A 57,671-nucleotide genomic window follows, 5' to 3' on the forward strand; every position below is an offset into this window, starting at 1 on the left:
CAACCGGCGCGATGGCCGCCAGACGCTCGGCCAACACCTGCGTGGTTTCGGGAACAAAATCACCGAAGTTGGAGAAATGAGCGATCTTCGACAACTGAGCCGCTACCGCATCCGCGATCTCGGTGCGCCCGTGCCCGACATTGGTGAACCACAGGCCCGCCGTCGCATCCAGATACCGAGTGCCCTCGCGGTCCCAGATGTACGCGCCCTCACCGCGTGAGACGACAAACGCGCCGTTCTTCTCCACAGCGCCCATGTCCGCGAACCCGTGCCACAATGCCGAAGCCATCGTCTTTCTCTCCCAACTGGATACGTTCGAAATAGATCGGTCAGTTCACGCGGAGTGCGGGCGGAAGAACCCGCTCGACCCACTGGGTTGCCTGCTCGAATGCGTAGGCGAGTTGGAGTACGTCCAAGTCGGCTCCGTGCCGACCGATGATCTGGATACCCATGGGAAGCGAACGATCGTCGAAGCCGACCGGCATCCCCGCAACCGGAACCCCGGCCATCGTCCAGGGAACAACCGTCTCCATCCACCGGTGATACGTGTCCATCGACCGGCCGTCGACGGTCTCGGGCCAGTGAGTGTTCTTGTCGAAAGGAAACACCTGGGCACTGGGCGCAAGAATGTAGTCGTAGGTTTCGAACATCTTGGTAATGGCCGACAGCCAGCCGTTGCGGGCCTCCGCGGCCTTGGTCACGTCGAGAGCCGACAGAGTGACCGCGTGCTCGAGTTCCCACAACAGTTCGGGCTTCATCAACTCGCGCAAGCTCGGATCGTTGTACTGATCGATCAAGCCGAGCTGTGCCCACCAACGCCACCGCAAGAACAGTTGCCAGATGTCCTCGGGTTTGAAGTCGGGAAGCGCCGCCTCGACGCGGCACCCCAACTGTTCGAAGACCTCGAACGAGGATTCGCACAACTCGAGAACTCCAGGTTCGGTTGCCAGGTAACCGTTCCAGTCACCGACCCATGCGATCCGAGAGCCCTTCAGATCACGTGCGAGGCTTTCGGTGAATACCGCGGGATCCTCACGAATCCCCAACGGTGCATAAGCATCCGGCCCCGCCATCGTGGAAAGCAGGTGAGCCACGTCGGTGACGGTTCGGCCCATCGGGCCCACAACGGCGCCCTGAGCGATGAATCCCGTCTCCGGTATCCGACCCCAGGATGGTCGAAACCCAACAACGTTGTTGAATGCCGACGGGTTTCGGAGCGAACCCATGTAATCGCTTCCATCAGCCACCGGCAACATGCGGAGCGCCAACGACGCTGCGGCGCCACCGCTGCTACCGCCGGCAGTGCGCGAATTGTCGTACGGCGACACCGTCGTACCCCACACCGGGTTGTACGTCTGGGATCCGAGCCCGAACTCCGGTGTGTTCGTCTTGCCGATCACGATGGCACCGGCAGACCTGATCCGCTTGACGAACAGTTCGTCATCTTCGGCGATTCGGTCCGCGAACATCGGCGACCCGGACGTGAACGGCAGACCCTTGGCTGCCGAAAGATCCTTCACCGCATGCGGAAACCCGTGCATCCAACCGAGATACTCCCCACTCGCCAACTGCGAATCACGCTCGCGCGCCTCCGCCGTCAACGCTTCCCGATCCCGCAATGCGACGATCGCGTTCACCGCCGGGTTATGTAATTCGATCTGATCGAGGAAGCTGTCCATCACCTCGACACACGACACTTCACGCCTGCGTATCAGACCACTGAGCGTGACCGCATCGGCCATGACGAGTTCGCGATTCTCGGGCGCACCGGAAACGCTCTCGTCGACAGGGTCAGCAGCATGAACCATCGTGAATCCTTTCAAGCAGTGAAGTGGGGTACGCCGCGGCGGACTCGCCGACACCGGCAACTGATTCGAGGACGAATTGCCGGTGGCGGCGCGACTGTCGAGGTTTCCAGCGAGGTTCTTGCCTACTACTGACCGAGATCGACGATGGCAGCGACTGGGCCGCCGCCCTCGGGACCCTGGTGCGCTGCCGATACCGAGACGAACACTGCCGGATCGCCGGTGACAGCTGCCGTGACTCCGCCGACACACGACTTGATCTGGCGGTGCCAGTGCACGTCGGAGTCGTCGAGCATCGCATTACGACGGCCACGGACCGTTCCGTCCTGACTGGCCTCGCACTTCAAGAACACGTTGACGAGTTGACCGTCCAGGTCGCTCGAGTGCGGCCGCTCCGGAAGTTCGAGTCCGGCGTCACGGATCGCCGCCCAGATGCCGTCCTGGTCGAGCGGATCCTTCATCACGCTGTGGCCGATCCGGTAGCGTCCGCCGACGCCGCGTGCGTTACCGACGACGACGATCTGCGCGCGGTCCAACTCGACGCCGGACGAGCAGGATGCGACAGAGGAGAAGAGTTCGCGGCTGTGCATGACATCCTCGTCGGTCGGCATGTCGATTTCGCCGAGCGCAACCGCGATCCCCAGAGCCGTTCCGCCGTTGGACAGGTCCATCGACTCATGAGTCTGTTCGGTCCACACAGTCTTGCCGCGGCTCTTGGCGTCACGGATGGTGTGAATTGTCAGCAACGGAGTCTTGGTCTGTACGTAGTGCACGTCGGCGGGATCGGTGATGCCGGCATTGGCCATCGCGTCTTTCACTGCCGCAGCAACTTTGGTGATCATGGCCGTACGGCCGATGTCCTCGGGCAGCAGTTGCTCACTCATGGCGACACCCACGGTCAGTCGCGGCTCGTCGGTCTTGGTGACCTTGTCTGCCGGCACGGTCGCGAAGATCGTCGCGTGCGGGCTGATCACGCCGTCCGTGCCGCCGGACCAGACGATCGGCACCTCCGCCACTTCTTCGGGGCTGCGATTACCCTTGGCGGAGAGAACCTCTCGGAACGCTCGGTCCGCGATGATGCGCGTGTAGTCGTTGACGCCGCCGTTACCCTCGGTTTTGCCGATGACTGCAATGACGCGGTCGGCCTCGAGGACACCGTCGTCGATCAGCTTGGCGAGCTCACTGGCGTCGGAGACGCTGTGTAGCGGAACCTTACGGACCTCGATTGCTTCGGGCATTGGCATCTCCTTGTATAGGGAATCGTGGAGGCAAAATTGAGCCTTGACAGCTCCGGGCGCTCAGTCCAGCCGAGCGGTTCGGAACTGCCGTGTCGACCACGCTATGACGACTCGAACCCATCGGCATCGTCAATACTTGCCCAAACGAAAACCGCGATTGGTTATTTCGACTCCGATTCACCGGTTGTGCGCCGCCCCATCGGTTCTCACTTACGATTCGACCATGGACACCACTGTTGTCGACCATCCGCTGGCGGCATCGCTGCTCACGACCATGCGCGACGCTCGCAGCGACAACGCAACGTTCCGGTCCGCCTTGCGCAGACTGACCCATATGTTGGTCTACGAGGCCATGCGCGGCGCAGAACTGGAACAGTTCGACATCGAGACGCCAGTTGCTCCGACGCTGGGGGTGCGGCTGGCGAATCCACCGCTCCTGGTCCCGGTCTTGCGAGCGGGCCTCGGCATGGTCGAACAGGCGAGTGCCCTTATTCCGCAGGCAGGCGTCGGTTTCGTGGGAATGGCACGAGACGAGAAGACACACCAGCCGGTTCCGTATCTGGAGTCCCTGCCAGCTGATCTGTCGAGCACCCCCGTCTACGTCCTCGATCCGATGTTGGCGACCGGTGGATCCATCGTCCGCACAATCGATCTGCTCATTGCACGCGGAGCCACCGATGTGACTGCAATATGTGTCGTCGTGGCTCCGGAAGGGATCGAAGCACTGAAGAACTCCGGACATCCGGTCCGGCTCCTCACAGCGAGCATCGACGACGGCCTGAACGAAAATGCTTTCCTGATACCTGGACTCGGAGACGCGGGCGATCGCCAATTCGGGCCGCGGTAGTTGGCAGACATACGGAGAACCGCTCATTCCGAGAGGCTATTTTCGTCAACTGTTGACAATGTTCGTCGCGTGATCGAGCGTAGTCTCGCGACATGGATAGATCTGCCAAATATTCGAGCGAAGAGGTTCAACATTTGCCAGAGGGTGGCGACTACAGACTCACAGTTCGGGATGTCCTCGAGCTGCCCAGTCTGCGTGGAGCCGAAGTCCTTGCCGGGCACGGGGGCTTACGCCACCTCGTTCAATCGGTGAACGTGATGGAAGTACCGGACATCCTCGCTTGGGTGAAGCCGAACGAGTTGTTGGTGACAACCGGGTTCCCGCTGCGCTACGGGCGAACCGGCGAGCTTCTCGACGACACAGATCTCAGTGACCTCGTCGACGGTCTTGCACGTCGAGGAGTCGCGGCACTTGCCGTGAAAACGGGCCGTTATCTCGACGAGTTGCCCGAGGCGATGCTGCACATGGCAGAGCAGCGAGGGCTTCCGCTGTTGGTTCTTCCCGTCACCGCGGGATTCGACGAGGTGATCTCGGAGGTCTTCACCAAGTTGGTGGCGAAGCAGTCCGCGGCACTCGACATTGCCGATCGACTTCACCGCTCGTTGACGTCGATCGTCTTGGAAGGTGGCGATCTACCTCAGATTGCCGCAGAATTCGCCGCGCTCTTCGACGTCAGCGTTCTGATCTGCTCGCCGGACGGAAGGGTATTGACCGAGGCCGGGGATTCAGCCGCGCTGAACGCGCTTCCGTTGTTCGAAAGCACCGGTCGGTTCCTGACCGAGCGGGTCGCCGTCGGTTTACAGAACGCGCCCAAGGGATTTCCCGGCCAGTTGGCGCTCACCCGAGTGGTGGCCGGCGGCACCGACCACGGCCGGATGGTGGCGTACGCCGGCACCCACGAACTCGGCGCAGTTGTCGTTCAAGCGCTGGAGCGAGCGGCCACCGTTGCCGCGCTGGCCGTCACCAAACAGCTGGCAGTTGCGGCAGTGGAATCCAAGTTCCGCGGCGACTTCCTCCGTGACGCACTGATAGGCGAAGCCGGCTCGCCTGCGGAAGTGAGCGCGCACTTCACCCAGTTGGGGTGGGATGTCACTCGTCCACTTGCCGTTGTGGTTGCAGAACTCGACGTCGATCACCCGGAATCCCAGCACGCGAATTCCACTCGCACGGACCAAGATCGACTCAGCGACGGCTGGCAACAAGTGGTCCGAACACACGAGCGGACGGCGCCGTCCGTCGGGTTTCGACACGAGGTGGTCACGCTTTTCCCGACCAGCACCGACCGTGCGGTTCGGGACATCGAAGGGTTGGTGCGCAAGGTTGCCGGCGATCGCACCAGCGGCCGCCGATCCTTCAGCACGGGAGTGAGCCGGGTGATCTACTCCCTGGCCGATCTACCCGCGGCCTACGACCAAGCCTGTACAGCCGTGGTCGTCGGCCGACGTATCAACGGGCCGGGGCAGATCGCACACTTCGACGAACTCGGTGTACACCGACTCCTCTCGCTCCAGACGGACAAGAGCGAACTGCGTTCGTTCACCGATGACGTTCTGAAGTCCTTGTCGGCGGACAACGCCGAAGCCGCTGACCTGCGTCTGACACTCCAGACCCTGCTCGACTGCAATTGCAATGTCGCCGAGGCCTCCCGGGCGCTGCACATGCACTACAACACTTTGCGTTACAGAATCGGAAAGCTGGAGAGCGTCGTCGGATCGTTCACCGACGACCCCGTCCTTCGATTGAACGTCTCACTCGCCCTGCAGGTCATGAAGATGCACGAAATGTCATGACTTCGCACGATATGAGCTGACAGAACGTCCCGATAACGGTTCGATACAACCGCAATCGCGCCGCCCGGTGAGCGTTCGTCACTTCTTACCCACCACTGACACCCGTCGTCGGCAAGGTTACCCATGTGCCGTTCATCGGTGCCCGCTTACGGTTCGAAAGACGGGCCGCACATACCTCCTTCAGTGGCCCTGGCCGGTTTCTCGGTCCAGCGGACCGGAGTCGACCGAACTACGGAGGCCTCAACCACCAACTGGCTCAGCCAATTACACCAGAACACGGCGGTGCGACATGAACTCGACTTCGAAGCCTCACAACACAAGTGCTCGTAGTGGTCCGTTACACGACGTGATAGTCGTCGACCTCACGCGCGCACTCGCGGGTCCTCACGCGGCAATGATGCTCGGCGATCTGGGTGCCGACGTGATCAAGGTCGAATCACCTCACGGCGGCGACGACACCCGTGGGTGGGGGCCGCCTTTTGTGGAGCCCACGTTGGAACCACCGAACACACAACGGGAATCGACGTATTTTCTGTCCACGAACCGGAACAAGAAGTCGATCACGCTCGATCTGAAATCCGACAGTGGGCGCGCGACCCTCGAAGATCTCGTCTGCCGCGCCGATGTTCTCATGGAGAACTTCCGCACCGGAGTTCTCGATCGACTCGGATTCTCGACCGAGCGGCTGGCCGAACTCAATCCTCGACTGATCGTTCTGTCCATCAGCGGTTTCGGCCACGACGGCCCGGAAGGCGGTCGCGCCGGCTACGACCAGATCGCCCAGGGGGAAGCCGGACTCATGTCGCTGACCGGCTCGAGTCCGGACGACGTTCAACGAGTCGGAGTTCCGATCGCCGATCTTCTCGCCGGAATGTACGGGGCGTTCGGTGTCGTCGCGGCTTTGAAGGAACGCGAACAGACGGGGAAAGGCCGCGTTGTCCGAACGTCGCTCTTGGCCAGCGTGGTCGGTGTTCACGCGTTTCAAGGAACGAAGTGGACCGTCGCCGGTGAGGTAGGCACAGCGCAGGGCAACCACCATCCCTCCATCGCACCGTACGGGCTCTTTCGTACCGGCGATGGCGCAGTGCAGATCTCGGTCGGCAGCGAAAGCCTGTGGAGAAGATTCTGCGAAGGATTCGACCTCGACCCTGACGCCCCGGGTATGGCAACAAACGCCGAACGCGTCGAAAATCATTTCCAGGTCGTCGAATTGATCGAACGTACCTTCAAGCCGTACTCGCGTGACGAGCTTCTGACCGAACTCGACCGCATCGGAGTACCGGCAGGACGGGTTCGGACGATCTCCGAAGTGTACGAATGGGAGCAGACCCGATCACAGGGATTGCTCGTCGACGTCGACCACAGCACGCTCGGAAACATCACACTGCCCGGTCCACCGCTACGATTTTTCGATCCGGACGGAACCGAAGTGACGGAGACCCGCCACACTGCACCTCCGGTTCTCGGTGAAGACACTGACGAAATCATGTCATGGCTACAAGGATTCACCCGATGAACCGCCTGACGGCTCGCGACTTGCTCGACCTGGTGATCGATGCCGGCACCTGGGAGTCGTGGGATACCCCTCCGATTCCCGTCGCGACCGACTCCGATTACGCCGAAGCACTTCTGCGGGCCCAGGAGAAGACCGGACTCGACGAGTCCGTCCTGACCGGAAGCGCCTCCGTCCGAGGCCGCCGTGTGGCAATCATCGTCTGCGAGTTCGGTTTTCTCGGTGGTTCGATCGGCGTGGCGGCGGGAGAACGCCTCGTCGTCGCCATCCGTCGAGCCACCCAAGAGCAGCTGCCCCTTCTTGCGCTTCCCACGTCCGGGGGAACGCGCATGCAGGAGGGGACGACGGCGTTTTTGCAGATGGTCAAGATCACCGCGGCGCTCATCAAGCACAAAGAAGCGCACCTGCCCTACATCGTCTATCTCCGAAACCCCACCACCGGAGGCGTATTCGCGTCCTGGGGATCACTCGGTCACGTGACGATCGCGGAACCGGGGGCCCTCGTCGGATTCCTCGGCCCTCGAGTGTTCGAGGCCTTGTACAACTCACCTTTCCCCGCCGGTGTCCAGACAGCGGAGAACCTTCACGAGCACGGACTCATCGATGCAGTGAGGCCGCCAGACCAGCTCGCCGAAATCGTCGAACGCGCATTGCGCATCATCACCGGGGCGCATCGTGGGTACTTATTGCCCAGTGACCCGTGCTCGTACGATTGCCCACCCGATACGTCGGCGTGGGAATCCGTCGTCGCATCCCGGCGCGAAGACCGACCGGGGATACGGGAAGTGTTGCTCAATTCCGCCTCGGACATGCTCCCGCTCAACGGAACCGGCCAAGGCGAGAACGATCCCGGCATCATGCTCGCGCTCGTTCGCTTCGGCGACATGCCCTGCGTCCTTCTCGGACAGGACCGGCGCGGACAGACTGCTCACTCCCCACTCGGCCCCGGCGCTCTGCGGGAGGCTCGGCGAGGTATGCGGCTGGCCGCAGAACTCGACCTGCCGCTGGTGACGATCATCGACACAGCGGGCGCGGCACTGTCGAAGGAGGCCGAAGAAGGCGGACTGGCGGGCGAGATCGCTCGGTGCATAGCCGACATGATTTCACTCGAGGTCCCCACCATTTCCCTCCTGCTCGGGCAGGGCACGGGCGGCGGCGCCCTGGCACTGATTCCGGCCGATCGAGTGCTGGCGGCCCGCCACGGTTGGCTCTCGCCCTTACCTCCCGAAGGTGCGAGCGCGATCATGTTCCACGACGTCACGCACGCGCCGGACATGGCAGCCAGTCAAGGGATCAGGTCCTTCGATCTGCTCGCGGGCGGCATCGTCGATCGGGTCATCCCCGAATTTCCCGATGCCGCGGACGAATCCGCCGCCTTCTGCACTCGCGTCGGAGCGGTACTGCACTACGAGCTGAGCGTGCTCAGTGCTACCGATGCGACTGAACGGCTCAACACCCGCACCGAACGCATCGACCGTATCGGCCTGGTCGAAGCCAGTACCTCCGTCTGATCGATCAGTACCCAGAACACCGGAAAGGCCGGACATCCTCCGCGGAGGATGTCCGGCCTTCGTCGATCGAGCACACTCAGCCAAGCGTCACGTGAGTTGCTTGGCGGGTTCCTCCCGATCGCCGCCGGGAGTCTTCGAATCCGGCTTGTTCGGTTCCGGATTCTTCGCATTCAGTTCCGGGTTCTTCGAACCGATGAACTGGCACAGGTGGTACATCCCGATCACGACGATGGTGCCGAGCGCGATGCCGCTGAGCGAGAACGTGTCACTGAACTTCAGGGCCGTGTCGCCGATACCGATGATCAGACCGGCCGCGATCGGCATCAGGTTGAGCGGATTGCCGAAGTCGACGCCGTTCTCCTTCCAGATCTTGGCGCCGAGAAGGCCGATCATGCCGTAGAGCACCACGGTGATTCCGCCGAGAACACCGCCGGGCGTCGCCGAGATGACGGCACCGAACTTGGGGGAGAAGCCGAGCATCATGGCGACGATGCCGGCAACCGCGTAGGCGGCGGTGGAGTACACACGGGTCGCTGCCATGACACCGATGTTCTCGGCGTACGTCGTGGTGGGCGAACCGCCGACGCTGCTGGCGATAGCGGTGGCGAAACCGTCACCGGCGAGCGCACGTCCCATGTACGGGTCGAGGTCGTCCCCCGTCATCTCGGCCACGGCCTTGACGTGGCCCGCGTTCTCCGCGATCAACGCGATGACACCCGGAAGGACCAGGATGATGAACGTGAGGCTGAACGACGGAGCGTGGATGCCGACGATTCCGTTGGCCTCGTCCGAGAACGGGGGAAGGCCGAACCACGACGCCGACTGCACCGAATCCCAGTTGACGCGGAAGTGCTCGGTGATCTGACCGGTGCCTGCGTCGTAGGAGGTGATCGTCCCCGAGACCCGGTCGAGGATCCAGGAGAGGACGTAGCCGAAGATCAGCGCCAGGAAGATGGCGATGCGCGCCATGAAGCCTCGTAGCGCGATACTCATGACGATCAGGGCCACCATGACGATCAGAGCCACCCACTGGTCCTGCGGCCAGTACAGCCCCGCGACGACGGGTGCCAGGTTGAATCCGATCAGCATCACCACTGCCCCGGTCACCACCGGGGGAAGAACCTTGAATACGACCCGGCCACCGAGGAAGTGGATCGCGATACCGATGGCTGCCAGGACCAGTCCGGACACCAGGATCGCGCCGGTCACCTCGGCGGATGTTCCGCCTTGGGCACGAATGGCGGCGATACCACCGACAAAGGCCGCCGACGTACCGAGGTAGCTGGGAATGCGTCCCTTGACCACCAGCAGGAAGAAGAGCGTACAAAAGCCCGACATCATCACGGCAAGTTGAGGATTGAGCCCCATGATGATCGGGAAGACGAACGTCGCGCCGAACATCGACACCACGTGCTGGCTGCCCAGCCCGATGGTTCTTCCCCAGCTGAGCCGCTCGCCGGGAGCGACCACTTCACCCGGTCTGATGTTCTTTCCATCTCCGTGCAACGTCCAAATCGGCATGATGGGACCTTTCGTGCAGAGGAAGGTGTCCGAACGCTGAGTGTGCTCCAGCTCACAAAACACCGTGACTGGAGTGAAACGCTATTACAGCGCGGGGGTATCGACGTGATGACAATCTGCCAGAACCCACCGACCCGGATTGGCAATATTAGTGATTGATGCCGCGCATCGCGGTTATCTTCAGTGCTAGAGACAGATCCAGCCGGAGTTCGGGTTGCGCCGTGAAGGGTCCCAGCATTTTCTCCAGCTTAACGACCCTGTAACGCAGTGTGTTGTAATGGAAGTGGAGCTTGCGCGCTGTCTCGGCGATGTTGATGTTGGTCGCGAGCAAGACTTCCAATGTCTTGCGCATGTCCTGCGCTTCGGCAGTTTCCTCCGTCAGTTCCCGCAGTGTCTCCCGCGCGAACGTCTCCAGCTCGTTTTCGTCCTCGACCAGACTGAGCAGTCTGTACACGCCCAGATCGTCGAACTGAGTCACCGTCCACGGACCGGAGATCCGTCGCCCGACGGTCAGTGCGGTGCGCGCCTGACTGTAGAGCGCCGGAACGGCGTCGATCGCCGCTGTCGGCCGGGACACCCCGACACTGAACGGCCTTCTCCCGCCGCCACCTTCACCGCGAACGACCGTGACGAGGTCCCGCACCAATGCCATCGTGTCGGTGCCGACGCCCATCACGATCACCGTCTCGCCCGTCAGCGCGGTCACCGCCGCACCGGGATCGCGGTGGGCGATCGCGCCGGAGAACGCCATCGCCTGGCGATCGACGACGGGCAGCCGAGCGGGCGCCGCCGAGGCCGGTTCGTCGATCGGGTCCGGCTCGATCGAGACGATCACCAGCGGGCGGTCGAAGTCCCAACCGAATGTCTTGGCATGGGAGACAACGTGATCGTGGTCCCCGGCCCGGCCGAGGAGCAGGTCGTGAACGAAGTTGGCGCGATGGCGTTCCTCCACCGACGCCACGGCTTGTTCGCGGGTGATGACCAACGCACACACCGACGCGGCCCGCTCGACCAGGTACTGGTCGTAACTCGTCATCACGCGCTCACCGGTGAACAACGCGAGACGCCCGTGGTCGATGTGATTGGCGGAAATCGCGGACACCGCGATGAATTGACCGTCGAACTCGTGCAGACCCAATCCGCCCTCGACGGTGTCGGTCCGCAGACGACCGGTGGAATCGACGGCGGGACAGGCAGACAGATGCTTGCGCTCCGCGGCGTCCCCGGCGCGGCAGATCTCGCGTCCGTCCGAGGTGGTGATCAGGGCGGCGCCCTTCATCTCCCGTGCGATGACTTCGGTCAATTGCGGGAGGCCGCCGCCGCCCATCACGACGTCGACCAGCAGCCGTCGCAAGCGCTCGGCCCCGAACATGGCGTCGATCTGGGCCGACTCCGTCTGCTCACGGTCTCTCGCCGCAGGGTGATCACACGCACCGTGAAAAACCAGGAGCGGGAAGCCGGCGCTTTCGGCCGCGTCGACCAGCTCCGGCGCGAGAGTGTCCCCGTCTGCGCCGAATTGGACGGCAAGTGCCGCAACACCTCGCGTCGACAACCGTCCGACAAATGCTTTGAAGGTTTCGGTGACCCTGGCGAGGGTTTCCGGCGTGGTGATCAGCAACTGTCCGTGCCGCAGCCACGGTCCGATGTCCGGAACCGCCATGAATCCCACCCGGGCTACCGTCGGGTCTTCGCAGCCGCCGGCGACCTTTCGAACACCAGGAAGGAGCTGGGTTCGAAGAAGTTCGGAGAGAACAGCATTCACCTCGGATGCCGGTACGGCCGGGTTTGCCACTTGGCAGGCACCTCGATTTCATTCGGATCACGGAAGATGGTTCACGAAAGAAACGATCCTATCCCCACCGAACACAAGATGTCCGAATTCAGCGCAGTCGACTCAGGCCGTTCGATGCAGGGCGGTCGGATTCTCCTGAGGTGGCGGGTGGATCGGCCCCTGCAGATCCCGCAGTTCCAAACCGGAGGCATTGCGCAGGGTCTTGGTCATCTCGGCGAGGATCGACACTGCAGTCTCCTCCGGTGTCCTCGCGCCGAGATCCAACCCGATCGGTGAGTGCAGACGCCCCAACTCGGCGTCGGTGACGCCTCGCTCCTTCAACAGCGCCACCCGACGCTCATGCGTCGCACGACTTCCCATCGCGCCGACGTACGCAGCCGGCGAACGCAGCGCGATCTCGAGCAGGGGGATGTCGAACTTCTCGTCGTGCGTGAGCACGGCCAGGACGGTTTTGTTGTCGATCGGTGCGGTTTCGAGGAACTTGTGTGGCCACATGACGACCAGATCGTGGGCGTCGGGGAAGCGCGCCCGTGTCGCGAAGACCGGCCGTGCGTCCACGACGGTCACGCGATAACCCGCAAAGGCGCCCAACGTACACATCGAGGCCGCGAAGTCGATGGCCCCGAACACGTACATCCGCGGTAGTGGCGCGAAGATCTCGACCAGCAGGTCGTGCTGCGAATCGATGAGAGTTCCCGCCGGCGCGACAAAAGCGACGGACTCACCGGTGTCCATCGTGCGCAGCAGGATGGACACCTCGTCCTCCGTGGCATCCAGATCCCCGCTGCGTCGGCCGTGCTCGACGACGAGGTGCCGTGCCGGTGCTCCCGGACGCACTTCGGTGACCACGACGACGGGCGTATCGGCCTCGATCCGTTCACAAACCTGACCGAACTCGACGAAATCGGCTCCGACGGCCTGGACGAACACTTCGATGGTTCCGCCGCAGGTCAGCCCTACCCCGATGGCGTCGTCGTCGGAGACGCTGAAGACCTCGACGCGACTGGTGCCGTCGGCGAGAACCTCCTGGGCGATCTCGTACAGTGCACTCTCGATACACCCGCCCGAGACGCTGCCGACCACCTCGCCGGAGCGTGAGACGGCCATCGAAGCACCGGGCATGCGCGGTGAGGATCGCCAGGTACGGACAACCGTCGCCAGTGCAAAATCCTCGCCGCGGGCGTGCCACTGCGCCAGCTGAGTGGAAATGTCGCGCATCGCCTCGCCTCCCGCTTGCATCGCCGTCCGTAGAGAGTTCACGGTATCGGCCCACCGCAATCCTGCCTGTCACACAATGCGCCTAAATCCGGGCCCTGCAGTTGTGCAATGTCGCCGTCGCATCACCTTGCGCTCTCGACCAGTGTTGTCACCGAGCCCAGCCGAAAGCAGGCCTGACCTTCATTCTTCCCCTCTCCGACGATCACTGCAGCGGCAATTCACGCAGATGGTGCGACGGATCGAGTGGGCGACGTTGCACACCACAGAACCGAGGTTTCTCCCATGGACCAATTGCTCAGCGGTATCAAAGTTCTCGACCTCACCCGTGCTCTCGCGGGGCCTCTGTGCACGTCGCTGCTCTCGGACTTCGGCGCCGACGTGGTCAAGGTCGAAACCCGTGGCTCCGGCGACAGTTCGCGTCAGTGGCCGCCGTTCGACGGCGATCGAAGCCTCTACTTCGCTTCCGTGAACCGCGGCAAACGGTCGATCGCCATCGACATGCGCAGTGACCGCGGGCGGAAACTGCTTCGCAGCCTGGCCCTCGACGCAGATGTGCTGGTCGAGAACTTCCGTCCGGGAGTACTGGCCGACATGGGGCTCGATCCCGACTCGCTCGAGCAGGAGAATCCAGGGCTCGTCGTGATGAGCATCAGTGGTTTCGGCCCGGTGGGCCCTGACCAGTTCGCGCCCGGACTCGATCAGGTGGCCCAGGGCATGTCCGGGCTGATGTCGGTCACCGGTGCCGGGGAACAGACCCCGATGCGGGTCGGTATCCCCATCATCGACACGGTCTCGGGCATCTACGCAGCGCTGGGCATCACGGCGGCGCTTGCCTCTCGCGGTCGCGATGGTCGTGGGCACCGCGTGCAGACCTCGTTGCTGGAATCCGCGATCTCGATCATGACCTTCCAGGCGCAGGACTACCTGAGCACCGGGCGGGTTTCGACGCCGAACGGCAATACGCACCCGACGATCACGCCGTACGGCGCTTTCGACACTGCCGACTTCCCGATCAACATTGCCACCGGCTCGGACAAGCACTGGATCGCACTGTGCTCGGTACTCGGCGACCCCGAGCTCGCCTTCCGTACCGAATATGCCACGGGTAAAGAACGTTTGGCGCACCGAGACCAACTGACCAAAGAACTCGAGGACCTACTGACCACGAAGGGCGCGGCGCAATGGATCTCCGAGATCCGCGGTGCCGGAATCCCCTGCGGCCCCATCCATTCGATCGATCAGGTGTTCTCCGACCCGCAGGTCGAGGCATTGCAGATGGTCGAGCAGACCCAGAGCGCCGACGGAACGTCGATTCCCGTTGTCCGCGGACCGTTCTGGGTGGACGGCAAGACCCTTCCCGTCAGGAATGCGCCACCCATGACTCTCGGCGGTGACGCCGACGACGTACTCACCGACTTCGGCCTGCGCCCGGAGGAGATCGAGGATCTTCGCGCAAATTCGGTGATCTGACCGCACACTAGTAACAGAGCAGACGCTCTGTTACTGTGCGTTCATGCCTCGGCCACGCGTCCACGACCTCGACACCCTGCTCGACGCTGCCGAAAAACTTGCCGCCACTGCCGGACCGAGCGCTGTCACGGTCCGGGCAGTCTCCGACGCCACCGGTGTATCCAACGGGGCGATCTATCACGCATTCGGCTCTCGCAGTGGACTGGTCGGTAGCGCGTGGCTGCGTGCTGCGCGACGATTTCTCGCGCTTCAACAATCGAGAGTGGACGACGCTCTCGCGGACCCGTCGCCGACTTCGGCGGTTTCCGCCGTCGTCGCAGCCGCCGAAGTTCCGGCCGTCTTCGCGCTCGACTACCCACAATCCGCGTTGCTGCTGTTGACGATCCAGCGCGACGAACTGCTCGGCACCGACGTCCCTGCCGACATCGCCGAGCAACTCACACAACTCGACCGGTCTCTGGTCGAGTTGTTCATCCGGTTGTCGACCGCGCTCTGGGGCCGCAAGGACGGCCGAGCCGTCGAGGCAATCGAGGCCTGTGTTGTCGGCCTGCCTACCGGACTGCTCATCCATCCCGCCAAACGCGCCGACGGTTGGCGAGTCCCCGACGCCGCAGCACGCGCGCGGTTGGATGCCGCCGTTCGAGCGGTTCTGCATCTCGACCCACCACTGCCCAAGCCACGCAACAGGAAAGGCCAATCATGACCGCAACTCTGCGCTTCGAAGACAAGATCGCCGTTCTCGATCTCGGCGAGGACGAGAATCGATTCTCGCCGGAGTGGCTCGATTCCGTCGACAAGCTACTCGACCAGACTCTGAGTGAAGGCGCACACGCCCTGGTCACCACGGCGACGGGCAAGTTCTACTCCAACGGACTCGACCTCGACTGGCTGGGCGCGAACGGCGACAAGGCGAAGTGGTATGTGCAGCAGGTGCAGTCGCTGTTCGCTCGGATGCTGACGTTCCCGATGCCCACCGTCGCGGCGATCAACGGCCACGCCTTCGGAGCCGGCGCCATGCTCGGCATCGCGCACGATTACCGCGTCATGCGCGATGATCGCGGCTACTACTGCTTCCCGGAGGTGGACATCAACATCCCCTTCACCGAAGGAATGGCAGCTCTCATCCAGGCCAAACTCAGCCCGGCGTCGGCAATCGTCGCCATGACCACGGGGCGGCGATACGGCGGAAGTGACGCATTCGCAGCCGGTTTGGTGGACTTCACCGCATCCGTCGACGCTTTGACCGCCAAGGCCATCGAAATGGTTGCACCGATCGGCCCGAAGAATGCGGGCACACTGGGGGCAATCAAGTCGACGATGTTCGCTTCAGTGGTCACCGCTCTGAACACCGACGGCTAGAAGCGACGGACTGTGTTCTCGCAGAGCCGCTTCCAGATCGTCGGCAACACTTTCGGGATCGCGGCCTTCGGTGCTCAGAACCACGTCGACTCCACTGAGCGTCGGCATCGAACCGGCCAGCAGTTGTGACGCCTCCACCAACTCGTCCAACCCGGCCCAGCCGGCCGGTTCACGTTCGATGATTCTGGTACGCAATGTATCCGGATCGGCCTCGAGGCGCGCCAGCAGGTGCCCCTCGGCGCCGGTCGCGGCCAGCAGGGCGCGCCCGTAGTCGTCGTCTTCGACGGTAGCCGTGAGGAACAGGAGTTCGTACCCCGCTTCCCGGTACGACGCACACAGCATCCCGACGTGTGCGATTGCCCGTTCGGTCCCCAGCGGCGGATAGCACCGCTCGAGTTCGTCCACCTCGATCATCGCGTTGCTCACCCCGGCCTCGCCGAGTCGATCGTGAAGCGCGGTCAGCACGGAACTCTTCCCCGCGCCCGGCGGGCCTGTCAGCAGCAGTACGAACACGTCCTCCACTATTGCAGAGCCGTAAGCACGTCCAGAACCTTGTGCAGGCGCGGGGCGGCGAGAAGGCTGGAGAAGACAGCTCGACATGTACAACAGCCCTGATCGGAGCACAGCGATGACCACCACGATCACCGAAATCGCGCCGGACATCTACCGACTGTCGACCTTCGTGGACGAAGCGAACCTCACGATGAACCAGTTTCTCGTCGACGGCGAGGAACCCTTGCTCTTCCACACCGGGCAGCGAGCGTTGTTCACCTCGGCTTCCGACGCACTCTCCACGCTGATCGACATCGACCGTCTGAAATGGATCACGTTCGGTCACGTCGAGGCCGACGAATGCGGGTCCATGAACTCCTGGCTTGCGGCGGCCCCCGAAGCGCAAGTTGCACACGGTGCGATGGGGTGCTTCGTCCAGGTCAACGATCTGGCCGATCGGGCGCCACTTCCCTTGCAGGACGGCGACGTACTCGAAACCGGCAGCCGCCGAGTCCGGCACATCGACACCCCACACGTCCCACACGGTTGGGACGCGGGTCTGATGTTCGAGGAGACGACGTCGACGCTGTTCTGCGGAGATCTCTTCACTGCGTTCGGGCACCACCCCGCGACCACCGAGCACGAAATCGTCGGTCCCGCTTTGGAAGCCGAGGACTTGGGCCACGCCACCTGCCTCACCCCGGATCTCGAACCCACGATCCGCGCCCTGGCCGACCTCGAGCCGCGGATTCTGGCTACCATGCATGCACCGACGTACTACGGCGACTGCGTCACCACGCTTCACGACCTGGCCGACTCGTACGCAACACGTTTCGCAGCCGAAACCGAAAGATGGAAGTCAGACTAGAGCTTGCGCATTCGACGTGATTCGCGCCGCCACGGACAGCGCAACATGCTCGTGGAACGGCCGGGCCACCACTTGCACTCCGACCGGTAAACCGTTGCGGGAGAGTCCTACCGGAACCACGACCGACGGAAGGCCGAGCACACTGATCGCCCGGCAACTCGCGAGCGCGTCCATCCACGTGAGTTTGCGACCGCCCACCTCGAAGCTCTCCACACCGAGCGGCGGAGCGAGCACCGACGCAACCGGCAGAATCAGGACGTCGCCCATCTCGTCGAGGAATTCGGCGATCAACATCGCACGATCCGCCCACAGCGCTTCCACCTCGGCGGAACTGCGATCACGGCCTGCCGCAAGCATGGCGGTGATGTCCGCGTCGAAAGAGTGCGCTGAACCTGCGGCGAGAGAGTGGATGTCCGCGTGGGTCTCGACCGATCGCAACGCGCCGAAAAGCGCGTTGGCCCGCGGCAGAGCCAGACCGTCGTACTCGCTCGCGTCCAGGCTGATCGCCACCGTCCGAACCGCTGACCGGATTTCTTCGTCGACGGGAATCGTTCCCTCGCCGGTGGCCCAGCGGATGTCGAGGTCGTCGACGTCGACCGAATCAGGCTCGCTCCACGAGAAATGCGGCATCGACAGGACGCGCAACGCAAGCGCCGCATCACCGAGGTTGCGGGCCAGTGGGCCGATGGTCTGGATCGTGCCGTGCATCGTCGCAGGGTTGGCGAGTACCCGTCCATCCGAAAGCACGCCTGGATACTGACCTTCCGGATCGACACGTCCGAGCGTCGGGCGAACCGAAGTGAGGCCGGTGCAGTGGGCGGGCCAACGCACCGAGCCACCAAAATCCGTACCGAGTCCGAGCACGCTCATTCCGGCAGCAACCGACGCGGACTCGCCGCCACTCGACCCGCCGGGGGACCGGACGACGCCGTCCGGTCGCACCGGACTGGCCGTGGTTCCGAACAGTTCGTTTCGAGTCAGGCCGCACGCGCCGAATTCCGGGGTGTTGGTCTTGCCGATCAGAATCGCACCGGCAGCCTTGAATGCCGCGACGGCCGGGGCGTCGACGGCCGGGACGTTGTCCGCCAGAGTGCGAGAACCGGCAGTGGTGCGCACGCCGGCAGTGGCGATCAGGTCCTTGACCGTGAACGGAACCCCGGCAAGGGGGCCGAGTGTCTCACCGAGAAGGCGTCGTTCGTCCAGGGCATCCGCGGCCGTGCGAGCCTCCTCGGCGCACACGGTGACCAGTGCGTTGAGTTCGACATTGCATTCGTCGACCCGTGCGAGATGTTCTTCGACGACGGTCCGCGCCGACACCTGACCCGACCGCACGGCCTCGGCGATGGATCGGGCATCACGGCCCACCCAGCTCTCACGACTCATCGCACGCCTCTCCTTGCCAGTACCCTCTGCCGAGCGTAAGGACAACGAGCAACCCGAGAAACGACCACAATGCACATACCGACGGCGCCGACGATGTGAGGTTTTGCCACAACGTTGGCGGCCCCGGAGGGATCGGTCAGGTGCTGGTACCTACAAACCCTGCCTGATGAATGCAGCAAGCTTCTCGATCTGTTGCTCGTTTCGTTTGTAATGCCGCCACTGACCGATTCGTGTGGTGGTCACCAGATCCGCGGCCTGGAGTGCGGCCATGTACTGAGACGCCGTCGATTGCGACACCTTCGCCCTCGCTTGAATGTGCTTGAGGCACACTCCGACCTCCTCAGCAGGCTCGAGCTGAGGGGGAAAGCTCCCGGGGTCTTTCAACCACTGCAGGATTTGCACACGCATCGGGTTGGCCAGCGCCTTGAACGCCGTTTCCCACTCGGTTGTTGCGTCTTCCATGTTCGTGAGCATACCGCTAGATCGCGAAATGCCGATATGTGTGGTTCACTCCCTATATCGCAACATCGCGATATACCAATGGGAGGCTGAAATGGTGCAGCACGACAAAGTGGCACTCGTGGTCGGAGCCCGAGGCGTGATCGGTGGGAACTTGATCGATCACCTCGAGTCGACCGGAGAATGGAAGATCATCGGACTCTCGCGGCGAGGCGGTACGGACACCGACCGGGTCGAACACATCGCAGTCGACCTGCTCGATCCCTACCGGACTGCAGCGGCACTGAGCGGACTGGGCGACGTCACTCACGTCTTCTACGCCGCCTATCAAGACCGCCCGACATGGGCCGAGCTGGTTCCGCCCAACTTGGCGATGCTGGTCAACACTCTCGACGCCATCGAGCCCGTTGCGGGCGGACTCGAGCACGTCAGCCTGATGCAGGGCTACAAGGTTTACGGGGCACACCTCGGACCGTTCAAAACTCCGGCCCGCGAGAGCGATCCACCGCACATGCCACCCGAGTTCAACGTCGACCAACAGCAGTTCCTCGAACGTCGGCAGCTCGGCAAGTCGTGGACATGGTCGGCGATCAGACCCTCGGTCGTCTCCGGATTCGCACTGGGTAACCCGATGAACCTCGCGATGGTCATCGCCGTCTACGCGACCATCTCGAAGAAACTGGGTGTCCCACTCCGATTCCCCGGCAAACCCGGCGCGTACACCAGCTTGATCGAGATGACCGACGCCGGACTCCTGGCCGAAGCGACGGTCTGGGCCGCGACCAACCCCGAGTGCGCAAATCAGGCGTTCAACATCAACAACGGCGACCTGTTCCGCTGGCAGGAGATGTGGCCGAAGATCGCAGCCTTCTTCGACATGGACGTCGCACCTCCGCTCCCGATGTCCCTCGATGTCGCAATGGCGGACAAGGAGTCGGTGTGGGATGAACTCGTCGAGGAACACCACCTTGCTCGGACCCCGTATTCCGATGTCTCGTCCTGGGGGTTCGGTGACTTCGTATTCGGATGGGACTACGACTTTTTCGCTGACGGATCGAAAGCTCGGCGGTTCGGATTTCACCGCCACGTCGACACCGAAGCGATGTTCCTCGACATCTTCGCCAATCTGCAGGCTCGGAAGATAATCCCCTGACTGAAACACGGTCACTCGGATCCTACGAACACTGTCACTGTCGGACCCCACGACTAACGTCGTAGGCGGGGTTTGAAAAGCAGGGGTTTCGGCGAGTCGTCGGTAGGGCCCCATGCGCCCCCGGACCAGAGGAGCGACGATGTCGGACAATACTTTCGATCTGGAAATCCTGAGTGCCTGGACTACTTTCGAGACTCATCTCGCTCGCTACATCTCCGTGATGGAGGACGACGACACCCTCGTGGTGGAGTCGCATTACGACAGCATGGACGAACTGGCCGACGCACCCGCGTGCATCCAGTTCTTCGCATGGAACCAGACCTCCGTGCGCTGTGAAGTTCCTTCCAACAGGTTTCTGCATCCACTGCGGATGCTCGAACCGGAAGACCATTCAGCGCTGCTCGACATGGGGTTCAACGCTCCCGATCTGTGCGAGCACGTACCCGAGGGCAATGGGTCCATGTCCTTCTACATCGACGTCGACCGCGCTCGTCCCGAGGAACTGGTGACAAAGGTGTTGCGCGTATTCCGCGAAATGTGGAGCATTGCGCACCCGTCGTTCCTGCGTGCCAGCACCAGTGGGCGCGAGTCGACGCCGGCGTTCGCCACGACGCCGTCTCACGCTCCCTCGGGTTCGGGCGACATGCTGCGGATCCTGGTCGACGGGGCCGTCGAGCGCCTTCTCGGTCATCCGCCCAAGCGTGACGACGACGGCGATATCCCGCTGGTCCGCGGTGAGCAGGTCACCTATGTTCGTGTTCTCGAGGACGACGAGTACGTAGAGGTGTTCTCGCGGGTCGTGCATTCGGTGGAGAACCTCGAGAACGCTGCTGTAATTCTTGCTCAGCTCAATCGGCAATGGCCGACCATCAAGCTCATTCTCGTCGAGCAGAGTGTGCTGGGCGTGGTCCGCGTGGACGGCGCACCCTTCGTCGCCGAGCACCTGCTGCGGGCTCTGCGCTCGTTCGCCGAACTGGCCGAAGCATCCGACGAACTCGCCGAAGAACTGGGCGGGCAACCCATCCGCGCAACCGGAGACACCGCCTTCAACGACGGCATGGCCTCCGAGCACGAAGATCCCGGTGCCGAATACGAGTCACACGAGTGCCACGAATTTCCGCCGGCTCTCATGGCGCTCCTCGAACTCGACGCAGACGGAACGGGCGAGCTCAGCGCCGAAGAGGTTGCCGTGATCTGTGAGCACGACCGCGACACCATTCTCGACTACCTGCGGATCAGCCAGGAGCAGGAGACTGCCTGGCACGAGGCGTTGACCGAGTCCATCCGCCGCAAGGACGACGACACCGACCTGTGTGCGGGCGAGAAGCGCGCGTGGACGCACGCGATCCGCAACCTCAGGCGCGGACTGCGCGTCGTCGTACTGCCCGCCAAGGATGCAGCGCCCACCCAACTCGGTCTCTTCGACGATCAGGCCTGAGAACCGGAAATCGAGCGCTGCTTGTCAGCCCGGTAGTGGGATGACGATGCCCGGCAGGATCTCGATCTGACGCGGCAACTGGGGGAGCGGCGGCACTTCGATCGGCGGTAGGCCGGGCACCTCGATGGGCGCCGGGGGAGCGACCGCGCCCGTCGTGGGCGTGCCCGTCCCGTCCCCCGAGGTCACGCCGGAGTTCGCGGGAACGCCGGCCTGCCCGCCGATGGGGTCCGGCCACGGGAAGCTCTCCCAGTCGGATCCCTTCAGCGCGCCGTCCATCGTGCTCTTCCAGATGTCCGCAGGCACTCCGGAGCCGTAGATCAAACCACCGTAGGAGTTGGTGATGGCCTGAGCGTCGGAAGTTCCGATCCACACCGCGGTGGACAGCGACGGCGTGTAACCGACCATCCACGCATCCTTGTTCTGGCCCGTGTCACCCAACTGCGCGGTACCGGTTTTGGCTGCAGACGGGCGTCCACCGGCAAGCGCGTGACCGTTCGAGTACGACGCGATCGGCAGCATTGCCTGCGTGACGTTGTCGGCAACGGCAGCATCGAGACGACGCTCACCGGGAGAGACCGGGCGATCGAGCAGGACTTCACCTTCGGCCGTCACGACCTTCTGGATGAAGTGCGGCTGCTGGTACACACCGGAATTGGCGAGCGTCGCGTAAGCGGACGCCATGTCGATAACGCGAGACTGATACTGGCCGAGCACGATTCCGTTCTCCGGCGGACCACCCTCCTGTGTGAGCGTCGGGTAGTCGAGTCCGGGAATGTGCTCGGGGATGCCGGCCAGGTGGGCGGCGTCGGCGATCTTCTGGGGACCGTTCTCCATCGAGAGCATCAACCGGTAGAAGCTGGTGTTCAGCGAACGCTTGAGTGCCTCGGCGATGGTGCATCGACCACAGGATTCGCCGCCGACGTTTCCGATGGTCACGCCGTTGATCGTGAGCGGTGAACTGTCGAACCGTGCGGAGAGCGGAATGTCTTCCATCAATGCTGCGACCAGACCGAAGACCTTGAACGCGGAACCGGTCTGCAGCGGCGCCTGGGCGTAGTCGAAGCCGGCTCCGTCGTCACCGCCGTAATAGGCGTCGACGCCACCGGTCTTGGGGTCGATGGACACTACTGCGGTCCGCAGGTCTCCCGGCTCGCCCTCGAGATTCCGCCTGACGGCGTTCAGCGCAGCTTCCTGCGCAACCGGGTCGATGGTCGTCGTGATCTGCAGGCCAGCGGTGTTCAGCGTCTGATCGCTGATACCGGCCTCGGCCAGTTCCTTGAGTACCTGGGTCTTGATGTGGCCTTCGGGTCCTGGCGCCTGGTTCAGATCGGTCGGCCGATTGGCGGGGGCGACGGCCGGGAACTGCATCGCGTCGCGATCCGTCTTGGTCAGGCTGCCCAGTTCCACCATGCCGTTGAGAACGTAGTCCCAGCGCGCTTGCAGCGCGGACAGATTGGTCTCGGGGTCCAGGAACGACGGGCTCTGGATGACGGACGCGAGAACTGCGCCTTCCTCGACGCTCAGCTCACTGACCGGCTTGTCGAAGTACGCGTTCGACGCGGCGGCGATGCCGTACGCACCGCGACCGAAGTAGATGGTGTTGAGATACGCGGCAAGAATGTCGTCCTTGGACCATTCGCGCGCCATCTTGGCGGAGATGACGAGCTCACGCAGCTTCCTGTCGATACTGCGCTTGTCACCGACCAAGACGTTCTTCACGTATTGCTGAGTGATCGTCGAGCCACCGCCGGCGCTTTCCTTGCCCATCACGTTGTCGCGGGCAGCGCGAGCAAATCCGGAGATCGAGAATCCGGGGTTGGTGTAGAAGTTACGATCCTCCGCCGAGAGCACCGAATCGCGGACGTGAATCGGGATGGCCGACAACGCGACCTCGGTGCGGTTTCCCTCCGCCGGCACTACCTTGCCGAGCACGGTCGTGCCGTCGGCCATGTAGATGGTGGACACCTGATTGGTCTGCATGTCAGAGGGGCGCGGGACATCGGTCCGGCTGTACGCGACAGCAAAAACCGACGCGGGCACGATGACCATCAGGAGCACGAGAACGTAGATGGTCCGCCGGACGTACCGCCACTTCGAGCGCTGCTTTTTCGCGGGCTTGGCCGACTTGTTCGACCGGGGCGAATTAGCCGACTTGCCCGATCGAGCCGACGACTGATCGCCACCCGTCGCACTCGATCTGTTCGATGGACTCACTCAACACTCCCGGTCGTGGATCCGGACTTACCGGCACCATTCCACCAGGGTGATATCTCGATCAGATAACTCCCGGCAACTGCGATACCGAAATGTCACCCTACCGGGCTGGCTACTCGCGACGTTCTGCTCGGACCGCGTTCCGATATCCGCGGAACGCGAGCCCGAGAGCGACGACGCAACCGAGCAGCACCAAAGACGGCATCACGCCGGGGTCTCCCTTGACGATCGCGACCACAGCGCCGATCAACGCCATGAGGGCGAAGACCGAGATGAAGCCGGCAATCAGCTCCATACGCTGGGCGCGCGAAGCCCGCCTCATCGAAACCGTGCGCAAGCGCGCATCACGACTTGACGCCGCCTGCGGTCAGACCGGCGATGATGCGTCGCTGGAAGATGAGAACCATGATGACCAGCGGGACCATCACGAGGGTTCCGCCGGCCATGATCGAGGTGTACGGCGTGACGAATGGGTCCGTTCCGGAGAACTTGGCCATCGCCACGGTGACGGGTGCGGTCTTGTCGCTCGAGAGTTGGAGCGAGAGCAGGTACTCGTTGACCGTTGCGATGAAGGCGAGGATCGCGGTGGTGAACAGTGCCGGCGCGGCGAGCGGAAGCATGATCAGGCGGAAAGCCTGGCCACGGGTGGCGCCGTCGATACGCGCCGCCTCCTCGAGTTCCCACGGAAGCTCGGAGAAGAACGACGTCAGCGTGTAGACCGTCAGCGGCAGCACGAACGAGATGTTCGGGATGATCAGCGCTTTGTAGCTGCCGATCCAGCCGATGTCGGTGAACAACTGGAACAACGGAGTCACGAGGGCGACAACCGGAAACATGGACGCGCCGAGGATGATTCCGGTGACGAAGTATTTGCCACGGAAATCGAAACGCGAGAGCGCGTACGCCGTGAACACGCCGATGACCAAGGCGATCAGCGTGGTCGCGCCCGCGATGATGAGGCTGTTCATCAGTGCACGGGTGAAGTTCACCTTCGCGTCGGGATCGAGCGCCGCCGTGAAGTTGGACAGCGTGAGATTGGTGGGCCACAGCGACGTCGAGAACGTGTCCGCCGGGTCGCGCAGCGCCGTCACGATCATCCAGTAGCAGGGAGCGAGTCCCCACACGATGATCAGTACGACGCCGATGTAGGTGCCGACCTTGCCGCGTAGTGCCTTGTTCATACCGGCTCCCCCTTCCGCTGCTTTTCCTGCGTGCTGACCGCATTGGCTCCGAGGAATCGGACCAGGATGAAGGCCACAGCGAAGATGATGAGGAACGTGATGGTGGACAGTGCCGACGCCGAATTGGCGCCGACGCGCATCTGATCGACCACCAGAACCGAGATGGTGGAGGTGGCGGGATTGGATCCCATCATGATCGCGGGCAGGTCGTACATGCGCAGCGCGTCCATCGTGCGGAAGAGCACCGCCACCATGAGTGCGGGCTTGACCAGCGGAAGCGTGATCATGCGGAACCGCTGCCACGCCGTCGCACCGTCGACCTTGGCGGCCTCGTAGACGTCGGCGGGAATCATCTGAAGACCCGCGAGGATCAGCAACGCCATGAACGGCGCGGTCTTCCAGACGTCGGCGACGACGATCGCGAATCGCGCCGGCCAGGGGTCCGCCGTCCACAGGATGTTGGTGCCGAGGATCTTGTTGGCAATGCCGTCGTTGGCGAAGATGAAGAACCAGAGCTTCGCGGTGACGGCGGTGGGGATGGCCCAGGGAATCAGCACGGAAGCGCGGAGCAAACCGCGTCCGCGGAACGTCTTGGCCATGATCAACGCCATCGACAGACCGATCACCGTCTCGAGCAGGACGGTGACGACGGTGAAGCCGAACGTATTTCCGATCGACTGCCAGAACTGCGATCCGAGTGTGCCGGGCGGGCAGGGAATCGAGCCGTTGGCGGTGTTGCAGGACTGGGTGATCCAGTTCTTGTAGTTGTCGAACCACGTGAACTGACCGGTGACGAACATGCCGGTCTCGGGATCGAGCTTCTTGCCGTCGCTGTGCATCGACATCCAGATCGCTCGTCCGAGCGGATACAGAATGATGACGGCGAGAACGATCAGCGACGGTGCGACGAACGCCCACACCGGAACTCGTCGACGCTTCTTCGGCTTGTCGGCCGACGCAGGCGGGGGCGAGGTCGGCGGGGGTGGAGCAGCTGCAAGGTCAGGCAGAACCTTGGTCAGGGATGTCCCTGCTGCCTCGGATGCCGACGGCTCTTCTAGCGGTTCCGGTGCACGGTGTCTCCCACCAACGCCCGAACGGTCGGGACCGGTTGAACCGGCCCCGACCGTGGGGTTGGTAGGCACAGCCGCGGAAGGATCCTGCGGTTCTGCCATTGCTTATTGCTCCTGGTAGATCAGTTACCGGCGGTTTCGATGCCGGCCTTGGTGTCCGCCAAGGCTTGCTCGACGGTCTTCTCGCCGCGAATAGCAGCGTAGGTGTTGTCGGAGATCGACTTCGACACCTGCGTGTAGTACGGCGTGACGGGGCGCGGCTGAGCGGTGGCGAGTGCTTCCTTCAGGGTCGCGAAGTACGGGAACTGGGCGAGCACTGCCGGGTCGTCGTAGACAGCCGAGAGGACGGGTGCGCCGCCGACCTCGGTGAAGTACGTCTGCGACTTCTTGGTCTGCATGAACTCGAGGAAGTCACGAGCCGTTGCCGGCGCGTCGGAGTACGCGCTGATGCCGACGTTGTAGCCGCCGACGGTCGAAGCGCCCGGTCCGTCGACACCCGGAAGAACGGTGTAGCCGTACTTGCCGGCAACCGAGGTCTTCTCACCGTCGACCGAGAAGCCGGACCACGTGCGCATGAAGAGTGCCTTGCCGTCACCGAACGCGGTCTGCGACTCGCCCTCGGAGTAGGTCAGTGCTTCCTGCGGGATGGTGTTGTCGGCGAAGTTGTCGACGATCGACTGAACGCCTGCCTTCGTCTTGTCGTCGATGGCCGGGGTGAGTCCGTCCGGGCCGACCCACGGGCCGTCGAAGGCGTTGGTGATCTCGGTGGTGTTGACCGTCAGGCCCTCGTAGTTCTTGAACTGACCGATGTAGCAGGAGATGCCGGCTTCGACAGCCTTCGGGCAGTTTTCCTTGAGCTCGGCCCACGTGGTGGGGGCCTTCTCGACGAGGTCCTTGCGGTAGTACAGGAACGCGGCGTTGGTATTCTTCGGCGCTGCGTAGAGCTTGCCGTTGTAGGTGCCCGACGCGACGGTCGACGGCAGGAGGCCGGACTCGTCGATCGCGAGGTCACCCTCGAGCGGCAGCAGCCAGCCGTTTGCGGCGAACTGGGCGGTGTTGACGACGTCGACGCCGATGAGGTCGTACTCGTCGCTCTTGGCCTGCATGCGCTGGGTGATGTCGTCGACCTGCGCGTTGGCTTCCTTGGCCAGCGGCTTGAGCGTGACCTTCTCGTCCGGATGCTCCGCATTCCAGTCGGTGATGATGTTTTCGAGCGCCTCGTTCAGGGCATCCTGCCCCTCGACGATCGTGATGGGTCCGCGGCCTTCGCTCGAGGACGATCCCCCGGATGCGGCCGTGGTGCTGGTTCCGCTGTCCTTGTCCGAATCGGACGAGCAGCCTGCCAGTACCAGCATGGACGCTGCCGTGGCTGCAATTGCAGCGCGGCGCATCGCCTTCGAGTTCAGAACCATGGATTCGCTCCCCGTATGTGTATGACAAATAGACGGTCACCGAGAGCCGGCTCACGGCATGCGCCATGGGTGCCGGCTCCCGGCATCGGCCCCTACTGTGGCACGAGACACCCCTACTTGTGGGTATTACGCCGAACCTGAATCGGTCATGTGTCGTTTGACAGGTCCACCTAACCCAGGCGACGCCCGTCGGTGGTGGCAAAAATGTGCACCTTCTCAGGGTCGACGCGCAGGTTGACTCGCTCGCCCTTCTGCGGCGGGTTGCGCCAGTCACCACGCGAAACGATCTGCTGCAACCGTCCGCCGATCGTGGTCCGGCCGTAGACGTAGGCGTCGGAACCGAGTTCCTCGACGACGTCGACCTCCATCGGCAGGCCTTCGGCGGCGATCTCGAGGTGCTCGGGGCGAATACCCAGAACAACCTCGGTTTCGACGACACCGTTCATCGTCTCGCGCGGAACGGGAACGATCCCGTCACCGAATGCGACGCCGCCGTCGACGACGGGGAGGGTGAAGAGGTTCATCGCGGGCGAACCCATGAAGCCGGCGACGAAGACGTTCTTCGGCTTGTTGTAGAGCTCGCGCGGCGAGGCGCACTGCTGCAGGATTCCCTTTTCGAGGACGGCGACGCGGTCACCCATCGTCATGGCCTCGACCTGGTCGTGGGTCACGTAGACCATCGTCGTCGCGAGGCGTCGTTGCAGCTGAGCGATCTGCGTGCGCGTCTGCACACGGAGTTTCGCGTCGAGGTTCGAGAGGGGCTCGTCCATGAGGAAGACCTGCGGCTGGCGGACGATGGCGCGGCCCATCGCAACTCGCTGACGCTGACCACCGGACAGCGCCTTGGGCTTGCGGTCGAGGTACGGCTCGAGATCGAGCATCTTCGCGACCTCTTCGACGCGGGCGCGAATCTCCGTCTTGTTGGTTCCGGCGAGCTTGAGCGCAAAACCCATGTTCTCGGCCACCGACATGTGCGGGTACAGCGCGTAGTTCTGGAAGACCATCGCGATGTCGCGCTCTTTCGGTTCCTGACCGGTGACGTCGCGGTCGCCGATGAGGATGCGCCCGCTGTGGACGTCTTCGAGCCCGGCGAGCATGCGCAGGGTGGTCGACTTTCCGCAGCCGGATGGTCCGACGAGGACGAGGAACTCGCCGTCCTCGATCTCGAGGTCGAGCTTGTCCACTGCCGGGGTGTTCGATCCGGGGAACAGGCAGGTGGTGCTCTCGAAAGTCACTGAAGCCATGACGGGGTTGATCCCTTCTACCGGCAGGAACGTGCCGGACGATCCAAGTTGAGGGTGAGCGTGTGCGCTAGCAGCATAAACGTCCGTGTCGGCGCGCGAGCGTAGTCTTTCACGGTGAGTTCGGAGAAGATGCTGACCCGCATCGGTGCGCTGCTTCGCCAAGCGGAGTCCACCGACAATCCACACGAAGGTGAAGCCTTCATGGCCGCCGCGCAGCGGTTGGCCACCGGTTCCGCGATCGACCTGGCGGTCGCGCGGGCGCACACCGCGTCCTCGGAAAAACGTGCGACACCCACTCAGCGGCTCATCACCATCGGCGAACCGGGCAAGCGTGGGCTGCGAACGTACGCCCAGTTGTTCATCGCGATCGCCGCTGCCAACGACGTACAGTGCGACATCGCGCAGACGTCGGCCGTCATCTACGCCTACGGCTTCGCCGGTGACATCGACGTGTGCGAAGCGCTGTACTCGAGCCTGCTCTTCCAGATGGTCCGTGACTCCGACGCGTACGTGCGCTCCGGGGCGTACCGCGGCGAAACGTCCGTGCGGACCGTCGTCGAAACTCGTGGACGACGACGCGTCAACACGCAGGTCCGCAAGCCGGTGGCCGGAGTGACGGCGCGCCTGAACTTCCAGATGGCGTACGCGTCCCGCATCGGCGCTCGGTTGGCCGAGACGAAGCAGGAGACGGAGAAGGCAGCGATCGCAGAATCTGCCACGTCGTCTTCGGAAACCGCACTCGTGCTGCGCAACAAGGAAATCGAGCTCAAGGACTACTACTCGTCCAACTCCAAAGCGCGCGGGACGTGGCGGGGTGGTGGCCGCGCGAGTGCCGGGCATTCCTCGCATGCTCGACGAGCGGGTGATCGGGCGGCGCGCTCCGCACGTCTGGGAAACCTTCCGGAGATCGGCGGGGTGCGCGGGCAGCTCGACTCGTGAGGGATACGCAGCGGAGCGCCGTTTACGAGGCAGAGACGTTGGTACGCACCATGTTCGATCGCGCCGACGAGCGCGGACTTCGGAGCGTCGAGGTCATGGGTTCCACCATCACGTTGCCGGTCCTGCCCGCACTCGGTGGCCGTGTAGGCGTCTTGCGCACTCATCACTGACCCTCGACTAGCTAGGAGAAAAGGAGTTGACCTGTCGCTGCGCGCTTCATAGTCACCGTTGCGTTCTCAAGGCTGAAGTCGAGCAGCAGGCCGCTGTCGAGAACTGCCGCGACGCCCGCATGATCGCGCGCGACGATGACACCACGAAACGCTCGATCCTCAGCCAAGACCTGGATCTCGTCGTCGTCTGTCGAGGCAACGACCATCACGGGAACGGCCTCAGCGTCCGACCCCCCAACAGGGCCGCTACTTGCGAGACGAACTTCCGCAGTGGAGGACCCAGTCGCCATCATCTCGCCAAGCTTGTGCCGGCCTCTGCCTTGTACGTACTGCAGCAGGTCGAGTATGTCCGTTGGCGTCGCACCGAGGTCATCGCGCCAACCGCGAATATGCTGTTCGCTCAGATGAGCACGCAAGCCCTCCTCATCCAAGTCGCGTTCTTGTGCGATCTTGCCTATGTTGCGGGCCAGGCTCCGGGACTTGACGTCCCGTATTAGTAGATCTATGGCGGTGGGGGTGTCGACGCCATATCGAAGGTGGGCTGCGGTACCCGTGCACAGCTGAACCAAGCTTAAACGTGATAGCAGGATGTCGTTCGCTTGAGCGATGACAAGACCGACAGTCCACGACAGATAGTGCTGCATCCCCTCGCTAATTGCGTCGACCATTTGTTCAAGTCGGAACGCTGGGTCCGCTACCTCGGCCAGGTGGGTGTCGGCGAGGTCAGTGAGTTCACCACCGGCGATCCAGTCACGAACGACCTCGTCGGTGGCAACCTCTGTAGGAGCCCCTTTTGGCGAGACTCGAAACCTCCAGCAATTCCCCCGCTCGGGCAATTGCAGCAGCTTGGTGTACACGTCCTGTTTAGTCAGAATGTCGAGAGTCTGTTCGAGCGTCAGTTCGTCGAAGCCATCGAGGAGTTGCACTTGGTCGGCGAGAGCCGAAGCGATGGCCTCGATCGCCTCTGCTGATCCCAGGCTCGTCCCCGCCTGCGCCCATCGGCGGCGGGAAGCTGGGGGTGTCTGTGCGTAACGGTCGGCGACTACATCGGCGATTCTTAACCACCGTGCCTTCAGGTCGTCGGGTAGCTGGGTGAACGCGAACAGTCGCGTGACGACATCTCGCCACGTACGGGTATTGCTGAGGGCGGGGACGTGATCCAGTGCGTGAAGAATGAACCAGACGTAGTTGACGAACCCTCCGGTCGCACGGTCTGGAGGTAGTTGCAGAATCGCGTCTTGCGTCTGAGCCATCAATTCTTCTGCCTCAGCGAGTGCAGTAAGGGCAGTGTCGTGGGTCAGGCTCGAACGCACTTCTAGGTCGCTCGGTGCGGGCGTCAATCGGTCGAAGTCGGCGCCTTCCAGTGTCTTCTGCAGTGCGAGCACAATCCAACCCTCGGACTCTTTGCCCGCGCGACCGGCGCGGCCGACGGCATTGAGTAGCTGCGCGGCGGACATGCGTTGACCGGGGTCTTGTCCGTCGTACTCGGTTGTCGCGATCACGACTGTTCGGACCGGAAGATTGACGCCGTCGGTGAGAGTGCTCGTCGCAACTACGGCCTTGATTGTTTCGCTGCGGATCGCGTCTTCGACGGCTTCCTGCACTTCCACGGGCAGCCCGGCGTGGTGGTAGGCCACGCCTTTGCGGACGCAGTCGATCAGAGGGTGGTTGAAACCGAGCCGCGCGGCCAGAGAGTCAGCCAGGCCCTGCGAGCGCGGGTCGTCGTCCAACTCAGCAGCCATGACCTTGGCAGCGTTGCGTGCGATGGGGCGTTGAGAGACCACCATTAGTAAGCTGCCTGCCCGAAGCAGCAGCGTAGCCATCCTGGCCGTCGTCTCGTACGCGGGCGATGTATTGCCCTTCCCGGCTTTGCGCTTGTTGTCTGCACCGATGACGAGATGACCGATTGGGGTGTCATTGCTGGTGACCAGGTGCTGCTCAGTTGCGCGTGTCGGGCGGACCGCGAGGTGGGCACGCAGGTCGTACCGTGTTTTGTCTTGCCCGCCACGACGGCTGGCGACGGCTGTTCGGCTCTCCTCGATCTTGTCCGTGGTAGCGAGGATGTGTAGCCGTCGTGGCGCCCGCCATTCATCGGTGAACAACACCTCTCCCTGCCCTGCCGAAGTCCATGCTGCAAGGGAGGCGGCGTTGCCCATGACGCCGGAGAGCAGCATCAGCCGTGCGCCGCTGGCGTCCAGTAAGGTCAACAGCCCTTCGAGGAGCAGTCCGCGGCCCCCTGATTGAGCGATCAGGTGCGCTTCGTCGATGATGAACAGGCTGAACCGGCTCAGGGTCTCCTGCGGCGACTGCCGCAGCGCGTTCATGAGTCGCTCGGGCGTCATCACTTCGACGTGAGGCAGTTGGCCGGAGTCCCCGTTGGCGTCCTCTTGGTCGGTGCCGTCGGAGTTCTGGGTGCCGAAGCCGTCTGGAAGGTCTGCGCCGAGCTGTCGGTCCAGGTAGCTCAGTCGGGACTTGAGCGCCTGGCGCATCTCCCGGCCAAGGCTGCGGAGCGGCGTCACGTAACAGACACCCCGGTCGTCTTGCGCCGTGTGCGCACAGATAATCATCTGCGCGAGAAGTGTCTTTCCCGCGCTGGTCGGGACAGACACGAGGAGCCTTGATGTCATCTGGTTCAGCGGGCTCATGGTCGGGTGGGCGATGAGGGCACGCTGCGGCGGCCAGAGCGTCAGGATCGGCTGCCGACTTAGCGTGAACGCCTGCTTTACGGCTGGGGGAACGTCTGGGGGAAGCACTGCCCAGATGCTGCTCTCGCTGAGGCCGTCCGCCACCGCTAGTAGGTGTCCAGCGACCCAGCGGGTATCCACGTCGCTGAGACCAACCTCGTTGCGGGCAACGCGCAGCAAGTGGCCGCGAGCGGCTTCGAGCGCGTCAGTGTCGCCTTCACGTAAGTATCTGACTAGGTCCGCGATGCCGCGTAGTAGCCGCTGCGTCGGGCCGAACATGGTCCCGTCAAGGTTGTCGAGTTGAGCGCCGCGGGTTAATGCAGCGGCGGCATTCGCCCAGGTGCCTAGCTGCCGGTTAAGCGCTGTCATGTCGAGACCGAGAAAGAGAATCCCAGCGTGCAGTGCGACGTCCGCGCCTTCCGTGAACTCGACTGGCTCGGTCAGGGCACCCCGGATCCTGCGATGGATAGCGCCAGCGTTCGGACTCTCTTCTGCGCGGTGGTATCCGACCTGCGCAGCGAAGGCTGTAGCCAGGTGGACTTGACTCGTCTCTGTCGAGTCCTCCAAGAGGAGGTCAAGGACGTGAGCGCTGACGGCAAAGGCGCGGCGGCGTTGCTCGACTGGGTACCGCGAAGTGTCGGCCGTCGAGGCGATCCCGTGTAGATACCAAGCGGAACGTCGCAACGGTGAGACGTCCGCGCGGAATCCTGTCTCGGTGAGTCCTCGGACAAGTTCGATCTCAAGTTCGGCGAGGAGGGCGGTCAACTCGTCGACGGTGGGGAGCTCGCTGAGGTGTAGTTCACCGAACGCGCCCGCGATGTGGTCTGCGGCTAGAGCGCGGTCCACGCGTATCTCCTCACCAAGGTCGCGATCTCGATATAGGAATCAATGCTGGTGGCAAGGCCGCGGAGTTGGCCCGGCTTGCTGAGCAGAGGTAGCTTCACCGCCATTTTCTTAAATGGCATCGTGGGTAACGGCTTGTGCGTCGAGATCGTTACACCAGCGCCGACGAGTTCGTCACCTTGAAGCCATGCCGCGGGGAGACTCGTGACCAGAGCCATTACTTCATCGGAGGTGTCGCTCGAGGACTGTCCGTACGTGCCGACAATCTTGCCGACGTATCGCTGACCGCTCACGGCAAGCTGCTCATACGCTTTGTTCAGACTCGTGGACAGCGACGCAGTACCCGTGTTCTTCTTGCTCTCCCAGAGCCGAAACCGAAGGTCGCCAGTGCTCGTTTCGTAAATCGAAAAACCGTCTGCTCCGGCGTCAGTAACATCGCCCTTCGGGTCAAGTTGCACTCGTACGGCGGAGTTGTCTTTCGTCAACAGGTGCCAGAGCCACTCGCCAACATGGCCGTGTAGGTGGTCCTCGTTCTTTTGTGCCTGGGGTAATCCGAAGACCGGCTCGATGAACGACGCGATGATGGGATTCGACAGTGGTGGGATCTTGGTGCCAGTCAATGTGTGCTGGCGCCACGTGTCGTGTAGTTGAGTGGCGGGACCAAAGCGGGCCTTCATAATCGTGTCAATCAGTATCCAAGCGAGAGCGCCACCCTCCTCCGGGGCGAGGTTAACCGCGACGTGCGAACTCCACTCACATTTAGCCGCAACTGCGGACCCGTCGTGAAATGTTCTTGGAAGGTAGTCATGGACTGCTAGCCGTTTGTTGGTGCGAGCGAACTCCTCTGATTGTGCAGCTGTAGGCCCTACTGGGGCGGGGCCAGTCGGCGGCCCTCCAGGCCCGGAGGATGCCTTCACGAGAGATCGCTCCTTGTTTTCGTCAGGGATTGCCGCACCGGATCGACAACGAGCGAACGTCCCTGTGCGTGATGCAAGTTTCGGGGAGTCGTGGTCACTGTCCGATTATCACGTATGAAGTGTCGGTGCCAGCAAAGGCGCTCCTCAATACATGCAGCACGCCGCTGTAGCCGTGCGCGTCCTCGGTCACTGGAGCCTGCCTATAGATATCCTTCTTAGCCACGCTTAATCACGCAGAGGAGATGGATTCGATTCATTCATTCGCCCGTATTGGTCACAAACTGCAGTTCGCGCCTAGCGAAGCGTCACTGCTAGTGCGAGCTGAAGTAGCGATGCAGGCGGTCGTGACTCAGTACAGGATTCCGACCGGAGCGCGTTGCCTCAGCAACCCATTTATGAAGATAACGGAATAGAGCGACTTCAAGTTCAGCTGGCGCTGCTAGTGCCCTCAAGTTGACCTGATCGCGCAAACACCGTTGGATCATTTGCCATTCCACGGTGTTGTCATTAGCCACGGATAGTGTGAGACCACATTCCGAACTCGAAGGGCCTGCATCTATGGCAACACCCACGCCAATCTCATCTGGAGCATTGTGAACCTGAGGGCCCCGATCAGAGCGATCGAGTCCTCCGCAGGCTTGTCATCACCGATCCGCAAGTCGCCGGATCCCGTGCAGAAGCTCAGCGGAAAGTTGTTTTCCATGGCGTACTGCCAAGTCGGCACTGATACCGGCGGCGAGACCGTCGAGTTGGAAGGCTCCGGCGCCGAGATTGATGGTGGCGTCCAGTCGACGACGGAGTTCAAGTCTTGAGCGAGAGGGTCGCGGTGTCGGCAGTGGTGGAGGGGCCGGACTGGTGCGCCCCCGGGTTGGATTACCGCGGCGGCCGATACCCGCTCGGCGTCGAGGCCTTCGTGCTGAACATGGTGGACACGCTGGTGCCTGGACTGTCCACGCTGACCGAGAAGGCCCGATACTTCTCGCTGTATTGGGCCCTCGCGGCATACGCCGAAGAATGTGAGTGGGATCGGACGCGATGTCGAATGGCGCTACGCCGCGCCGAGGTGGCTGTGGCCTGGGCCTCACTGTCCTCTGCTGCAGACGAGGACTCCGCAGCCGGGCGCACGTCACACGGCGCTGACCGCGTCGCCAAGATCGTCGCAGCCGGAGACGTCGCGAGACTCACCGAACTCGGCGATGACTCGTATTCGCCACGGGCATGGGGCTTTTGGTCGCAGTATCGGGGCCCCGCCGTGGTTCTCGGTATCGTCTCGACAGACCGGGATGCCTTGCGGTCGGGATCACGGTCGTGCCCTCCGGCAATTCGAGCGATGTTTCGCCCGCTGCTCGACATCGTGGTGGATAGACCGGTCACGCAGGCTGATCTCGCCGAGGTGGAGCCTCTAACCCGGATATCCATCGACGATCCAGACCTGGCCCCGCTGCGTGATGTGCTCACTGCAACGGCGGGTGGCACCCATGATCCCGACGCTTGGACACCCAATGACGGCACGCGCCGCTCGACGCTCCGCATCATGGGGCGCGCTGTCCAGCGCCGCGGTGACGAGACTTCGTGGCAGCGAATGCTCACGGACGCCGTCGTCTACGGTGGAGACCTCACAGCAGATCCCGTCTTCTCCCAGGAGATCGAGCGGGCCGAGGCCTGGCGGGGCGCCATTCTGCGGCACTATTCGGTAGGCGCCTGGCGCAGCCTGTGGTCCGCGCTGGTCGAGGCGGTCAGCACGGCGGGGGAACCGGTCTCGCGGGATGAACTGCATGACTGGATGCGGGCGGGGATCAGCGGCGAGTCCGTGCGGGAGTTCCTGGCCGGCTGCCCGGACGTCCTCGACCGCCATGGATCTCCCGCTCCGGCGGAACAGGAGGTCTGGGACTTGCTGGATCGAATTGAACGGAACCTGGCGATACTGCTGTTCGGCTCGCTACGCGTCGAGCAGTTGTCCGGGCTCACGCTAAGTGCCTTTGTTGGGAACAGGGCAGCCTCGCGTGGTCAGATTCTGGACCCCTCGTGGGTGTCCAGACGGCGGGGAGAATTCTACGACCGGCCGCTGGCGGATTTTGCATGCGCCCTGGTTGACGACATGCTCGCGCAAGCCCACCGGGTCTCGCTACGGAAGCTGTCCGCCAGCGGAGGCCGGATGGTGCTTCGCACCAAGCTCCACGAGATGAACGGCCGGTACTTCGCGACGGGCTCCGAGGGCTCTGGAAATGTGGGCCTCCGGGCCGCCCAGTTGGGCATCGTCGCCTCACAGATCGGCCTATTCGACCTGGACGACGAGTCCATCAGGACTACCGATCTCGGCCACGCCCTCTTGAATCTGCCGCGATGACGGGGGCCCGGATCGAGTTCCACTCACCGCTGACGCTGCTGACACGGTGGATGGAGGAAGGCAATGCGCGATTGCGGGAGGTGCTGATCACCGGATTCACCCTGGACCTGGCGTTTCTCGAACGGCACTTCATCGGCCCGGCTCGCGCACTGGGCGCGCGCATCACTGTGCTGTCCGATCCCCACCACTCCGTCCATGACGCTATCGAGATCCGCCACGCGGGAAGGGCCTACCAGCACGGTAATGCCAGTTGCAGCGGTGCCTTCCACCCCAAACTCGTACTGATGTTGGGGGAGGAGGAGGTGTGGGCCGCCATCGGATCCGGCAACCCGACCACCTCCGGATGGGGACACAACGACGAGTTGTGGCTGGTGCTCCGATCCGGACTCAAGCAGGGGCCGCCCGCGCTGCTCGAGCTGTCCGACTGGTTGAGCGGTCTACCCGCCGCAGTGAGCATGCCCTCGTGGATCGCTGAGACTGTCCGTGAGGTGGCAGCGATGATCGTGCCCGAGGATTTGGACGGATCGCTGCCGGATCTGCGCATCCTCGGCAATCTCGACCGGCCGCTCATCTCGCAACTCCCGCTGGGGCCCACCGACGTATTGCGCATGTATGCCCCGTTCTTCGACCCCGCCTCCGCCGCCGTCAATTCATTGATCGACAAACTCCGGCCGCAGCGGGCGGTGGTGGCGGTGCAGCCGCGGTGGTCGCAATTCCACGGCGAGGGCCTGGTCGAGGCGATCTCGGAACTGCCGACTGCAGAGTTCCGCCTGCTCGACGAGAATCGTCTGCGCCACGGGAAGCTCGTGGAGTGGGCCTCGGACGGCCGAGTGACCGCGTTGGTCGGCAGCGCCAACATCACAAGAGCCGCGATGCTCAAGGCCACGCAGGCCGGCGGCAACTGCGAGCTCGCGGCCATGTACCCCGCCCCGCACACCCTGATGCCGGATGGTGCCCCCATCTCCCCGGCAAACCTGCGCGTCCTCTCGACGATTCCCGCCGCCGAGCAACGACCGAAGCCCGCCGTTCCCGTGACCATCCTCGGTGCCCGCCGCCAGCAAGATCTGATCGGGGTGGAGCTGCTTTCCACCGGGGTCGCGCCCATTTCCATCGAGGCCAGTGCCACCGGCGCACCCGGGGACTGGCGGGTGTTCCACATCCACCAACCAGAGCGCCCAGGCCCAGTCCATGTCTCGTTCAGCGCGCCGCCGACATTCGGCGAGGCCATCCGCGCAGTTGTCGAATCCGCGGACGGACGGCACGTCACCCCAGTTGTGTTCCTGACCGACAGCACCCGCTGCCTATCGCGCAGCACCGAACCGGCGGGCCCACGGCTCGCCCGCGAATACACCTACGAGGAACTGTTCTCTGATGCTGAACTTGCCCGGATCTTCGATCGCGACCTGAACAGGCTGCTCCGGGTGCTGGCCGATCAGCGCAGTCCCGGGGGCCGGGCTCAGGCGACCGGCCCGCGTCTCTCAAACGCGAACCAGGATGACAGATGGGGCAACTGGCTCACGAGCACAGAGCGGAGGCTCGGCCCCTCATTGACCGGATTGGTCTTGCCTGGCGTGCTCAAGCGCGAGACCGCCGAGCCCACCCGGTGGTCAGTGGACCTTGAAGATCCGGGTCTCGACATCATTGAGGACGAGGATGCCGAGGAGTTCGAACCGGAAGAGGACCGTCCCGAGTCGGGCTACGCACCGCACATCGATCCTGCCCTGCACCAACTTTGGCGTCAGAACGCCCGCCGCATGCGGCTCGCGGTCTCGGCGGAGCCAGCGCCCCCGCTGGAACTCCGCATGCTGGTGGCGGTCATGCACTACAACCTGCTGGCCGCCGGCGTGTGGGGGGAAGATCCGTCGTGGCGCGCCGGGTTGGCTGAGGTCCTACTCGCCCTGGTCAAGCCTGACCAACATGTGGAGAGCGTCGACAAGGCCGAACAGTATGTCGCCTCCTTGATTGCCATCGGCCTGGCTCTGCTTGCGCAGAATTCGGATTTGTGGGGAGGCACACAGGACGACATTCTGCTGCAAACCGTTTGGGCCGAAGTTGGGATCTTCGCCGCGGTAGCCGAAATGGAATTCGTCGAGGACTATCTACGGTCCTCCGAAGAGATCTATGCACAGGTGGTCGGCCCATCCGACGTCGAGGCTGTGATCGTCCTGGCCCAATTATCAGTGGACGATCCCCTCGCAAAAGTGCATGCCGCGTTGGACGCGGCGGGCTTTTCCGTCGAGCGCGTCAAGGGTGTCTGGCGCGCGTCGACGGACCGGGAGGCAACGGTTCGAGTCGCCGCGCAAATCGCCACCATCATCGACGGATCGTGCGCAGTTCTGGTCGACGGCTCGGAGTCAGCATGCGCATTCCTCCGCGAAGGTGCTGTTATCGCCGTCGCCCAGAGCACACAGCCACAGTGGCGGTTGTTCAGATTGTCGATCGTTGGCACCCCATCGTCCGCGCTGGGAGGCGGCGATGGGCAGCGGCCGTGGCACAGATGCTCTCGAAGCGAGCCGTCTCCAGAACTACAGGCCCTGGCGAAAGGAATCGGAGTCGATCTCAGCAAAATCGAGCTCTATTTGCACACGGTTCGTCTGGGAAACCTTCCGGAGATCGGCGGGGTGCGCGGGCAGCTCGACTCGTGAGGGATACGCAGCGAAGCGCCGTTTACGAGGCAGAGACGTTGATGCGCACCATGTTCGATCGCGCCGACGAGCGCGGACTTCGGAGCGTCGAGGTCATGGGCTCCACCATCACGTTGCCGGTCGAGCGCAAATTCGGTTCCGTGGAGTCGGTCCAGGCGTACTGCGATCAGCTACTCGGGCTGAACTGGGTACTCGCGACCTGGCCTCGCGCAACCATTCCGGTGTCCGTACGCTCCCGCGCCGGCAATGCCGCCGCTCACTACTCGAACGACGTCATCGCCGTCCCGGACGACCGTGACGGCCGGTGGGCGCTACGCGAATTCGTTGTCTTGCACGAACTTGCGCACCACCTCGGCGACCCCACTTCCGACGAGGCCTCCCACGGGCCCGAGTTCGTCGACCGCTATACGAGCCTGGTCGGTGAGATCATCGGACCCGAGGCGACCTTCGTTCTTCGAGCGATGTTTCTTGCCGGTGGTGTTCGAACGGACTAGATGTCAGCCCTCGGTGAACCGGGTGGTGTGCGAACCGGTCGGCTGGAATACTCGGCCTATGGATGCGCCGCGCAGACTGGTCCTGGTCAAGGGTGAGTCGGACCTCCCCGATCCGGCTGTCGCCGTGCGCAAACCCCCGCTGATTCGTGAAGCCTACGGACGAGTGCTGAGGGAGGTCCGACGCGATCAGGACCGAACTCTCGACGACGTAGCCGCAAAGGTCGGGATGTCGAAGCAGTACCTCTCCGAGATCGAACGGGGCAAGAAGGAACCGTCGTCGGAAATCTGCGCGCCATCTGCGAAGCGCTCGGGATGCCGCTCGAGCACCTGCTGTTCCGAGCGGGCAACAGGATCGTTGCGCTCAACTCCCTCACCTTCGGACATTCTCCCGCCCCGATCTCCGGTCCCGTCCTGATGGCAGCCTGATCAGTTCCCTTCGATGAGGGTGTCAGCCAGTCCGTAGGAGATAGCGTCGTCGGCAGTGAAGATCCTATCGCGATCGGTGTCCTTACGGAGCCGCTCGACGCTCTGACCGGTGTGCTTACTCAGAATCGCCTCGGTCTGCTCCCGGATTCTCAGGATCTCGGCTGCTTGAAGCGCGAGGTCCGAGATGGTGCCGCTACCTTGCGTCGACGGTTGATGCAGCAGCACCCGCGAATGGGCAAGAACATGCCGATGGCCCGGAGTGCCTGCGGCCAGAAGCACTGCAGCAGCCGAAGCCGCTTGACCCATGCAGTACGTCGAAATCGTCGGTTTCAAGAACTGCATGGTGTCGTAGATCGCGAGCATCGCCGTGGTGGAACCGCCGGGAGAGTTGATGTACAAACCGATTTCGCGATCCGGGTTGTCGGCCTGCAGATGCAGCATCTGAGCCATCACGACATTGGCGACGCCGTCGTCGATCTCTGTGCCGAGAAAGACGATGCGTTCGTTGAGCAGCCTGCTGAAGATGTCGAAAGATCGCTCACCCGTTGGTGTTCGCTCGATGACACTGGGAATCGTGTACTGGGACATGACGTCACAATCCGATCTTGGGGAAGGTGGCTTGCGGTGCGATCTCGGCGAAGGACGTCACGACGCGGTCGACGATTCCGTACTCGCGCGCCTGCTCGGCGGTGAACCAGCGATCCCGATCGCTGTCGGTCTCGATCTCTTCGACGGTCCGGCCCGTTTCGGCGGCGAGGATTTCCTGCGATTGACGCTTCATCAGCTCGAGGCTCTCGGCCTGGATCGCAATGTCCACCGCAGTGCCACCGATACCCGCCGAAGGTTGGTGCATCATGATGCGGCTGTGCGCCAGGCTGATTCGCTTGCCGTGGGTGCCGGAGCAGAGAAGCACCTGGCCCATGCTGGCCGCGAAGCCCATCGCGACCGTCACGACGTCGTTGGGGATGAGCTTCATCGTGTCGTAGATGGCCAGGCCGGCAAACACCGATCCGCCGGGTGAATTGATGTACAGCACGATGTCGCGCTTGGGGTCCGTGGTGGCGAGGAGCACCAGTTCCGAACACACACGTTCGGCCATGGCGTCGTTGACCTCGCCGGTGAGCAGAATCGTTCGCTGTCGGAAGAGCCTGTCTGTCAACAGGTCACGGTAGCCGGTATCGGTGGGCGCTTCAGTAGTCATGAATCCATTCCTACCGGCGCGGCAGTGCCGCGGCCCCGACTGTCTGCTGTGGGCAGACCACCCCTGTTTTTGCCCGCCCCCTGTTTTTGCCCGCCCCCTGTTTTTGCCCGCCCCCCTGTTTGAGCGAACGGCACGTTCAGTCGATCTAAGGCGCCGAAAGTACCGTTCGCTCGAAAAGGGGTGGGTACAAGAGCGGGCATACCCGTCACCGACGGCGGCGGTAGCGGTACCGCGCACACCCGGCCATGATGGGAGAAGACAACCATTCCTCTCGTCAGGAGCGTGGCATGACTCGTCCGGTACGCATCGGTGTTCAACTCCAACCCCAGCACGCACCCGACTACGGGTTGATACGCGACGCCGTCTTGCGGTCCGAGGACGCCGGGGTGGACATCGTCTTCAACTGGGACCACTTCTACCCGTTGACCGGCGATCCCGACGGCGCCCACTTCGAATGCTGGACCATGCTCGGCGCCTGGGCCGAGCAGACCGAACGCGTCGAAATCGGCGCCCTGGTCACCGGTGGTGGCTACCGCAATCCGGATCTGCTGGCCGACATGGCGCGAACCGTCGACCACATCAGCGGCGGACGCCTGATCCTCGGTATCGGTGCCGGCTGGTTCGAGAAGGACTACGACCAGTTCGGATACGACTTCGGCACTCCCGGTTCACGGCTGAAACTGCTGGGCGAATACCTCCCCCGCATCACAGGCCGCCTGGCGAAGGGCAACCCGCCGCCGACGCGCAACATCCCGGTCCTCATCGGCGGTGGCGGCGAGAAGAAGACCCTGCGCTTGGTCGCCGAGTACGCCGACGTCTGGCACAGCTTCGGTGACCGCGAGACACACCTGCGCAAGTCAGGCATCCTCTCCGACCATTGCGCCGACGTAGGCCGGAACCCGCTGGAAGTAGAGCACTCGGTTCCGTGGCCTGGGCTCGAGAATGCTGCTGACCTGGTCGCCGACGGTGTCTCGCTCTTCACCGTCGGCGTCAGCGGACCGGACTACGACCTCACGACGCTTGCCGAGGCCATCGCTTGGCGCGACGACAACACACCGCCTGCGTTGAGCGGGCTGGCCTGAGCGGTACCAAGGACTTCGTCGTTGTCGGCGCCGAGAACGGGCGGCGCCGACGTCAGACGTGGCCTCTGGCCGGAGAAGTTGACCGGAAAGGCCACTTGCTTCAACGGTCCGAGCGTCGGATGGTCGACGGTTCCGACCATTCCGAGCGCGGCGGTGTGGGGATCGGAGTAGATCTCGTCGAGATGGCGGATCGGTGACACCGGCACGGCGCGTTCGGCGAGAAGAGCGCACCAGTGTTCGACGGTTTCCGATGTGAAGGCGCTGGTGAGTTCTCGTTCCAGACTCTCGCGGTTCTCCACCCTGTCGCGGTTGTGGACGAAACGCGGATCGGTGACCAGTTCACTCCTTCCGATGGCCTCGCACAGCGACGCCCACATCCCGTCGTTGCCGACAGCGATGACGAAGTACCCGTCGCTGGCAGGAAATGCTTGATACGGAGCAAGATTCGGATGACCGGAGCCCAACGCAGTCGGGCGCTCACCGGTGGCGAAGTAACTGGTCGCCCAGTTCACGTGCATCGCGAGTTGGCACTCGTACAGCGACGTGGTCACGTACTGTCCGCGCCCGGTCCGGCCTCGCTCGACCAATGCAGCCAGGACACCGATCAGTCCGAAAAGCGCTGCGCCCAAGTCTCCCAACGCAAACCCGGATTTCATCGGAGCACCACCCGGTTCACCGGTGAGCGACATGAGCCCACCCGCGGCCTGCGCGATCATGTCGTACCCCGGTTCGTCGCGCAGCGGTCCTTCTTCACCGAAGGCAGAGATGTGCAGGGTGATCAGATGCGGGTATCGCTCGGACAGCGCCTGGTAGTCGAAGATCTTCTGTAATCCGCTGCCCGGCTTGAAGTTCTCGACGACTACATCGGTCTCTTCGAGCATGCGGTGGATGATCTCCTGTCCTTCGGTGGACTTGAGGTCGATCGTGACCGACTTCTTACCGCGGTTGATCGCGAGATAGTAGGCGGCATCTACCCCGACGAAGGGAGGTCCCCACGAACGCGTGGGGTCGCCGCCTTCAGGGTGTTCGATCTTGGTGACGTCGGCACCGAGATCGGCAAGCGACATGGTTGCGTACGGCCCGGCAAGGATCTTCGACAGATCCAGAACACGGACGCCGGCGAGGGGTGTGGGGCCTGTTGGCGAGTTCACCGATGACCACCTGCTACAGAGAGGAACTCGGCTACGACGTCACGTGCATCATCCAGCTCGACGTCACCGCCGTCGGTGATCACGTCGAGATTGCCGAGCGCAGCCGACGGCACCTTCCCGGCAAGACCGGCCAGGTAGGAATTAGCCACCAGCAGTGACCGGTACCCATTACCGTGTCGGATGCCGTGATCCGCAAGATCGAAAAGCAGGGTCGCCATGACGGCACGAGCGAGCTCGTCGGCATACTTTGCGCTGGCGGCCTGGGCGGCATCGTCAGATCCGGAGATCAGACGATCTCCTTCCTCTACCAGTTCCTCCCAGCGCCGCAACAGAACTCCGGCCCCGGCTTCGCAGTCCGGTCCGACGGTGGACAGGATGTCCGTCATAGCTCCCGCGACCGTGCGGTGCGAGTTGAACTTGCGCAGGCACCGAAGTACGTCCAGCGCAATGACATTGCTCGAGCCCTCCCAGATCGAGCCCAAGTGGGCATCCCGCACTAGTCGCGCGTTGGCCCATTCCTCGATGTAGCCGTTTCCTCCGCGCACCTCCATGGCCTCGCCGGTGACCACCCGCGCGCGTTTGCAGACAAAGTGTTTGGCGATCGGTGTCAGTACCCTGATCAGTGCGCGCGCCTGTTCGTCGCCGCCGTCTGCTGCCTGAAGACACTGTGCGCTGTACGCGACCAGGGCTAGCGAAGCCTCGGCATCGAGTGCAAGGGGAAGAAGCGTCGCCCGCATCAGCGGCTGGTCGAAGAGCTTCTTACCGAACACGACTCGACTCTTCGAATGTTCGACGGCTTCGCGGACTGCTCGGCGCATGAGAGCGCTCGAACGCATCGCATTGGACAGGCGAGACGTGTTGACCATCTCCGCCATCTGGCGGAATCCTCGATCGAGTTCGCCGACCTGGAGTGCGTACGCGCGGTTCAGCGTCACCTCGCCGCTCGGCATGGAACGCGTACCCAGCTTGTCCTTGAGACGATCGATCGTGAGGTTGTTGCGCTCGCCGGATCCCAAGGTCTTGGGCACCATGAACATTCCGACTCCACGCGTCGAACCATCCTGTCCGCCCGGGAATCTCGCGAGGGTGATGATCACATCGGCATCCGGGTTGGAGGCGAACCACTTCTTGCCCGTCAGAACCCATCCGTCACCGTCGCGCTCGGCGCGTGTTTCGGTGCAGGCGATGTCGGTGCCTGCCTGAATCTCGGTCATGAACATCGCACCCGTCTTCGCCTGCTCGGGGTCCGTCGACGTCAACGCGTCGATCCAGGGCGAGAACACGGCCGGATCACCGAACATACGCAGGGTCCGCGCGGCAGCATCTGTCATCGACACCGGGCAGGCCAGCCCGAACTCTGCCTGCACGAAGATGTACGACGCGAGGTACTTCGCGAGTGGCGGATGCACGGAGTCCCATCCGTGCAACCCTTTTCGGTGCGACATGGCGGACAGGCCGTACTCGTTGTACGCCGCCCGGCACAGTTCCAGGTAGGCCGGGTGATAGGAAATCCGGTCGACGCGGTCACCGGCCTTGTCGAATTGCTGCAGCACCGGCGGGTTCTTGTCTGCGATGTCGGCAAGCTCGGACAAACGGCCGGCGGCATCTCGGCCCAGTCGGTCGAGCAATCCGTTCAACGTCTCTCGGTCCGCCCCGGCGGTCCATCTGTCCACTACCGCTGTCAGAGCGGGGTCGGTGTATGCAAAGTTCATCAGTGGTCAACGCCTTTCAGGGTGGAAACATCGGTCATGTTCGAGGAGCTCGTCGACTCCAGCCCTTGCGCGTGCAGCGCACTCCTGCGCAACAGTGCCGTCATACAGACAAGGGAGAGAACGACATACACGAGCCCAAGAGCGACGACCGGCCAGATCGAGTTGGTTCGCGTCAGCAGATACTGGCTGACCATCGGGGCCGTTCCGGCAAATACGGCTGTCGACAATTGGTACGACAGAGAGATGCCGGTATACCGAACATTGGTGGGGAAAACCTGCGCCAGGATGCCGGCCAACGCGGCGTAATACATTGCGTGAGGCGCCGTCGCGAGGACCATACCCAGAATCGCCAAGGGCACGGAGCCCGTCTGAACCAGCACGAACATCAGTGGTAGGAGCACGATCTCCGGAAGCAGCATCCAACGGACCGCTTTCGACGGATCGATCCGCGTGGCCAGCACAGCACCGAAAGGCTGTACGAGCGCCTGGGCTACCAGTGCCACGGTGATCACGAGGAGAAAGTCACTGCGCTCGAAGCCGAGATCCGTTGTCGCCCAAGAGAGCGCAAAGGTTGTCTTGACGTACGTGATGGCAACACCGGCAACCACAGCGCCGACGCCGAGAGCAAGTTCGACGGGATGCGAACGCAACACTTCGACCAGCGGCATCCGTGTACGTTCCTGTGCCGCAACAGCCTTCTTCATCTCGGGTGTCTCGGAGATGTGCAGTCGGATGTAGAGAGCGACGATCACCAAAGCTGCGGATCCGAGGAACGGCAGACGCCAACCCCACGACTCGAACACGGAATCCGACATCAACGTCAGGCCGAGGAAGGCCAGCGTCGCGAGCAGGTTGCCGACCGGTGAACCCTGCTGCGCAAACGCACCGTAGAGCACCTTTTTCTTCGGGGGAGCGAACTCGGTGGCGATCAATACGGCGCCACCCCATTCGCCGCCCATGGCAATGCCCTGGAGAACACGCAGTGCCACAAGCAGTATCGGTGCCCAGATCCCGATCTGGGAGTACGTAGGGAGGAGACCGACACCGACAGTTCCCAACCCCATGAGCGCGAGGGTGATGATCACGGCGTTCTTGCGACCGAACTTGTCTCCGAAATGACCGAACACCACTCCGCCGACAGGACGAGCCACGAATCCCACGGCAAAAGTCGCGAAGGCTGCGAGTGTTCCCACCGCCGGCGACGCATCCGGGAAGAACAGCGGGCCGAGCACCAAGGCAGATGCGGTTCCGTAGATGTAGAAGTCGAACCACTCGATAGTCGTTCCGACAAACGCCGTGATTCCGGCCTTGCGTGCCTGTTTGGTGTTGTATTCAGGCGGATTGGTGTCTTGACCTGGGTGTTGATCCACGGTTCTCCCTGATTCTCGCGTCGGGCATCACCAAGGGATGCAATGTGAGGCGTGAATCACTATCGTCCGAAATCCATGTAGAGTCCAAGACTTAGTTCGACTCATTTATGTGGAAGAACCACATAATGAAACCCGGGAGGAGCGACATGGAATTGCGTCAGCTGCGCGCGTTTCTCGCAGTCGCCGACGAACTTCATTTCGGCCGGGCTGCCGAGCGACTCCACATCGGGCAGTCCCCGCTCAGCCAGACCATTCGGGCGCTCGAGCGCGAACTCGGCACCGACCTGTTTGTCCGGACCACCAGATCAGTGCAATTGACCGCAGCCGGCGAGGCCTTGGTCACGCCCGCACGAATCATCGAAGCGCAGATCGCCGTCGTACGAGATATCGCATCGGCGGCGTCAACCGGGGAAACAGGCCGTGTCACGGTGGGTTTCGGCGGAACGGGCGGCTACACGGTGCTGTCGGCCCTCACACGATCGCTGGCCGACTCCCATCCGGGAATCGAACTGGACCTACGGCCGCAGATGTACTCGGGTGAGGTGCTCGACGCTCTCCGACGCGGAACACTCGACATGGGCATAGTCGGCCTGCCCATTCCGCGCGGATTCGAGACTCACACTGTGCGCGAGGAAACCTTGATGGTCGCGGTTCCGGCCAGGCATCACCTCAGTGCCCGGGACTCGGTGTCACCGGAAGACCTGGCAACCGAGCGATTCGTGATGTATCCCGCCGAGCACGGCTCGGTGGTGCGCGATGCGACGTTGTCCGTCTGCGCCACAGCAGGTTTCACGCCCACCGTCGCGCACGAAGCCCCCGATCCGTACAGCCTGTTGGCCATGGTCGGAGCGGGGGTCGGGATCGCCGTCGTCGTGGAGTCGACGGCGCATCTGTCCATGGACGGGGTCGTGTACCTGCCGATCGCCGGGGCCACGCCCACGCTGAAAATCGCGATGGCATGGCGACCCAACAATCCGACGCCTGCAGTACACACCGTCACCAGGGTACTGAGGGAGCAGCCTTAGGCTCTAGCGAGAATTCCCGCGAAATCTGTTCCCACAGGCAGAGTTCCGTACTCGTGACCACGGTCGGCGCCGAGGCGAGCGGCAATGAACGCATCGGACGAGGCGGCCGGGGAGTGGCGCACCATGAGCGAAGCCTGCAGCGCCAACGCCATTGCCTCGACGACGGTCCGAGCGCGGAACTGGGCGTCGGCGGGTGCCATCGTGGCGAGCTCACCGAGTTGGCGTCGTACCCGATCGAGGTGATGATCGAGGACCGGGTTGTTGCCGCGAGCGAGGTTGACCTCGTGGTCGAAGGCGGCAACGGAATCGGGTTCACGGGTCATAGCGCGCAGGACATCGAGCGCGATGACGTTGCCCGACCCCTCCCACACGGCCATGACGGGCTGCTCACGGTAGCGACGGGCAAGCGGGAAGTCCTCGGTGTAGCCGTTGCCTCCCAGGCATTCGAGTGCCTCGTAGGAGTGGTGCGGGCCGCGCTTGCAGATCCAGTACTTCGCAACAGCCGTCGCGAGTCGGCGGAACGCCTTTTCCTGCTCGTCCGCGTCCTCGTCCTGCGCGCGAGCCAATCGCAGTGCGGTGATGGTGGCGGCTTCGGATTCGAGAGCCAGATCGGCAAGCACCGAGGTCATCGCCGGCTGATCTGCCAGGACGGCACCGAAAGCGCTGCGGTGCCGTGCATGCCACACCGCTTCGGCGACCGACTGACGCATACCTGCCGTGCTGCCGAGGATGCAGTCGAGTCGCGTCTGGGACACCATTTCGATGATGGTCCGCACGCCACGACCCGGTTCGCCGATCATGGTGCCGACGGTGCCGTCGAGTTCGATCTCGGACGACGCGTTGGACTTGTTGCCCAGCTTGTTCTTCAGACGCTGGATGCGGAAGACGTTGCGCGTGCCGTCAGGCAGGATGCGGGGGAGAAGGAAGCAGGAAAGCCCCTCACCGGCAGCACCTTCGGCCTGAGCAAGAACCAGGAACGCGTCGGACATCGGCGCGGAGCAGAACCACTTGTGTCCGGTGAGCAGGTAGTCCGCACCCGGGCCGCCACGTCCGGCCGGCTTGGCGATGGTCGTGTTGGCTCGCACGTCGGAGCCGCCCTGCTTTTCCGTCATGGACATTCCGAATATCGCGGATGCCTTTCCGGGAGCATCCAACTCGGGGGTGTAGCTCCGAGAAAGGGCACGCGGGGTCCAGATGGCGGCTACATCGGGTTGCAGCTCGAGCGAGGGGATCACGGCGTGCGTCATGGAGATTGGGCACGCGTGGCCCGGTTCGACCTGGGAGAAGAGCATGAATGCCGCGGCCCGAGCCACGTTGGCACCCGGCTTCGGGTCAGCCCAGGCAGAGGTGTGCGCACCGTGCGCAACGGCAGCAGAGATGATCCGGTGATACGACGGATGGTATTCGACCTCGTCGATGCGGTTTCCCCAGCGATCGAAGGTCTTCAATTCGGGGATCACCGTGTTGGCCAGCTCGGCGTCGTGCTGGAATCCAGCACTGCCAACCAGTTCACCAATATCGGTGAGTTCGCTCGTGGCCCAATTGGCGTCGTGGCGCGCGACGCCTTCGGCCAGGACCGTATCGAGCTGGAACTCGTTGACGTCCGTGCGCGGTACCGACTGGTTGAGCACTGCATGGGTGCGATGCGGAGCCGGGTGGGTGACGGTCTTCTCGGAAATATCAGTCATGACAGGCCTTTCAGCTCGCTGCGCGGATGAGGTGCTTCTGGATCTTGCCGGTCGGTGTACGCGGAAGTATGGTCGCGAACACCACTTCACGCGGAATCTTGTAGCGCGCCAACTTGTCCGAGAGGTAGTCCTTGATGTCGTCGGCGCTGATGACATCCGGTTCACGCCAGACGACGTGTGCGACGACGGTCTCGCCCCATTCTTCGTTGGGTTTTCCGACAACGGCGACGTCGACGACGTCCGGGTGGCCGGAGATCACGTCCTCGACCTCCTTGGAGTAGACGTTCTCACCGCCCGTGATGATCATGTCCTTCGCGCGGTCGACGATGAAGAGGTAACCGTCCGCATCCTTGCGCGCCAGATCGCCGGTGCGATACCAACCTCCGTCGGCAAAAGCAGCCTTCGTGGCAGTGGGGTCGTCGAGGTAACCCTGCATGACGGTGTCGGCACGCAGCCAGATCTCACCGATCTGATCGGGCTCCGCGTCGGTGCCGTCATCGGCAACCAGGCGCAGGTCGACGCCGGCCAGCGCGACGCGGCCGATCGAGCCCGCCTTGCTCAACTGCTCCTCGGGGTACAGCACAGTGCCCACCGGCCCGGTCTCGGTCATGCCGTAGACCTGCCGGAATTCGGTGGTGCCGTACGACTCCACCAGTCGCCGAGCGACATCCGCGCCGATCGGTCCGCCGCCGTACAACCACGCACGAACGCTACCGAGGTTGTAGTCGGCAAAGTTCGGCACGAGGTTGAGTGCAGTGGTGTAGATGACCGGCGGGCCGAAGCAGAGGGTAATACGTTGTTCCTGAACAGTTTCCAGGAATTTGACGGGATGGTACTCGCGCAGCAGCACGACGGTTCCGCCCATGTAGAGCGTGGACATGAACCAGTTGTTGAGCGGGGAAGCGTGCCAGATCGGGACGGCCATGAGCAGGCGCTCGTCCCGAGTCGTCGACACGGCGAGGGCCGCGGTGACGGCAACACCGACGACGTTACGGTGGCTGTGGACGCAGCCCTTGGGTGAGCCGGTAGTCCCCGAGGTGTAGAGGATTTCAGCCGGATCGTTCTCGTCGATGTCGATACTGTCAACGCCCTCCTGGCGGGTGATGGCGTCGTCGAAGAAGTCGAAACCGTCTGCGACAGAGTCCGTGCTGATCAGCTTGGCCGTTGTCTCCAGTCGACCGACAACCGGCGCCAACTCACCGTCGAAGACGCACACCGACACCTTCGCGTGTCCCAGCACGTAGGCAACTTCCGGAGTCTGCATCTTGTGGTTGATGGGGACCACGACGGCGCCCAAGCGCCAGGCACCGAGCATCGCGTACACGAATCCCGGAGTGTTGTAACACATCAGCGCGACGCGGTCGCCCGGCTGCACGCCCAGCGACTGCAAATAGCCTGCGGCGCGTCGACTTCCGTCCTGAACCTGGGAGTACGTGTGATCGTGACCGTCGAATATCAGGAAGGGTTTGTCCGGGGTCTTGGTGACGTTGCTGTCGAATACGCGAACGATGTTCATCGAAGTCCTTGTCGGAGAATCACGCTCGAAGAGAGTTCATTCCATCGAGCTGTTGAGTACGGCGTCGGGTATCTGGAGAGTGGCGAAGATGACGGCGACCGCCTCCTCGAGGGAGTAACCGAAGCTCTCGCCGGTGGCAGTTTTCTGAATGACGAGGCCGAAGATCGCAGACCAGAAGGCCTTGGATTCGACGTCGATGCCCGCGCGCAGCTGCCAGCCGGTGCGGATCAAGGTACGGAGGAGGGCTGTTTCACCCGAGGAATGCAGAGTGCGAAGCGTCTCGGAGATCAGATCGCGGAGTTCACCACGGCGACCCGTCATCATCATCGCTTCCACGAACAGTTCGACACTGGGAGCGCCCGAGCCGAGGAGTGATCCGACCAGCTTCTCGGTGTAGTCGCCCACGGTGTCGGCGTCGGCGGCATCGACCTCGGCACGCTTGCCTGCGCGCAGAACGGCTGCACACGCCACCTCGACGAAGAGCTTCTCTTTTGAGCCGTAGTAGTAGGTCACCTGGTTTGGATGGGCGCCGGCGGCGGTGCAGATCTGCGCGATGGACACGCTGTCGCCATGTTCGAGGAAGAGCTCGGTTGCAGCGTTGAACAGCGCCATGCGCGTCTGCTTGCCCGACTCACGCGTCGCGCGCGCTGCGGGAACTGACTCGGTGACCATCACGAACTCCTACTTGTTTGTATGACAAACAATAACTCGGCGTTGTTTGTATGGCAAACAATTTCTCCCGGTACGACCCAAAGTTGCTGCGAAACACTCACATCAACCCCGCGATCGGGAACGTTCGACTGCGCTGGCTGCGCTTCGATACGACGGGTGCATTCCTCCACACTTCTGACTGTCGACCGAGTCCGGACGATTGCTACGCGACAGCATCTGACCAAGCAATGCTGCCATTGTCGTCTGTTCAGATGAAATTTCTTCAACCTCGGTCATTTATCTGAAAATGATTGCTACCCTCCACAGACTATTTCTGAACACAATCTTCCGGCATCAATTGCGTAAGACTTTGAGGAGTAACCTATGTCCCAGGCGCGGTCGAAGCCGTGGATTCTATTTTCACTCCTGCTGATTTCGGCGTTATCGGCGGGATGCTCCGAAGCTCGCAACATCGACGCGTCGAACCCTTCTCCGACCTCGATTCCATCCGTTTCCAGCTATTCCTCAAATCAGAACAGCACCTCGACAGTGATGCCACCAGAGAAGTCGATCCCAAAATCCGTCCAAGTTCCAGAAGATGAACATACAAATGACACTTTCACGATCAATCGAAGTCCTGGAACCTTCTCCCTGGGGTGCAACAACAGTGAAGAGTTACCCAAGGACGGTGTAGTCTTCGACTCTCTGAGTGGAAAATTCTTTCCCCTACCCATACCATCTGTTACGTCGTCCGAAGAGCTTGTGAAAGCGTATTGCACAGTAGCTGGACCACCGGACCGCCTCCGCATCATTTACATCCTGTCCCTCCGCATTCCCGCGTCGGGACTCGAGGTCGAAAAACCCCTAACCAGAACTGTCTCGTATGCACTGGATACACCAGGTGCAGTTGCGAATTACGCGTGGCCAGCACCGATCGGAACTTCGATCGACGAAATTGCTGCGACCAATTTCGGATTTATCGTACGCGTTGGTAACAATTTCACGGGCTTCGATCTCGACACCCTAGAGCCGACATGGGAGCGTAACGATGGCCCAGTCTACGACTCGAGCTTCAACGGGTTGGCCTTTGTTCGCGAGATAGGTTTCGAGAGTGGGCTGAAGGTAGTCATCAACGACGCCTCAACTGGGTCGGAGCTTCAGAATCTGAGCGGATTCCAGCGAGCCACCGAAGGAAAGGACTTTCAAGGGCAGTCCAATTATGGCTGGTTCCTGAGGCATGGATACAAGAACCCGGACAACGACGTCTTCTACTTCGACGCTTCTTCGAAGAAGTTGATCGGACCGTTATCGCCCTATGCGGAGGGGATGCAGCGACATGGTGACCTATTATTAACATACCGTCGGGACAATGTCGATAAGAACAACTTTATCAACATATTCGATATTAAAAAGAATGACTACGTGCTACGTAAAATTGGTTCTGAAGTTTCCGGTCTGAACTTCAGCGAAATCTACGTTGCAGGAAACTATCTTTACATCAAGAACGACACCGAGAGTTCCGTCACCGACCTTCGAACGCTCACCAAAGTGTCTCAGGGGTGGAGCGCGCGACCGATGGATCTAATCGGCACGGATTGGATCTTGTCAATCAAAGGGCCGGTGACAAATCAGTATGTCAATTGCTTCGACGGGGATGGTTTCTATATGTGCAAAGAGCGAGCGGTCTTGGTGCACAGCCCGAACGGGGCCTACCCAGGTCCTTGGTACTGACTGCCTGTCGGTGACTGCCGACAAGAACTCGCCTTCATCGGCCAAGCCATCGACCCGTCTCGACTGCACCGAGAACTCGACGCGTGTCTACTCACCACAGCCGAGATCGAACTCGGGCCAGACGTGTGAACCACCTGGAGCGACCCCCTGGGCGTCGGCTATACCGACCAGACCGTTTGATATTGGTCCGATTTGCCGTAAGTTGTGCGCAATGGGGCTATCACGCAACCGAACTCGGGCGTTGTTGATCGTCGCGGCAATCGCAGCCGGGACCGCTGCCGCGGCAATCGCAGCCGGGACCGCTGCCGCGGCGACGCCGGCGGAGGCCACCTGGACAACCGCGCCGATGTGCGGCGATTGGCAGGTCGAGACCGTAGCCCAGGGGTTGGAACAGCTCGAAAACCTCGAGACCGATGACAACGGCGGGTTCTACCTCTCCGGCGAGTCGAAGATCTATCACGTCGACGCCGAAGGACAGGTACGAACCGTCCTCGACGGCATGGCTGCTCCTGGCGGTTTGCAGCTCGACGGTTCGAGGCTGTCCTTCCTCACCAGACAGGACGGCAAGCTGTGGCAACTGGACACCACGACGGATCGGCTGTCCGCACCCGTCGACTTCGCGGGCAACGGCTTGCTCCGCCTGCCTGACGGCGATCTTCTGACGACGTGGGTCGGAACGGAGGGCGGCCCGTCGAAGGGCGTGTCGCGCTATCAACTTGACTCCCGAACCGTCGTACCCAATTGGGCCGCAGTGCCACGTTCGGAGGGGCTCGCGCTCAGTCCGGATCATCGAGCCGTGTACACCGATGATCTGTTCACAGGTCAGATCATTCGAGTCCCTGTGGATACCCCTGATGCGTGGGCCGTTGTCGCAACCGTCCCGAGCCCGGTACCCGGTCTCGACGATCTGACCGTGTCGCGGGATGGGATGCTCTACGTCGCTGCTCACCTCGAGGGCGCGATCTATCGTGTAGATCCCGAGACCGGGCAGTCCTGCGTCGTCGCTTCGGGTCTGTCGGGTGGGTGGACCGGGCCGAGTTCAGTGCGTATCGGCCGGGACGGCGACGGCTGGGCGCTCTACGTCACCGGCTTCGACGGGACACTGCGCCGCCTGGTACCTCCGGCGGGCGTCGAACTCGCACCCGTTCCGTAACTCCGTTCTCTTCGAGACGGGATTCTCCGACCTGGCGATACTTAAAATCACGCTGATTTGAAGGCATGCCCGCAGCGCAGCGGCCGCTTGTCCGAAAACTGTCAACAGTTCTACACGGAGAAATGGCTACCCTTAGGTTTACGCTGCTCGCATGTTTTCTTCCGTCGCAGCGAAGATCCGCCTGGTGGTGGCACTGCTCCTCACTGCCCTCCTGGCGCTGACTCTGTCATCGTGCTCGAGTGGTTCGGATTCGTCGGCAGCCCCCACAGACCTGTGTGCACCTCCGGGAGTGGGAGCCGCAACCGCGGCCCCCACCAATCTGGATGCGGCAGCGGGTGCGGGCGCCGAAGACCGCTACACCACGGCCACCGTCACCCCGGTCGATCGGATCGACACCTCGAAGCTGAACTTGATCAAACCCGGGGTCATCACGGTCGGCACGCTCGGTGACGCGCCCCCGAGCATCTGCGTCAACTCCGAGAATCAGTACACCGGATACGACAACGAGCTGCTGAAGGCCGTCGCGGACAAGCTGGGCCTGAAGGTCGAGTTCGTCGGCACCGAGTTCGCCGGGCTTCTCGCCCAGGTTGCCGGTCGACGCTTCGACGTCGGCTCGTCGTCCATCACCACCACAGACGACCGTCGCAACACCGTCGGCTTCACCAACGGCTACGACTTCGGATACTTCTCCCTCGTCGTGCCTAACGGCAGCCCGATCACCGGCTTCGGAGACCTGGACGCATCAAAGCGCATCGGCGTCGTGCAGGGAACCGTGCAGGACGACTACGTCGTGAACACTCTCAAGCTCGATCCCGTGAAGTTTCCCGACTACGCCACGGCGTACGCGAACCTCAAATCCGGACAGATCGACGCCTGGGTAGCTCCGTCTCAGCAGGCCGAAGGCGCAATCGCTCCCGGTGACCCGACCTCGATCATCCAGAACACCTTCTCGGTCAACAACTTCGTCGGCTGGGCGGTGAACAAGGAAAACCAGCCGCTGATCGACGCCCTCAACTCGGGCCTCGACGCAGTCATCGACGACGGAACCTGGTCTCAGCTGTACGCCGACTGGGTACCGCGCCAACTCCCTGAAGGCTGGAAGCCCGGATCCAAGGCCGCGGCCACTCCGGAACTGCCCGACTTCGCAGCCATTGCCGCGGAAAACGCAGCAAACGGTGACGGTGGCGATACCGCGTCGTACCAACCGAAGTCGACGCTCGAACAGCTCAAGGACACGTTCTTCGACTGGGATCTGTACAAGAAGGCATTCCCCGATCTCCTCAAGACCGGTCTTCCCAACACCCTGATCCTTGCGCTCGCGTCTGGCATCATCGGCACGGTCCTCGGCATGCTGCTCGCTGTCGCCGGTATCTCGCGCACCCGTTGGCTGCGCTGGCCGGCCCGCGTCTACACCGATATCTTCCGTGGCCTGCCCGCCGTCGTCATCATCTTGATCATCGGGCTCGGCGTCGGACCGATCGTCAAGGGAATCACCGGCAGCAATCCGTACTGGCTGGGCGTCGCGGCGCTGTCACTGCTCGCGTCGGCATACATCGGTGAGATCTTCAGATCCGGTATCCAGAGCGTCGAGTCCGGGCAGCTCGAGGCTTCCCGCGCCCTCGGCTTCAGCTACCGCAAGTCCATGTCGCTGGTCGTCATCCCGCAGGGTGTACGACGCGTTCTGCCGGCGTTGATGAACCAGTTCATCTCGCTGATCAAGGACTCGTCGCTGATCTACTTCCTCGGTCTCCTCGTCACCCAGCGGGAGCTCTTTGCCGTCGGACGTGATCTCAACGCCCAGACCGGCAGCCTGTCCCCGCTCGTTGCGGCAGGCTTGTTCTACCTTGCTCTGACCATCCCGCTGACGCACCTCGTCAACTACATCGACAACCGGCTCCGGACCGGACGCGCCGACACTTCAGGCACGTTGGATCCGCTCGAGCAGGCCATCGTCGTGGAAAGGGGCTGAGGACATGACCACCAGCTCTGAACTGAAGTCCGTATCACTCACCGGCAAGGACCTGCATCTGTCCTTCGGTGCCAACAAGGTTCTTCGCGGCGTCAACCTGCACGTCGACGCCGGAAACACCGTCACCGTCATTGGGCCCTCCGGTTCGGGCAAGTCGACGCTCCTGCGCGTGCTGAACCGTCTGCACGAGCCTGAGCAGGGTGACGTGCTGCTCGACGGGAAGTCCGTCCTGAAGGACAATCCCGACGAGCTTCGCCAGCGAATCGGCATGGTGTTCCAGCACTTCAACCTGTTCCCGCACAAGACCGTCGCCGAGAACATCGCGCTCGGGCCGAACAAGCTCAAGGGGTTGTCCAAGGAACAAGCTCGGGCGCTCGCGCTCGAGCAGCTGGATCTGGTGGGGCTCAAGGAGAAGGCGGACTCGCGGCCCGGCAACCTTTCCGGTGGTCAGCAGCAGCGCGTCGCCATTGCCCGCGCCTTGGCGATGAAGCCCGAGGTCATGTTCTTCGACGAGGCGACGTCAGCTCTCGACCCCGAACTGGTCAAGGGTGTTCTGGCGTTGATGGCCGATCTCGCGAAGTCCGGTATGACCATGGTCGTCGTGACGCACGAAATGGGCTTCGCGCGTTCCGTTTCCGACAAGGTGCTCTTCATGGACCGCGGCGCCGTTGTCGAAACCGGTACTCCTGAACAGCTTTTCGACGATCCCGAGACCGATCGACTGCAGGCGTTCCTGTCACAGGTTCTCTGACCCAGGACGCTTCAGAGATCGACGGGCGTTGATCCTCGACGCCTGAAGCATCAGATGGTCACGTTCGGCGAGGTTGGATGCCTTGTGCGCTGCATCGGCATACAACCTCGCCGCCGTCTCCACGTCTCCGTCGCGTTCACGGAGATAGGCCTCGACTGCGGCATGGCGTGGAAGTGAATCGTCCAGCGCTGCAAGAGCTGCCAAGCCGGCGCGTGGTCCGTCTGCCTC

General features: G+C 62.8%; 47 protein-coding genes and 3 pseudogenes (1 of these 50 running past the window's edge). 24 read left to right on the plus strand and 26 right to left on the minus strand.

The window, feature by feature from the left end; all coding sequences use genetic code 11:
* From ATN38_RS01755 to ATN38_RS01765, 3 genes are all read right to left on the minus strand, one after another.
* Positions 1 to 289: aminotransferase class III-fold pyridoxal phosphate-dependent enzyme (locus tag ATN38_RS01755; RefSeq protein ID WP_218747492.1), on the minus strand; the 289-nt coding region annotated here is incomplete at its 3' end.
* Positions 290 to 329: 40 nt separating this feature from the next.
* A complete protein-coding gene (locus ATN38_RS01760) occupies positions 330 to 1,808 on the minus strand; it encodes an amidase (protein WP_007735205.1) in 1,479 nt (492 codons plus the stop codon).
* 125 nt (positions 1,809 to 1,933) lie between these two features.
* The gene (locus ATN38_RS01765) at positions 1,934 to 3,043 is read right to left on the minus strand and encodes a ring-opening amidohydrolase (RefSeq protein ID WP_007735206.1); all 1,110 of its coding nucleotides are present in this window, start codon (positions 3,041 to 3,043) and stop codon (positions 1,934 to 1,936) included.
* 223 nt (positions 3,044 to 3,266) lie between these two features.
* Between ATN38_RS01765 and upp the strand changes: the two genes are divergently transcribed.
* From upp to ATN38_RS01785, 4 genes are all read left to right on the plus strand, one after another.
* A complete protein-coding gene (gene upp / locus ATN38_RS01770) occupies positions 3,267 to 3,890 on the plus strand; it encodes a uracil phosphoribosyltransferase (RefSeq protein ID WP_007735207.1) in 624 nt (207 codons plus the stop codon).
* Between the two features lie 92 nt (positions 3,891 to 3,982).
* Positions 3,983 to 5,680 (plus strand): PucR family transcriptional regulator, encoded by a 1,698-nt coding sequence (locus ATN38_RS01775; RefSeq protein ID WP_218747493.1) that lies wholly within the window; start codon positions 3,983 to 3,985, stop codon positions 5,678 to 5,680.
* Between the two features lie 289 nt (positions 5,681 to 5,969).
* Positions 5,970 to 7,196, plus strand: a complete 1,227-nt coding sequence (locus ATN38_RS01780) for a CaiB/BaiF CoA-transferase family protein (RefSeq protein WP_007735210.1) — start codon at positions 5,970 to 5,972, stop codon at positions 7,194 to 7,196.
* Positions 7,193 to 8,704 (plus strand): carboxyl transferase domain-containing protein, encoded by a 1,512-nt coding sequence (locus tag ATN38_RS01785; RefSeq protein ID WP_007735211.1) that lies wholly within the window; start codon positions 7,193 to 7,195, stop codon positions 8,702 to 8,704. The genes ATN38_RS01780 and ATN38_RS01785 overlap by 4 nt, the downstream gene beginning before the upstream one ends.
* Before the next feature lie 87 nt (positions 8,705 to 8,791).
* Here ATN38_RS01785 and ATN38_RS01790 read toward each other — a convergent pair whose 3' ends face one another.
* From ATN38_RS01790 to ATN38_RS01800, 3 genes are all read right to left on the minus strand, one after another.
* Positions 8,792 to 10,225: a uracil-xanthine permease family protein gene (locus ATN38_RS01790; RefSeq protein WP_064075502.1), complete on the minus strand. Its 1,434-nt coding sequence runs from the start codon at positions 10,223 to 10,225 to the stop codon at positions 8,792 to 8,794.
* A 148-nt stretch (positions 10,226 to 10,373) separates the two neighbouring features.
* Positions 10,374 to 12,017, minus strand: a complete 1,644-nt coding sequence (locus tag ATN38_RS01795) for a PucR family transcriptional regulator (RefSeq protein ID WP_007735212.1) — start codon at positions 12,015 to 12,017, stop codon at positions 10,374 to 10,376.
* Between the two features lie 102 nt (positions 12,018 to 12,119).
* Positions 12,120 to 13,235 (minus strand): XdhC family protein, encoded by a 1,116-nt coding sequence (locus ATN38_RS01800; protein WP_007735213.1) that lies wholly within the window; start codon positions 13,233 to 13,235, stop codon positions 12,120 to 12,122.
* A 282-nt stretch (positions 13,236 to 13,517) separates the two neighbouring features.
* Between ATN38_RS01800 and ATN38_RS01805 the strand changes: the two genes are divergently transcribed.
* From ATN38_RS01805 to ATN38_RS01815, 3 genes are read left to right on the plus strand one after another with little or no spacing between them, the layout of a single operon-like run.
* The gene (locus ATN38_RS01805; protein WP_003946016.1) at positions 13,518 to 14,705 is read left to right on the plus strand and encodes a CaiB/BaiF CoA-transferase family protein; all 1,188 of its coding nucleotides are present in this window, start codon (positions 13,518 to 13,520) and stop codon (positions 14,703 to 14,705) included.
* Positions 14,706 to 14,748: 43 nt separating this feature from the next.
* Complete coding sequence (locus ATN38_RS01810) at positions 14,749 to 15,408, plus strand: TetR/AcrR family transcriptional regulator (RefSeq protein WP_003946066.1); 660 nt, start codon at positions 14,749 to 14,751, stop codon at positions 15,406 to 15,408.
* On the plus strand, positions 15,405 to 16,064 hold the full coding sequence (locus ATN38_RS01815) for an enoyl-CoA hydratase-related protein (protein ID WP_218747494.1): 660 nt from the start codon (positions 15,405 to 15,407) through the stop codon (positions 16,062 to 16,064). Before ATN38_RS01810 ends, ATN38_RS01815 begins: the two co-directional genes overlap by 4 nt.
* Here the strand turns inward: ATN38_RS01815 and ATN38_RS01820 are convergent.
* Positions 16,032 to 16,727 (minus strand): hypothetical protein, encoded by a 696-nt coding sequence (locus tag ATN38_RS01820; protein WP_235808504.1) that lies wholly within the window; start codon positions 16,725 to 16,727, stop codon positions 16,032 to 16,034. The genes ATN38_RS01815 and ATN38_RS01820 overlap by 33 nt on opposite strands.
* Between ATN38_RS01820 and ATN38_RS01825 the strand changes: the two genes are divergently transcribed.
* Positions 16,693 to 17,424: an MBL fold metallo-hydrolase gene (locus ATN38_RS01825; RefSeq protein ID WP_003946042.1), complete on the plus strand. Its 732-nt coding sequence runs from the start codon at positions 16,693 to 16,695 to the stop codon at positions 17,422 to 17,424. The two genes, ATN38_RS01820 and ATN38_RS01825, sit on opposite strands and share 35 nt — an antisense overlap.
* Here the strand turns inward: ATN38_RS01825 and ATN38_RS01830 are convergent.
* Positions 17,416 to 18,807 carry an amidase gene (locus tag ATN38_RS01830; RefSeq protein WP_193594726.1) on the minus strand — a complete coding sequence of 464 codons (1,392 nt, stop codon included), beginning with the start codon at positions 18,805 to 18,807 and terminating at the stop codon, positions 17,416 to 17,418. The genes ATN38_RS01825 and ATN38_RS01830 overlap by 9 nt on opposite strands.
* A 150-nt stretch (positions 18,808 to 18,957) precedes the next feature.
* A complete protein-coding gene (locus ATN38_RS01835) occupies positions 18,958 to 19,269 on the minus strand; it encodes a helix-turn-helix transcriptional regulator (RefSeq protein ID WP_007735219.1) in 312 nt (103 codons plus the stop codon).
* Between the two features lie 91 nt (positions 19,270 to 19,360).
* Between ATN38_RS01835 and ATN38_RS01840 the strand changes: the two genes are divergently transcribed.
* Together ATN38_RS01840 and ATN38_RS01845 are read left to right on the plus strand one after the other, a co-directional pair.
* Positions 19,361 to 20,419 carry an SDR family oxidoreductase gene (locus ATN38_RS01840; RefSeq protein ID WP_007735220.1) on the plus strand — a complete coding sequence of 353 codons (1,059 nt, stop codon included), beginning with the start codon at positions 19,361 to 19,363 and terminating at the stop codon, positions 20,417 to 20,419.
* A 139-nt stretch (positions 20,420 to 20,558) separates the two neighbouring features.
* Complete coding sequence (locus tag ATN38_RS01845) at positions 20,559 to 21,857, plus strand: hypothetical protein (protein ID WP_118605734.1); 1,299 nt, start codon at positions 20,559 to 20,561, stop codon at positions 21,855 to 21,857.
* 24 nt (positions 21,858 to 21,881) lie between these two features.
* On the opposite strand, the gene ATN38_RS01850 is transcribed toward ATN38_RS01845, so the two are convergent.
* The 6 genes from ATN38_RS01850 to ATN38_RS01875 all read right to left on the minus strand — a co-directional run bounded on the left by ATN38_RS01850 (position 21,882) and on the right by ATN38_RS01875 (position 28,978).
* Positions 21,882 to 24,071, minus strand: a complete 2,190-nt coding sequence (locus tag ATN38_RS01850) for a transglycosylase domain-containing protein (RefSeq protein WP_218747495.1) — start codon at positions 24,069 to 24,071, stop codon at positions 21,882 to 21,884.
* A 112-nt stretch (positions 24,072 to 24,183) separates the two neighbouring features.
* Positions 24,184 to 24,393, minus strand: a complete 210-nt coding sequence (locus tag ATN38_RS01855) for a hypothetical protein (RefSeq protein ID WP_019746112.1) — start codon at positions 24,391 to 24,393, stop codon at positions 24,184 to 24,186.
* A 22-nt stretch (positions 24,394 to 24,415) separates the two neighbouring features.
* Positions 24,416 to 25,252 carry a carbohydrate ABC transporter permease gene (locus ATN38_RS01860; protein WP_063315381.1) on the minus strand — a complete coding sequence of 279 codons (837 nt, stop codon included), beginning with the start codon at positions 25,250 to 25,252 and terminating at the stop codon, positions 24,416 to 24,418.
* A complete protein-coding gene (locus ATN38_RS01865; protein ID WP_209910596.1) occupies positions 25,249 to 26,424 on the minus strand; it encodes a carbohydrate ABC transporter permease in 1,176 nt (391 codons plus the stop codon). The genes ATN38_RS01860 and ATN38_RS01865 overlap by 4 nt, the downstream gene beginning before the upstream one ends.
* Positions 26,425 to 26,444: 20 nt before the next feature.
* Positions 26,445 to 27,734 carry an ABC transporter substrate-binding protein gene (locus tag ATN38_RS01870; protein ID WP_003946022.1) on the minus strand — a complete coding sequence of 430 codons (1,290 nt, stop codon included), beginning with the start codon at positions 27,732 to 27,734 and terminating at the stop codon, positions 26,445 to 26,447.
* 170 nt (positions 27,735 to 27,904) lie between these two features.
* Positions 27,905 to 28,978, minus strand: coding sequence for an ABC transporter ATP-binding protein (locus tag ATN38_RS01875; RefSeq protein WP_003946073.1), 1,074 nt, complete (start codon positions 28,976 to 28,978; stop codon positions 27,905 to 27,907).
* Between the two features lie 114 nt (positions 28,979 to 29,092).
* On the opposite strand from ATN38_RS01875, the gene ATN38_RS01880 reads away from it, so the two are divergent.
* Both ATN38_RS01880 and ATN38_RS01885 read left to right on the plus strand, forming a co-directional pair.
* Positions 29,093 to 29,917, plus strand: a complete 825-nt coding sequence (locus tag ATN38_RS01880; protein ID WP_024487897.1) for a DUF2786 domain-containing protein — start codon at positions 29,093 to 29,095, stop codon at positions 29,915 to 29,917.
* Positions 29,914 to 30,039, plus strand: a pseudogene (locus tag ATN38_RS01885) (TIGR04338 family metallohydrolase); the annotation flags it as partial. The gene ATN38_RS01880 and the pseudogene ATN38_RS01885, both read left to right, overlap by 4 nt.
* 59 nt (positions 30,040 to 30,098) lie before the next feature.
* Here the strand turns inward: ATN38_RS01885 and ATN38_RS01890 are convergent.
* Entirely contained in the window at positions 30,099 to 33,617 is a 3,519-nt protein-coding gene (locus ATN38_RS01890) for a DEAD/DEAH box helicase (protein WP_218747496.1), read from the minus strand.
* On the minus strand, positions 33,602 to 34,531 hold the full coding sequence (locus tag ATN38_RS01895) for a hypothetical protein (protein WP_218747497.1): 930 nt from the start codon (positions 34,529 to 34,531) through the stop codon (positions 33,602 to 33,604). Before ATN38_RS01895 ends, ATN38_RS01890 begins: the two co-directional genes overlap by 16 nt.
* A gap of 593 nt (positions 34,532 to 35,124) precedes the next feature.
* On the opposite strand from ATN38_RS01895, the gene ATN38_RS01900 reads away from it, so the two are divergent.
* From ATN38_RS01900 to ATN38_RS01920, 5 genes and pseudogenes are all read left to right on the plus strand, one after another.
* The gene (locus ATN38_RS01900; RefSeq protein ID WP_218747498.1) at positions 35,125 to 35,343 is read left to right on the plus strand and encodes a hypothetical protein; all 219 of its coding nucleotides are present in this window, start codon (positions 35,125 to 35,127) and stop codon (positions 35,341 to 35,343) included.
* Entirely contained in the window at positions 35,340 to 36,878 is a 1,539-nt protein-coding gene (locus ATN38_RS01905) for a hypothetical protein (RefSeq protein ID WP_218747500.1), read from the plus strand. The genes ATN38_RS01900 and ATN38_RS01905 overlap by 4 nt, the downstream gene beginning before the upstream one ends.
* The gene (locus ATN38_RS01910) at positions 36,875 to 39,523 is read left to right on the plus strand and encodes a hypothetical protein (protein WP_218747501.1); all 2,649 of its coding nucleotides are present in this window, start codon (positions 36,875 to 36,877) and stop codon (positions 39,521 to 39,523) included. Before ATN38_RS01905 ends, ATN38_RS01910 begins: the two co-directional genes overlap by 4 nt.
* The gene (locus tag ATN38_RS01915; protein ID WP_218747502.1) at positions 39,520 to 40,017 is read left to right on the plus strand and encodes a TIGR04338 family metallohydrolase; all 498 of its coding nucleotides are present in this window, start codon (positions 39,520 to 39,522) and stop codon (positions 40,015 to 40,017) included. Before ATN38_RS01910 ends, ATN38_RS01915 begins: the two co-directional genes overlap by 4 nt.
* A 58-nt stretch (positions 40,018 to 40,075) precedes the next feature.
* A pseudogene (locus tag ATN38_RS01920) lies at positions 40,076 to 40,443 on the plus strand (helix-turn-helix domain-containing protein).
* Here the strand turns inward: ATN38_RS01920 and ATN38_RS01925 are convergent.
* Positions 40,444 to 41,031 (minus strand): ATP-dependent Clp protease proteolytic subunit, encoded by a 588-nt coding sequence (locus tag ATN38_RS01925; protein WP_003945993.1) that lies wholly within the window; start codon positions 41,029 to 41,031, stop codon positions 40,444 to 40,446.
* 4 nt (positions 41,032 to 41,035) lie between these two features.
* On the minus strand, positions 41,036 to 41,644 hold the full coding sequence (locus ATN38_RS01930; RefSeq protein ID WP_020909763.1) for a ClpP family protease: 609 nt from the start codon (positions 41,642 to 41,644) through the stop codon (positions 41,036 to 41,038).
* 287 nt (positions 41,645 to 41,931) lie between these two features.
* Between ATN38_RS01930 and ATN38_RS01935 the strand changes: the two genes are divergently transcribed.
* Positions 41,932 to 42,726, plus strand: a complete 795-nt coding sequence (locus ATN38_RS01935) for an LLM class F420-dependent oxidoreductase (RefSeq protein WP_020971420.1) — start codon at positions 41,932 to 41,934, stop codon at positions 42,724 to 42,726.
* On the opposite strand, the gene ATN38_RS01940 is transcribed toward ATN38_RS01935, so the two are convergent.
* Genes ATN38_RS01940 through ATN38_RS01950 form a run of 3 tightly spaced genes read right to left on the minus strand, consistent with a single transcriptional unit; the run spans position 42,648 to position 46,959 of the window.
* On the minus strand, positions 42,648 to 43,877 hold the full coding sequence (locus ATN38_RS01940; protein WP_021334428.1) for a CaiB/BaiF CoA-transferase family protein: 1,230 nt from the start codon (positions 43,875 to 43,877) through the stop codon (positions 42,648 to 42,650). The genes ATN38_RS01935 and ATN38_RS01940 overlap by 79 nt on opposite strands.
* Positions 43,874 to 45,589, minus strand: a complete 1,716-nt coding sequence (locus tag ATN38_RS01945; protein WP_218747503.1) for an acyl-CoA dehydrogenase family protein — start codon at positions 45,587 to 45,589, stop codon at positions 43,874 to 43,876. Before ATN38_RS01945 ends, ATN38_RS01940 begins: the two co-directional genes overlap by 4 nt.
* Positions 45,589 to 46,959: an MFS transporter gene (locus ATN38_RS01950; protein WP_047889988.1), complete on the minus strand. Its 1,371-nt coding sequence runs from the start codon at positions 46,957 to 46,959 to the stop codon at positions 45,589 to 45,591. The genes ATN38_RS01945 and ATN38_RS01950 overlap by 1 nt, the downstream gene beginning before the upstream one ends.
* Before the next feature lie 146 nt (positions 46,960 to 47,105).
* On the opposite strand from ATN38_RS01950, the gene ATN38_RS01955 reads away from it, so the two are divergent.
* Complete coding sequence (locus ATN38_RS01955; protein WP_029537275.1) at positions 47,106 to 47,984, plus strand: LysR family transcriptional regulator; 879 nt, start codon at positions 47,106 to 47,108, stop codon at positions 47,982 to 47,984.
* On the opposite strand, the gene ATN38_RS01960 is transcribed toward ATN38_RS01955, so the two are convergent.
* The 3 genes from ATN38_RS01960 to ATN38_RS01970 are packed head-to-tail and all read right to left on the minus strand — an operon-like array spanning position 47,981 to position 51,860.
* The gene (locus tag ATN38_RS01960) at positions 47,981 to 49,672 is read right to left on the minus strand and encodes an acyl-CoA dehydrogenase family protein (RefSeq protein WP_218747504.1); all 1,692 of its coding nucleotides are present in this window, start codon (positions 49,670 to 49,672) and stop codon (positions 47,981 to 47,983) included. The two genes, ATN38_RS01955 and ATN38_RS01960, sit on opposite strands and share 4 nt — an antisense overlap.
* 10 nt (positions 49,673 to 49,682) lie before the next feature.
* Positions 49,683 to 51,188 carry a class I adenylate-forming enzyme family protein gene (locus tag ATN38_RS01965; protein ID WP_218747505.1) on the minus strand — a complete coding sequence of 502 codons (1,506 nt, stop codon included), beginning with the start codon at positions 51,186 to 51,188 and terminating at the stop codon, positions 49,683 to 49,685.
* Between the two features lie 36 nt (positions 51,189 to 51,224).
* Positions 51,225 to 51,860, minus strand: a complete 636-nt coding sequence (locus ATN38_RS01970) for a TetR/AcrR family transcriptional regulator C-terminal domain-containing protein (RefSeq protein WP_007735239.1) — start codon at positions 51,858 to 51,860, stop codon at positions 51,225 to 51,227.
* Between the two features lie 363 nt (positions 51,861 to 52,223).
* On the opposite strand from ATN38_RS01970, the gene ATN38_RS01975 reads away from it, so the two are divergent.
* From ATN38_RS01975 to ATN38_RS01995, 5 genes are all read left to right on the plus strand, one after another.
* Positions 52,224 to 53,570 (plus strand): hypothetical protein, encoded by a 1,347-nt coding sequence (locus tag ATN38_RS01975; RefSeq protein ID WP_218747506.1) that lies wholly within the window; start codon positions 52,224 to 52,226, stop codon positions 53,568 to 53,570.
* The gene (locus ATN38_RS01980; protein WP_256931530.1) at positions 53,571 to 53,699 is read left to right on the plus strand and encodes a GTP-binding protein; all 129 of its coding nucleotides are present in this window, start codon (positions 53,571 to 53,573) and stop codon (positions 53,697 to 53,699) included.
* An 82-nt stretch (positions 53,700 to 53,781) separates the two neighbouring features.
* Positions 53,782 to 54,723, plus strand: a complete 942-nt coding sequence (locus ATN38_RS01985) for an SMP-30/gluconolactonase/LRE family protein (RefSeq protein WP_218747507.1) — start codon at positions 53,782 to 53,784, stop codon at positions 54,721 to 54,723.
* A gap of 151 nt (positions 54,724 to 54,874) precedes the next feature.
* Complete coding sequence (locus ATN38_RS01990; RefSeq protein ID WP_021346139.1) at positions 54,875 to 56,692, plus strand: ABC transporter substrate-binding protein/permease; 1,818 nt, start codon at positions 54,875 to 54,877, stop codon at positions 56,690 to 56,692.
* A gap of 4 nt (positions 56,693 to 56,696) precedes the next feature.
* Complete coding sequence (locus ATN38_RS01995) at positions 56,697 to 57,443, plus strand: amino acid ABC transporter ATP-binding protein (RefSeq protein WP_019746137.1); 747 nt, start codon at positions 56,697 to 56,699, stop codon at positions 57,441 to 57,443.
* Here ATN38_RS01995 and ATN38_RS02000 read toward each other — a convergent pair.
* A pseudogene (locus ATN38_RS02000) lies at positions 57,429 to 57,671 on the minus strand (DUF6596 domain-containing protein); its annotated part runs 621 nt beyond the window's last position; the annotation flags it as partial. The gene ATN38_RS01995 and the pseudogene ATN38_RS02000 sit on opposite strands and share 15 nt — an antisense overlap.

Source organism: Rhodococcus sp. FH8, from assembly GCF_019266085.1.
In the GTDB taxonomy this organism is placed as follows: Bacteria; Actinomycetota; Actinomycetes; order Mycobacteriales; family Mycobacteriaceae; genus Rhodococcus_F; species Rhodococcus_F qingshengii.

What these genes read in the sequence shown, in the direction of transcription:
- ATN38_RS01830 (WP_193594726.1), bottom strand. Translation starts at nt 18,807, where the DNA reads ATGAGTCGTGAGAGCTGGGTGGGCCGTGATGCCCGATCCATCGCCGAG.
- ATN38_RS01870 (WP_003946022.1), bottom strand. Translation starts at nt 27,734, where the DNA reads ATGGTTCTGAACTCGAAGGCGATGCGCCGCGCTGCAATTGCAGCCACG.
- ATN38_RS01925 (WP_003945993.1), bottom strand. Translation starts at nt 41,031, where the DNA reads ATGTCCCAGTACACGATTCCCAGTGTCATCGAGCGAACACCAACGGGT.
- ATN38_RS01945 (WP_218747503.1), bottom strand. Translation starts at nt 45,589, where the DNA reads ATGAACTTTGCATACACCGACCCCGCTCTGACAGCGGTAGTGGACAGA.
- ATN38_RS01965 (WP_218747505.1), bottom strand. Translation starts at nt 51,188, where the DNA reads ATGAACATCGTTCGCGTATTCGACAGCAACGTCACCAAGACCCCGGAC.
- ATN38_RS01765 (WP_007735206.1), bottom strand. Translation starts at nt 3,043, where the DNA reads ATGCCCGAAGCAATCGAGGTCCGTAAGGTTCCGCTACACAGCGTCTCC.
- ATN38_RS01935 (WP_020971420.1), top strand. Translation starts at nt 41,932, where the DNA reads ATGACTCGTCCGGTACGCATCGGTGTTCAACTCCAACCCCAGCACGCA.
- ATN38_RS01805 (WP_003946016.1), top strand. Translation starts at nt 13,518, where the DNA reads ATGGACCAATTGCTCAGCGGTATCAAAGTTCTCGACCTCACCCGTGCT.
- ATN38_RS01775 (WP_218747493.1), top strand. Translation starts at nt 3,983, where the DNA reads ATGGATAGATCTGCCAAATATTCGAGCGAAGAGGTTCAACATTTGCCA.
- ATN38_RS01855 (WP_019746112.1), bottom strand. Translation starts at nt 24,393, where the DNA reads ATGAGGCGGGCTTCGCGCGCCCAGCGTATGGAGCTGATTGCCGGCTTC.
- ATN38_RS01800 (WP_007735213.1), bottom strand. Translation starts at nt 13,235, where the DNA reads ATGCGCGACATTTCCACTCAGCTGGCGCAGTGGCACGCCCGCGGCGAG.
- ATN38_RS01780 (WP_007735210.1), top strand. Translation starts at nt 5,970, where the DNA reads ATGAACTCGACTTCGAAGCCTCACAACACAAGTGCTCGTAGTGGTCCG.
- ATN38_RS01825 (WP_003946042.1), top strand. Translation starts at nt 16,693, where the DNA reads ATGACCACCACGATCACCGAAATCGCGCCGGACATCTACCGACTGTCG.
- ATN38_RS01970 (WP_007735239.1), bottom strand. Translation starts at nt 51,860, where the DNA reads ATGGTCACCGAGTCAGTTCCCGCAGCGCGCGCGACGCGTGAGTCGGGC.
- ATN38_RS01910 (WP_218747501.1), top strand. Translation starts at nt 36,875, where the DNA reads ATGACGGGGGCCCGGATCGAGTTCCACTCACCGCTGACGCTGCTGACA.
- ATN38_RS01960 (WP_218747504.1), bottom strand. Translation starts at nt 49,672, where the DNA reads ATGACTGATATTTCCGAGAAGACCGTCACCCACCCGGCTCCGCATCGC.
- ATN38_RS01975 (WP_218747506.1), top strand. Translation starts at nt 52,224, where the DNA reads ATGTCCCAGGCGCGGTCGAAGCCGTGGATTCTATTTTCACTCCTGCTG.
- ATN38_RS01835 (WP_007735219.1), bottom strand. Translation starts at nt 19,269, where the DNA reads ATGGAAGACGCAACAACCGAGTGGGAAACGGCGTTCAAGGCGCTGGCC.
- ATN38_RS01985 (WP_218747507.1), top strand. Translation starts at nt 53,782, where the DNA reads ATGGGGCTATCACGCAACCGAACTCGGGCGTTGTTGATCGTCGCGGCA.
- ATN38_RS01865 (WP_209910596.1), bottom strand. Translation starts at nt 26,424, where the DNA reads ATGGCAGAACCGCAGGATCCTTCCGCGGCTGTGCCTACCAACCCCACG.
- ATN38_RS01930 (WP_020909763.1), bottom strand. Translation starts at nt 41,644, where the DNA reads ATGACTACTGAAGCGCCCACCGATACCGGCTACCGTGACCTGTTGACA.
- ATN38_RS01990 (WP_021346139.1), top strand. Translation starts at nt 54,875, where the DNA reads ATGTTTTCTTCCGTCGCAGCGAAGATCCGCCTGGTGGTGGCACTGCTC.
- ATN38_RS01845 (WP_118605734.1), top strand. Translation starts at nt 20,559, where the DNA reads ATGTCGGACAATACTTTCGATCTGGAAATCCTGAGTGCCTGGACTACT.
- ATN38_RS01785 (WP_007735211.1), top strand. Translation starts at nt 7,193, where the DNA reads ATGAACCGCCTGACGGCTCGCGACTTGCTCGACCTGGTGATCGATGCC.
- ATN38_RS01815 (WP_218747494.1), top strand. Translation starts at nt 15,405, where the DNA reads ATGACCGCAACTCTGCGCTTCGAAGACAAGATCGCCGTTCTCGATCTC.
- ATN38_RS01995 (WP_019746137.1), top strand. Translation starts at nt 56,697, where the DNA reads ATGACCACCAGCTCTGAACTGAAGTCCGTATCACTCACCGGCAAGGAC.
- ATN38_RS01790 (WP_064075502.1), bottom strand. Translation starts at nt 10,225, where the DNA reads ATGCCGATTTGGACGTTGCACGGAGATGGAAAGAACATCAGACCGGGT.
- ATN38_RS01840 (WP_007735220.1), top strand. Translation starts at nt 19,361, where the DNA reads ATGGTGCAGCACGACAAAGTGGCACTCGTGGTCGGAGCCCGAGGCGTG.
- ATN38_RS01955 (WP_029537275.1), top strand. Translation starts at nt 47,106, where the DNA reads ATGGAATTGCGTCAGCTGCGCGCGTTTCTCGCAGTCGCCGACGAACTT.
- ATN38_RS01760 (WP_007735205.1), bottom strand. Translation starts at nt 1,808, where the DNA reads ATGGTTCATGCTGCTGACCCTGTCGACGAGAGCGTTTCCGGTGCGCCC.
- upp (WP_007735207.1), top strand. Translation starts at nt 3,267, where the DNA reads ATGGACACCACTGTTGTCGACCATCCGCTGGCGGCATCGCTGCTCACG.
- ATN38_RS01875 (WP_003946073.1), bottom strand. Translation starts at nt 28,978, where the DNA reads ATGGCTTCAGTGACTTTCGAGAGCACCACCTGCCTGTTCCCCGGATCG.
- ATN38_RS01860 (WP_063315381.1), bottom strand. Translation starts at nt 25,252, where the DNA reads ATGAACAAGGCACTACGCGGCAAGGTCGGCACCTACATCGGCGTCGTA.
- ATN38_RS01820 (WP_235808504.1), bottom strand. Translation starts at nt 16,727, where the DNA reads ATGTCCGGCGCGATTTCGGTGATCGTGGTGGTCATCGCTGTGCTCCGA.
- ATN38_RS01810 (WP_003946066.1), top strand. Translation starts at nt 14,749, where the DNA reads ATGCCTCGGCCACGCGTCCACGACCTCGACACCCTGCTCGACGCTGCC.